Origin of the sequence: Streptomyces sp. NPDC096079, assembly GCF_040303145.1 — a bacterium.
GTDB lineage: Bacteria > Actinomycetota > Actinomycetes > Streptomycetales > Streptomycetaceae > Streptomyces.
Window position 1 is genome coordinate 1 of record NZ_JBEOST010000026.1, and the last position, 56,825, is coordinate 56,825.

Annotated in this window: 45 protein-coding genes and 1 pseudogene (1 of these 46 running past the window's edge); 21 read left to right on the forward strand and 25 right to left on the reverse strand. The window is 73.7% G+C overall.

Annotated elements, in window-relative coordinates; all coding sequences use genetic code 11:
- Positions 1 to 96: pseudogene (locus tag ABTY59_RS37720) on the reverse strand (ATP-binding protein); the annotation flags it as partial.
- Between the two features lie 12 nt (positions 97 to 108).
- A complete protein-coding gene (eno, locus tag ABTY59_RS33185; RefSeq protein WP_352022821.1) occupies positions 109 to 1,416 on the reverse strand; it encodes a phosphopyruvate hydratase in 1,308 nt (435 codons plus the stop codon).
- 161 nt (positions 1,417 to 1,577) lie between these two features.
- On the opposite strand from eno, the gene ABTY59_RS33190 reads away from it, so the two are divergent.
- Positions 1,578 to 2,000, forward strand: coding sequence for a MarR family winged helix-turn-helix transcriptional regulator (locus ABTY59_RS33190; protein ID WP_352022822.1), 423 nt, complete (start codon positions 1,578 to 1,580; stop codon positions 1,998 to 2,000).
- Between the two features lie 29 nt (positions 2,001 to 2,029).
- Here ABTY59_RS33190 and ABTY59_RS33195 read toward each other — a convergent pair whose 3' ends face one another.
- On the reverse strand, positions 2,030 to 2,998 hold the full coding sequence (locus tag ABTY59_RS33195; protein WP_352022823.1) for a nucleoside hydrolase: 969 nt from the start codon (positions 2,996 to 2,998) through the stop codon (positions 2,030 to 2,032).
- 117 nt (positions 2,999 to 3,115) lie between these two features.
- Between ABTY59_RS33195 and ABTY59_RS33200 the strand changes: the two genes are divergently transcribed.
- Positions 3,116 to 4,504 (forward strand): M1 family metallopeptidase, encoded by a 1,389-nt coding sequence (locus ABTY59_RS33200; RefSeq protein ID WP_352022824.1) that lies wholly within the window; start codon positions 3,116 to 3,118, stop codon positions 4,502 to 4,504.
- 50 nt (positions 4,505 to 4,554) lie between these two features.
- Here ABTY59_RS33200 and ABTY59_RS33205 read toward each other — a convergent pair whose 3' ends face one another.
- On the reverse strand, positions 4,555 to 5,745 hold the full coding sequence (locus tag ABTY59_RS33205) for a cytochrome P450 (protein ID WP_352022825.1): 1,191 nt from the start codon (positions 5,743 to 5,745) through the stop codon (positions 4,555 to 4,557).
- A gap of 550 nt (positions 5,746 to 6,295) precedes the next feature.
- Here ABTY59_RS33205 and ABTY59_RS33210 point away from each other — a divergent pair.
- The 4 genes from ABTY59_RS33210 (at position 6,296) to ABTY59_RS33225 (ending at position 12,080) form a co-directional block, all read left to right on the forward strand.
- Complete coding sequence (locus tag ABTY59_RS33210) at positions 6,296 to 7,753, forward strand: xanthine dehydrogenase small subunit (protein ID WP_352022826.1); 1,458 nt, start codon at positions 6,296 to 6,298, stop codon at positions 7,751 to 7,753.
- Complete coding sequence (xdhB, locus tag ABTY59_RS33215) at positions 7,750 to 10,110, forward strand: xanthine dehydrogenase molybdopterin binding subunit (protein WP_352022827.1); 2,361 nt, start codon at positions 7,750 to 7,752, stop codon at positions 10,108 to 10,110. The genes ABTY59_RS33210 and xdhB overlap by 4 nt, the downstream gene beginning before the upstream one ends.
- A gap of 1 nt (position 10,111) precedes the next feature.
- Positions 10,112 to 10,933, forward strand: a complete 822-nt coding sequence (gene xdhC / locus ABTY59_RS33220) for a xanthine dehydrogenase accessory protein XdhC (RefSeq protein ID WP_352022828.1) — start codon at positions 10,112 to 10,114, stop codon at positions 10,931 to 10,933.
- Between the two features lie 298 nt (positions 10,934 to 11,231).
- Positions 11,232 to 12,080 (forward strand): DUF1684 domain-containing protein, encoded by an 849-nt coding sequence (locus ABTY59_RS33225; RefSeq protein ID WP_352022829.1) that lies wholly within the window; start codon positions 11,232 to 11,234, stop codon positions 12,078 to 12,080.
- A gap of 17 nt (positions 12,081 to 12,097) precedes the next feature.
- Here ABTY59_RS33225 and ABTY59_RS33230 read toward each other — a convergent pair whose 3' ends face one another.
- Both ABTY59_RS33230 and ABTY59_RS33235 read right to left on the reverse strand, forming a co-directional pair.
- Complete coding sequence (locus ABTY59_RS33230; RefSeq protein ID WP_352022830.1) at positions 12,098 to 13,444, reverse strand: uracil-xanthine permease family protein; 1,347 nt, start codon at positions 13,442 to 13,444, stop codon at positions 12,098 to 12,100.
- Positions 13,441 to 14,562, reverse strand: a complete 1,122-nt coding sequence (locus ABTY59_RS33235; RefSeq protein WP_352022831.1) for an arylsulfotransferase family protein — start codon at positions 14,560 to 14,562, stop codon at positions 13,441 to 13,443. Before ABTY59_RS33235 ends, ABTY59_RS33230 begins: the two co-directional genes overlap by 4 nt.
- A gap of 170 nt (positions 14,563 to 14,732) precedes the next feature.
- Between ABTY59_RS33235 and ABTY59_RS33240 the strand changes: the two genes are divergently transcribed.
- Positions 14,733 to 15,287, forward strand: a complete 555-nt coding sequence (locus ABTY59_RS33240; protein WP_352022832.1) for a helix-turn-helix domain-containing protein — start codon at positions 14,733 to 14,735, stop codon at positions 15,285 to 15,287.
- A gap of 24 nt (positions 15,288 to 15,311) precedes the next feature.
- On the opposite strand, the gene ABTY59_RS33245 is transcribed toward ABTY59_RS33240, so the two are convergent.
- Both ABTY59_RS33245 and ABTY59_RS33250 read right to left on the reverse strand, forming a co-directional pair.
- The gene (locus ABTY59_RS33245) at positions 15,312 to 17,198 is read right to left on the reverse strand and encodes an AMP-dependent synthetase/ligase (RefSeq protein ID WP_352022833.1); all 1,887 of its coding nucleotides are present in this window, start codon (positions 17,196 to 17,198) and stop codon (positions 15,312 to 15,314) included.
- A gap of 135 nt (positions 17,199 to 17,333) precedes the next feature.
- Positions 17,334 to 18,782, reverse strand: coding sequence for an MFS transporter (locus ABTY59_RS33250; protein ID WP_352022834.1), 1,449 nt, complete (start codon positions 18,780 to 18,782; stop codon positions 17,334 to 17,336).
- A 92-nt stretch (positions 18,783 to 18,874) separates the two neighbouring features.
- Here ABTY59_RS33250 and ABTY59_RS33255 point away from each other — a divergent pair, with 92 nt between their 5' ends.
- The 6 genes from ABTY59_RS33255 to ABTY59_RS33280 all read left to right on the forward strand — a co-directional run bounded on the left by ABTY59_RS33255 (position 18,875) and on the right by ABTY59_RS33280 (position 26,041).
- Entirely contained in the window at positions 18,875 to 19,801 is a 927-nt protein-coding gene (locus ABTY59_RS33255) for a LysR family transcriptional regulator (protein ID WP_352022835.1), read from the forward strand.
- Positions 19,802 to 19,898: 97 nt separating this feature from the next.
- Positions 19,899 to 20,696, forward strand: a complete 798-nt coding sequence (locus ABTY59_RS33260) for a VOC family protein (protein WP_352022836.1) — start codon at positions 19,899 to 19,901, stop codon at positions 20,694 to 20,696.
- A gap of 43 nt (positions 20,697 to 20,739) precedes the next feature.
- A complete protein-coding gene (locus ABTY59_RS33265; protein ID WP_352022837.1) occupies positions 20,740 to 21,540 on the forward strand; it encodes a crotonase/enoyl-CoA hydratase family protein in 801 nt (266 codons plus the stop codon).
- Positions 21,541 to 21,782: 242 nt separating this feature from the next.
- Complete coding sequence (locus tag ABTY59_RS33270) at positions 21,783 to 22,616, forward strand: FAD binding domain-containing protein (RefSeq protein WP_352022838.1); 834 nt, start codon at positions 21,783 to 21,785, stop codon at positions 22,614 to 22,616.
- Positions 22,613 to 25,396: a molybdopterin-dependent oxidoreductase gene (locus ABTY59_RS33275; RefSeq protein WP_352022839.1), complete on the forward strand. Its 2,784-nt coding sequence runs from the start codon at positions 22,613 to 22,615 to the stop codon at positions 25,394 to 25,396. Before ABTY59_RS33270 ends, ABTY59_RS33275 begins: the two co-directional genes overlap by 4 nt.
- Positions 25,397 to 25,543: 147 nt before the next feature.
- Complete coding sequence (locus ABTY59_RS33280; protein WP_352022840.1) at positions 25,544 to 26,041, forward strand: molybdopterin-dependent oxidoreductase; 498 nt, start codon at positions 25,544 to 25,546, stop codon at positions 26,039 to 26,041.
- On the opposite strand, the gene ABTY59_RS33285 is transcribed toward ABTY59_RS33280, so the two are convergent.
- Both ABTY59_RS33285 and ABTY59_RS33290 read right to left on the reverse strand, forming a co-directional pair.
- Complete coding sequence (locus ABTY59_RS33285; protein WP_352022841.1) at positions 25,980 to 30,650, reverse strand: DNA repair ATPase; 4,671 nt, start codon at positions 30,648 to 30,650, stop codon at positions 25,980 to 25,982. The genes ABTY59_RS33280 and ABTY59_RS33285 overlap by 62 nt on opposite strands.
- Positions 30,651 to 30,749: 99 nt before the next feature.
- A complete protein-coding gene (locus tag ABTY59_RS33290) occupies positions 30,750 to 32,852 on the reverse strand; it encodes a flotillin family protein (protein ID WP_352022842.1) in 2,103 nt (700 codons plus the stop codon).
- Between the two features lie 258 nt (positions 32,853 to 33,110).
- Here ABTY59_RS33290 and ABTY59_RS33295 point away from each other — a divergent pair, with 258 nt between their 5' ends.
- Together ABTY59_RS33295 and ABTY59_RS33300 are read left to right on the forward strand one after the other, a co-directional pair.
- Positions 33,111 to 34,172: a PucR family transcriptional regulator gene (locus ABTY59_RS33295; RefSeq protein ID WP_352022843.1), complete on the forward strand. Its 1,062-nt coding sequence runs from the start codon at positions 33,111 to 33,113 to the stop codon at positions 34,170 to 34,172.
- 195 nt (positions 34,173 to 34,367) lie between these two features.
- Positions 34,368 to 35,399, forward strand: coding sequence for a terpene synthase family protein (locus ABTY59_RS33300; protein WP_352022844.1), 1,032 nt, complete (start codon positions 34,368 to 34,370; stop codon positions 35,397 to 35,399).
- Positions 35,400 to 35,477: 78 nt separating this feature from the next.
- Here ABTY59_RS33300 and ABTY59_RS33305 read toward each other — a convergent pair whose 3' ends face one another.
- The 6 genes from ABTY59_RS33305 to ABTY59_RS33330 form a co-directional block, all read right to left on the reverse strand.
- The gene (locus ABTY59_RS33305; protein ID WP_352022845.1) at positions 35,478 to 36,923 is read right to left on the reverse strand and encodes a cytochrome P450; all 1,446 of its coding nucleotides are present in this window, start codon (positions 36,921 to 36,923) and stop codon (positions 35,478 to 35,480) included.
- Positions 36,920 to 37,540 (reverse strand): GTP-binding protein, encoded by a 621-nt coding sequence (locus tag ABTY59_RS33310; RefSeq protein ID WP_352022846.1) that lies wholly within the window; start codon positions 37,538 to 37,540, stop codon positions 36,920 to 36,922. The genes ABTY59_RS33305 and ABTY59_RS33310 overlap by 4 nt, the downstream gene beginning before the upstream one ends.
- On the reverse strand, positions 37,521 to 37,877 hold the full coding sequence (locus tag ABTY59_RS33315) for a DUF742 domain-containing protein (RefSeq protein ID WP_352022847.1): 357 nt from the start codon (positions 37,875 to 37,877) through the stop codon (positions 37,521 to 37,523). Before ABTY59_RS33315 ends, ABTY59_RS33310 begins: the two co-directional genes overlap by 20 nt.
- Entirely contained in the window at positions 37,874 to 38,281 is a 408-nt protein-coding gene (locus ABTY59_RS33320; protein WP_329852622.1) for a roadblock/LC7 domain-containing protein, read from the reverse strand. Before ABTY59_RS33320 ends, ABTY59_RS33315 begins: the two co-directional genes overlap by 4 nt.
- A gap of 1 nt (position 38,282) precedes the next feature.
- Positions 38,283 to 39,827, reverse strand: coding sequence for an ATP-binding protein (locus tag ABTY59_RS33325; RefSeq protein ID WP_352022848.1), 1,545 nt, complete (start codon positions 39,825 to 39,827; stop codon positions 38,283 to 38,285).
- Between the two features lie 396 nt (positions 39,828 to 40,223).
- Positions 40,224 to 40,790 carry a sortase gene (locus tag ABTY59_RS33330; protein ID WP_352022849.1) on the reverse strand — a complete coding sequence of 189 codons (567 nt, stop codon included), beginning with the start codon at positions 40,788 to 40,790 and terminating at the stop codon, positions 40,224 to 40,226.
- Between the two features lie 323 nt (positions 40,791 to 41,113).
- On the opposite strand from ABTY59_RS33330, the gene ABTY59_RS33335 reads away from it, so the two are divergent.
- Positions 41,114 to 42,178 carry a right-handed parallel beta-helix repeat-containing protein gene (locus ABTY59_RS33335; protein ID WP_352022850.1) on the forward strand — a complete coding sequence of 355 codons (1,065 nt, stop codon included), beginning with the start codon at positions 41,114 to 41,116 and terminating at the stop codon, positions 42,176 to 42,178.
- Positions 42,179 to 42,230: 52 nt separating this feature from the next.
- Positions 42,231 to 43,265, forward strand: coding sequence for a methyltransferase (locus tag ABTY59_RS33340; protein WP_352022851.1), 1,035 nt, complete (start codon positions 42,231 to 42,233; stop codon positions 43,263 to 43,265).
- Between the two features lie 81 nt (positions 43,266 to 43,346).
- Here the strand turns inward: ABTY59_RS33340 and ABTY59_RS33345 are convergent, their stop codons facing one another.
- The 7 genes from ABTY59_RS33345 to ABTY59_RS33375 form a co-directional block, all read right to left on the reverse strand.
- Positions 43,347 to 43,679 (reverse strand): TcmI family type II polyketide cyclase, encoded by a 333-nt coding sequence (locus ABTY59_RS33345; RefSeq protein ID WP_352022852.1) that lies wholly within the window; start codon positions 43,677 to 43,679, stop codon positions 43,347 to 43,349.
- 33 nt (positions 43,680 to 43,712) lie between these two features.
- A complete protein-coding gene (locus tag ABTY59_RS33350; RefSeq protein ID WP_352022853.1) occupies positions 43,713 to 44,192 on the reverse strand; it encodes an SRPBCC family protein in 480 nt (159 codons plus the stop codon).
- A 1-nt stretch (position 44,193) separates the two neighbouring features.
- Entirely contained in the window at positions 44,194 to 44,451 is a 258-nt protein-coding gene (locus ABTY59_RS33355; RefSeq protein WP_352022854.1) for an acyl carrier protein, read from the reverse strand.
- A 26-nt stretch (positions 44,452 to 44,477) separates the two neighbouring features.
- Positions 44,478 to 45,728, reverse strand: a complete 1,251-nt coding sequence (locus ABTY59_RS33360) for a ketosynthase chain-length factor (RefSeq protein ID WP_352022855.1) — start codon at positions 45,726 to 45,728, stop codon at positions 44,478 to 44,480.
- Complete coding sequence (locus ABTY59_RS33365) at positions 45,725 to 46,993, reverse strand: beta-ketoacyl-[acyl-carrier-protein] synthase family protein (protein ID WP_352022856.1); 1,269 nt, start codon at positions 46,991 to 46,993, stop codon at positions 45,725 to 45,727. Before ABTY59_RS33365 ends, ABTY59_RS33360 begins: the two co-directional genes overlap by 4 nt.
- Entirely contained in the window at positions 46,990 to 47,394 is a 405-nt protein-coding gene (locus tag ABTY59_RS33370; protein WP_352022857.1) for a cupin domain-containing protein, read from the reverse strand. The genes ABTY59_RS33365 and ABTY59_RS33370 overlap by 4 nt, the downstream gene beginning before the upstream one ends.
- A 108-nt stretch (positions 47,395 to 47,502) precedes the next feature.
- Positions 47,503 to 48,621, reverse strand: a complete 1,119-nt coding sequence (locus tag ABTY59_RS33375; RefSeq protein ID WP_352022858.1) for a SchA/CurD-like domain-containing protein — start codon at positions 48,619 to 48,621, stop codon at positions 47,503 to 47,505.
- 246 nt (positions 48,622 to 48,867) lie between these two features.
- Here ABTY59_RS33375 and ABTY59_RS33380 point away from each other — a divergent pair, with 246 nt between their 5' ends.
- A complete protein-coding gene (locus ABTY59_RS33380) occupies positions 48,868 to 50,535 on the forward strand; it encodes an FAD-dependent oxidoreductase (protein WP_352022859.1) in 1,668 nt (555 codons plus the stop codon).
- Between the two features lie 92 nt (positions 50,536 to 50,627).
- Positions 50,628 to 51,326: an adenosylcobinamide amidohydrolase gene (locus ABTY59_RS33385; RefSeq protein ID WP_502995455.1), complete on the forward strand. Its 699-nt coding sequence runs from the start codon at positions 50,628 to 50,630 to the stop codon at positions 51,324 to 51,326.
- 165 nt (positions 51,327 to 51,491) lie between these two features.
- Here the strand turns inward: ABTY59_RS33385 and ABTY59_RS33390 are convergent, their stop codons facing one another.
- A complete protein-coding gene (locus ABTY59_RS33390; protein ID WP_352022860.1) occupies positions 51,492 to 52,139 on the reverse strand; it encodes an alpha/beta fold hydrolase in 648 nt (215 codons plus the stop codon).
- A gap of 446 nt (positions 52,140 to 52,585) precedes the next feature.
- Between ABTY59_RS33390 and ABTY59_RS33395 the strand changes: the two genes are divergently transcribed.
- The gene (locus ABTY59_RS33395; RefSeq protein WP_352022861.1) at positions 52,586 to 54,796 is read left to right on the forward strand and encodes an alpha-N-acetylglucosaminidase; all 2,211 of its coding nucleotides are present in this window, start codon (positions 52,586 to 52,588) and stop codon (positions 54,794 to 54,796) included.
- Between the two features lie 63 nt (positions 54,797 to 54,859).
- Here ABTY59_RS33395 and ABTY59_RS33400 read toward each other — a convergent pair whose 3' ends face one another.
- Positions 54,860 to 56,377, reverse strand: coding sequence for a TerD family protein (locus ABTY59_RS33400; protein WP_352022880.1), 1,518 nt, complete (start codon positions 56,375 to 56,377; stop codon positions 54,860 to 54,862).
- Positions 56,378 to 56,534: 157 nt separating this feature from the next.
- Between ABTY59_RS33400 and ABTY59_RS33405 the strand changes: the two genes are divergently transcribed.
- A protein-coding gene (locus tag ABTY59_RS33405; RefSeq protein ID WP_352022862.1) for a DUF4139 domain-containing protein crosses the window boundary here: on the forward strand, positions 56,535 to 56,825 show its 5' end (the start). 1,791 nt of this gene lie beyond the right edge of the window; the window shows 291 of its 2,082 coding nt (coding positions 1-291); the start codon lies at positions 56,535 to 56,537; its stop codon lies off the right edge, out of view.

Below are 56,825 nucleotides of genomic sequence, written 5' to 3' on the forward strand. Positions count from 1 at the left end.
CGTGTCCGAGACCTCCACCACCAGGCGGTCGCCGCGCAGCAGCCGGATGCTGCCGGGTCCGTTGCCGTAGCGCAGGGCGTTGCCGACGAGTTCGGCCGCTTCGTCGTGTCAGCCCCGGCGCAGGGCGGAGCGGCCGGCGAAGCGCGCGGCCTCGCCCAGCTCCTCCTCGATGCGGATCAGCTGGTTGTACTTGGCCGTGCGGTCCGAGCGGGAGAGGGAGCCGGTCTTGATCTGACCGCATCCGGTGGCGACGGCGAGGTCGGCGATGGTGGTGTCCTCCGTCTCGCCCGAGCGGTGCGACATCACGGCCGTCCAGCCCGCCCGGTGCGCCGTGGCGACGGTGGCGAGCGCCTCGGTCAGGGTCCCGATCTGGTTGACCTTGACGAGGACGGAGTTGCCGACGCCGGTGCGGATGCCCTCGCTCAGCAGCTTCTCGTCGGTGCAGAACACGTCGTCGCCGGTGAGCTGGCAGCGGTCGCCGACGCGGGCGGTCAGTTCGCGCCAGCCCTCCAGGTCGTTCTCCGCCATCGGGTCCTCGATGGAGACGATCGGGTAGGCGTCGATGAGCTTGGCCAGGTAGTCCGCGTTCTCGGAGGGGGTGCGGCGCACCCCTTCGCCCGCGTAGTCGTACACCCCGTCGCGGAAGAACTCCGAGGAGGCCGGGTCCATGATGAGGCCGATGTCCGTGCCGGGCCGGTAGCCGGTGCGCTCGATGGCGGACATCACGAAGTCCAGCGCCTCCTCGGCGGTGCGCAGGGCCGGCGCGAAGCCGCCCTCGTCGCCGACGCCCGTGGAGTGCCCGGCGGCGAGCAGGTCGCGGCGCAGGGTGTGGAAGACCTCGCTGCCCATGCGGACGGCCTCGGCGAAGGTGTCCGCGCCGACGGGCGCGATCATGAACTCCTGGAAGTCCAGCGGATTGTCGGCGTGGGCGCCGCCGTTGACGATGTTCATCATCGGCAGCGGCAGGAGGTGGGCGTCCGGGCCGCCGAGGTAGCGGTAGAGGGGCAGGCCGTGGGCGACCGCGGCGGCCCTGGCGGTGGCGAGGGAGACGCCGAGGAGGGCGTTGGCGCCGAGCCGGGACTTCGTGGCGGTGCCGTCGAGGGCGACGAGGGCGGCGTCGAGGCCCGCCTGGTCCGCCGCGTCCCGGCCGCGCACGGCGGCCGCGATCTCGCCGTCGACGTGGGCGACCGCGCGGTCGACGCCCTTGCCGTGCCAGCGCGCGGGGTCGCCGTCCCGCAGTTCGACGGCCTCGCGGGCGCCGGTGGAGGCGCCGGAGGGAACGGCCGCGCGTCCCAGGGAGCCGTCGGTCAGGACGACGTCGACCTCGACGGTCGGGTTGCCGCGGCTGTCGATGATCCGGCGGGCGGTGACGGTCTCGATGGCGGCGTCGACGGTCCCGGCTTCGGTGGTGGTCATGGTGGTGGTTCCTCCCCGTGGTGGTGTGCCGCGGCTCCGGCTGCGACGGCGACGGCGCTGAGCCCGACGAGCAAGACTCTACAGCAATGCTGTGCAGTTCTGCTGAACAGTATTGCTGTAGAGATCTGCGGTACGGGGAACCCGACGGGGTAAAGTGCCGTATGCCCACCCCGGAAGCCGCCGCCATCGCCACCGAACTGCGCACCGCGATGGGCAAGCTCACCCGACGCGTCAAGGACGAGGACCGCATCCCGCTCGGCCAGGCCGCCGTGCTCGGCGCCCTCGACCGGAACGGCGCGATGACCACCAGCGACCTCGCCGCCGATCAGCGCGTGCGCCCCCAGTCGATGGCCCGGGCGGTGGGGTTGCTCATGGAACAGAACCTGGTCACGCGCCGGGCCCACCCCACGGACGGCCGCAAGTCACTGGTGGAGCTGACCGACGCGGGCCGGTCCGCGCTCGAGGCGGAGCGCGGCCGCAGGGCCGGCTGGCTGGCGCAGGCCATCGAGGCCGAACTCACCGACGAGGAGCGGGCGCTGCTGGCCCACAGCACCGCCCTGCTCGACCGGCTGGCCGCCCGCTAGGCGGGTGACCGGAGGGACCCCTCCCGGCTCTACTCTCCGGACACGCCCCGGGGCCGGGGCGCGCCGAGCACCCGTACGGCCTCGACGATCAGGTCCCAGAAGCCGTCCGTGTCGACCTCCATGCCGACCTCGGTGTCGGCGGGCCGGCCCGTCACCCCGTGCAGGTCCACCACGGTCGCGCCCCGCGTGTGCGTGCCGTTCAGCTCCACGCTCACGGCCGCCCGCACCAGGCTGACCAGGGACGGGTCGATGAGGTGGGCGACGGTGAGCGGATCGTGCAGCGGGGGCGCGTCGAAGCCGTACACCTCGCGGTAGGTGGACGCGAAGTAGGTGAGCAGGTCGACGCAGAGCGCGCTCAGCGGGGTGCCGAGGGCGGCGATCCGGGCGACGACCTCGGGGGTGGCCCGGACCTGGTGGGTCGCGTTGAGGCCGAACATCGTGACCGGGAGGCCGCTGCGGAAGACGATGTCGGCCGCCTCCGGATCGCACAGGACGTTGAACTCGGCGGCGGGCGTGGTGTTGCCCCGGTCCACCGAACCGCCCATGAGGACGATCCGGTCGATCCGCGCGGCGAGCTCGGGGTGGGCGAGCAGGAGGACCGCGATGTTGGTGAGCGGTCCCGTCGGGACGAGCGTGACCGGTGCCGGGTGGGCGAGGAGGGTGTCCCGGACGAGGGCGAGCGCGTCCCTCGGGTCCTGCGGCACGTCCGGCTCGCCGTGGGCGAAGCCGGGGCCGTCCAGGCCCGTGTCGCCGTGGATGTTCTCGGCGATCCTGCGCGGACCGTGCAGCGGACGGTCGCGGCCCGCCGCGACGGGCACGCCGCGGATCCCTGCCGCCGAGCAGACCCGGCGGGCGTTGAGCGTGGTCTTCTCCAGCGTCTGGTTGCCCGCGACGGTGGTGATCGCGAGCAGGTCGATCGCGGGATGCGCGGCGGCCAGGAGGATGTTGAAGGCGTCGTCGTGACCGGGATCGCAGTCGAGAATCACGGGGACCGGCATGTCCCCACCGTCCCACACGAGGCCCGGCGGGCGAAGGACCCGGACGTCGCCCCGCCGTGCCCGCCCCGTGCCCGGAACGCCCCCGTCCGGGCGTACGGGTGTTCTAGCGTGCTCGGCATGACCTCGCTCAGGTACCGGCGAGCACCGTTGCTCGCCCTCGTGGCCGTGCTGCTGTTCCCCCCGGCGGCCGAGGCGCAGGACCCGGTGGACCCGGTCACCACGGTGGCGGCGGCGACACCGGACCGGCCCTCGTACGACGTGTCGCTGCGCGCCGACGCCGACGGCTCGCACTGGACCGGCCGGGAGACGGTGTCGTTCCGCAACGCCTCCCGCACCCCGCTGCGCTCGGTCGACGTACGGCTCTGGGGCAACGGCACCGACGGCTGCGGCTCCCCGGACGCGCCGTCGCCGGTGCGGGTGAGCGGGGTCGTCGGCGGCACCCCGCGACCGCTCACCGTCGGGTGCACGGCGCTGCGGATCGACCTGCCGGCACCGCTCCCGCGCGGGGCGCGCGCGAGCGTCTCCTTCGACCTCGCGATCACCGTCCCCGACCGGGTCCACCGCTTCGGGCGGGACGGGGCGCACCGCTACCTGGGGAACGCGCTGCCGCTGCTGTCCGTACGCGACGCGGGGGGCCGGCACCTGGACCCGGACGTCGGTTTCGGCGAGAGCTTCCACACCCTGGCCGGTGACTTCCGGGTGGTGCTCGACCACCCGGACGCGCTGCTCGTCCCGGCGACCGGCACCACGACCCGCCGCACGGGGGCGCCCGGACGGACGGTCAGCACCAGTGTCGCGCACGGGGTGCGGGACTTCGCGTGGGCGGCGGGCCCCTTCCGGTCGAGGACGGTGACCACACCGGGCGGGGTGCGGCTCCACGCGTACTGGACCGCCACCACGTCCGCCGAGGGGGTGGCCGTCGACCTGAGGGACGCCGCCGGCTCGGTCGACGCGTTCGGGAAGCGCTTCGGGCGCTATCCGGGCGGCGAGCTCGACCTCGTCATGAGCGACGCCCTCGACGACTTCGGGAGCATGGAGTTCCCGGGCCTCGTCCTGCTGTGGACCGAGCCGGAGGGTTCGGCCGTCGTGCACGAGATCGCCCACCAGTGGTTCTACGGAGTCGTCGGCAACGACCAGTACACAGCTCCCTGGCTGGACGAGTCGTTCGCCCAGTACGCCAACCAGTCGTACTACGGGGACGACACCACCGGCTGCTGGGAGGACCAGGGAGAGTGGCCCAGCGACACGGCCGCCCTCACCCGGACCATGGGCTACTACGCCGACGGGCACCGCTCGGAGTACGTCCGGGTCGTGTACGGACGCGGGGCCTGCGCCCTGCACGATCTGGAGCGCGTCCTGGGCGGACCGGCGATGGCGGCGATGCTGCGCGGCTACGTGCGGGACCACTGGCTGGGCGTCGCCACCACCGCGGACTTCAAGCGCGCGGCGCAGGCGGCGACGGCGCGGGACCTCGGCCCGTTCTGGGCGGAGCACCGGATCGACTGAGGACGGGACGGGCGCCGGGGCCGGGCCTCAGGGCCCGACCCCGCTCGCGGTCAGGCGTCCCAGGTGACCGGGAGGCTCTTCACGCCGTAGATGTCCGCGGTCTCCGGGCGCAGCGCGACCTCCTCGGCCGGGACGGCCAGCCGCAGCGTGGGGAAGCGCTTGAGGAGCGCGGCGAACGCGACCCGCATCTCGACGCGGGCCAGTTGCGCCCCGAGGCACAGGTGGACGCCGTGGCCGAAGGCCAGGTGCCCGCCGTCGTCCCGGGTGAGGTCGAGCGCGTGGGGGTCGGGGAAGCGCTCGGGGTCGCGGTTGGCCGTGTGGTACGAGAGGACGACCGTCGTGCCCGCCTCGATGACCTGGCCGCCGATCTCGACGTCCTCCAGGGCCGTCCGCATGAAGGACTTGGCGACGCTCAGGTACCGGAGCAGTTCCTCCACCGCCTGGTCGGTGAGGGAGGGATCGGCGCGCAGGGCGTCGAGCTGGTCGGGGTTCCGCAGGAGGGCGAAGGTGCCGAGGGCCAGCATGTTGGCGGTGGTGTCGAAGCCGGCCGCCAGCAGGATCAGGCTGATCCCCTTCAGTTCCTCGTCGGTCAGGTCGCTGTCCGTGAGTTCGCTGAGGACGTCGTCGGTGGGGTGGGCGCGCTTGGCGGCGACGAGCCGGGCGAGGTACTCCTGCGTGGCGGTGTAGGCCGCGATCAGGTCCTCGTCGCTCGTCTCCCCGTTCATGAACGTGTCGATCTGCTCCTGGAAGGAGTCGCGGTCCTCGTACGGCACTCCGAGGATCTCGCAGATGATGATGGTGGGGATGGGCTTGGCGAACGCGGTCACCAGGTCCGCCGTCGGACCGGCCTGTTCCATGGCGTCCAGGCAGTCGGCGGTGATCTGCTCGACGCGCTCGGCGAGCAGGCGCATCCGCCGTGCGGTGAACTTGCCGACCAGCGGCTTCCGGTAGCGCCCGTGCTGCGGTTCGTCCATGAGGAGGAACTCACCGGGCGGAGCCGGGGGCAGCTCGAAGTCGACCACGTTCATGAGGTCCTTGCGCGAGCTGAACCTCGGGTCGGCCAGGACCGCCCGGACCAGCTCGTATCCGGTGATCATCCAGCCGGGCTTCCCGCCGGGGTGGGTGTAGCGGCTGAGGGGGCCGTGGGCGCGGGCCTCGGTCAGCTCCGCCGGCGGGTCGAAGGGGCAGCCGGAGGGGCGCTCGGTCGGCAGCGCGGTGACGGTGTGGACGGACTCGCTCATGACCATTCCTCGATCTCGCGACATCGGATGTTCCAAGTAGGGGAAAGCTACGTTGCGTTCAGACTTCCGTCAATCAACGGATCACCATAAGTGCTGGTAGAAGCAGCGAAATTGATGCAATGACCCTGAGCCTTAACGCAACGGAGCGTTGCAATGGATCGCCGGTTCGGGGTCTTCGGGGAGACCGGTCCCCGGAGCGCCCGCTCTTGACCGCCGTGATCGCGGGGCATTAATTTGCGGGTCTGCGTCGGCCCATGACGACCGAGAGGAGGCGACCGGCGGATGAACACCAGCTCCGACCTGAGCCGCCTCGCCCACGTGACGGTCTGGGTTCCGGGTCGCATCGCGCACGGCTCCTGACGACGCCGCTCTCCTGTGCCCGTCCCGTACCGGGCACCTCACGGGTTTCCCTTCACCCCTTCCCGGCACGCCGCCTCCGCGTGCCGTCGCGCGCCCGCTCCTCCGACGCGGCGCGTCCGAGCACAGAAAGCTGCCCGACATTGGCGAACATGTGGAATCGACCCATCGCGCACCGAAACGAGGGCCCGTCATGGTAGCGGCGCACATCACCGTCAACGGCGTGGAGACGCCCCTCGCGCCCGCCGCCCCGCACACCACGGTGCTGGACTTCCTGCGCGAGCGCGGCCTCACCGGCACCAAGGAGGGCTGCGCCGAGGGCGAGTGCGGAGCCTGTTCCGTCCTGGTGGCCAGGCCCGGCGTGGACAGGCCCACCGACTGGGTGGCGGTCAACGCCTGCCTGGTGCCGGCCGCCTCCCTCGACGGTCAGGAGATCGTCACCTCCGAGGGCCTCGCCACCGCCGGGGCGACCGGCACCCCGCCCGTCCTGCACCCCGTCCAGCGGGAGATGGCCGTCCGGGGCGGCTCCCAGTGCGGCTACTGCACCCCGGGGTTCGTGTGCAGCATGGCCGCCGAGTACTACCGGCCCGGCCGCTGCGCCCACGAGGACGGCGGCCCCGACGCCGAGCACGGCCCGAACGGCTTCGACCTGCACGCGCTGAGCGGAAACCTGTGCCGCTGCACCGGCTACCGCCCGATCCGCGACGCCGCGTTCGCCGTCGGGACGCCCGACGGCGAGGACCCCCTCGCGCGGCGCCGCGACGAGGCCCCGCCCGCGCCCGTCGCCACCGCGTACACCCGGGACGACAGCTCCTTCGTCCGGAAGGGGACCCTGGCCGAGACGCTGCGGCTGCTGCGCGAGCGGCCCGACGCGGTCGTGGTCGCCGGGTCCACCGACTGGGGCGTCGAGGTGAACATCCGCTCCCGGCGCGCCGGTTGCGCGGTGGCCGTCGACCGCCTCGCCGAACTCAGGGAGCTGCGGGTCGAGTCCGGCTTCGTCGAGATCGGCGCGGCACTGACCCTCACCGAGATCGAGCGCCGTCTCGACGGGGACGTACCGCTCCTCGCCGAGCTGTTCCCCCAGTTCGCCTCCCGGCTCATCCGCAACAGCGCCACCCTCGGCGGCAACCTCGGCACCGGCTCCCCGATCGGCGACAGCCCGCCGGCGCTGCTCGCCCTCGACGCGTCGGTGGTGCTCGCCGACGCGGACGGCGAGCGCGAGGTGCCCCTCTCCGCGTACTTCACCGGCTACCGGCAGAGCGTCCGCAGGCCCGGCGAGCTGATCCGCGCCGTGCGCGTCCCGCTGCCGCTGTCTCCGGTCGTGGCCTTCCACAAGATCGCCAAGCGGCGCTTCGACGACATCTCCAGCGTGGCGGTCGCGTTCGCGCTCGACGTCGAGGACGGGATCGTCCGCACGGCGCGGATCGGCCTGGGCGGAGTCGCCGCCACCCCGATCCGCGCGCTCGCCACCGAGGCGGCCCTGGAGGGCAGGCCGTGGACGGCGGAGACCGTCGGGGCGGTGGCGCCGGTGCTGCGCGACGAGGGCACGCCGATGGACGACCACCGGGCCAGCGCCGCCTACCGCGCCGCGATGCTCGGCCAGAGCCTGCTGAAGCTGTACACGCGAACCACCGAGGCGGTGCCGTCATGAGCCAGTTGTCCGAACGTCCCGAGAAGCCCGTCGTCGGCCTCGCCCTGCCGCACGAGAGCGCCGCCCAGCACGTCACCGGCACCGCGCTCTACACCGACGACCTCGTCCACCGCACCAAGGACGTCCTGCACGCCTACCCGGTCCAGGTCATGAAGGCCCACGGCACGATCACCGCGCTGCGCACCGGGCCCGCGCTCGCCGTGCCCGGTGTGGTGCGCGTGCTCACCGGCGCCGACGTGCCGGGCGTCAACGACGCCGGGATGAAGCACGACGAGCCGCTCTTCCCCGACGAGGTCATGTTCCACGGGCACGCGGTCGCCTGGGTCCTCGGCGAGACGCTGGAGGCGGCGCGTCTGGGTGCCGGGGCCGTCCAGGTGGAACTCGACGAGAAGCCCTCCGTGATCACGCTCCAGGAGGCGATCGCCGCGGACAGCTTCCACGGCGCCCGGCCCGTGATGACGACCGGCGACGTCGACGCCGGTTTCGCCGACTCCGCCCATGTCTTCACCGGGGAGCTGCAGTTCTCCGACCAGGAGCACTTCTACCTGGAGACGCACGCGGCGCTGGCCCACATCGACGAGTCCGAGCAGGTGTTCGTCCAGAGCAGCACCCAGCACCCCTCCGAGACCCAGGAGATCGTCGCGCACGTGCTCGGTCTGCACAGTCACGAGGTGACCGTGCAGTGTCTGCGGATGGGCGGCGGCTTCGGCGGCAAGGAGATGCAGCCGCACGGCTTCGCGGCCGTCGCCGCGCTCGGCGCCAAGCTGACCGGACGGCCCGTCCGGGTCCGGCTCAACCGGACCCAGGACCTCACCATGTCCGGCAAGCGGCACGGCTTCCACGCCGCCTGGAGGATCGGCTTCGACACCGAGGGCCGCATCCAGGCGCTCGACGCGACCCTGACCGCCGACGGCGGCTGGAGCCTGGACCTGTCCGAGCCGGTGGTGGCCCGCGCGCTGTGCCACATCGACAACACGTACTGGCTCCCCAACGCCCGCGTCACCGGCCGGATCGCCCGGACCAACAAGGTCTCCAACACGGCCTTCCGCGGCTTCGGCGGCCCCCAGGGCATGCTGGTGATCGAGGACATCATGGGCCGGTGCGCGCCGCTGCTCGGCCTCGACCCGGCGGAGCTGCGGGAGCGCAACTTCTACCGGCCGGGCCAGTCGACACCGTACGGACAGCCGGTCGTCCAGCCGGAGCGGATCTCCGCCGTCTGGGAGCAGGTCAAGGAGAGCGGCGGCATCGCCGACCGGCGGCGCGAGATCGCCGCGTTCAACGCCGCGCACCCGCACACCAAGCGGGCCCTCGCGCTCACCGGCCTCAAGTTCGGCATCTCGTTCAACCTCACCGCCTTCAACCAGGGCGGCGCGCTGGTGCTGATCTACAAGGACGGCTCCGTCCTGATCAACCACGGCGGCACCGAGATGGGCCAGGGCCTGCACACCAAGATGCTCCAGGTGGCGGCGACCACCCTCGGCATCCCGCTGCACAAGGTGCGCCTCGCCCCGACGCGTACGGACAAGGTGCCCAACACCTCCGCCACCGCCGCGAGCGCGGGTACGGACCTCAACGGCGCGGCGGTGAAGAACGCCTGCGAGCAGCTGCGCGGGCGGCTGCTCCAGGTCGCGGCGACCCAGCTCGGGGTGAACGCCTCGGACGTACGCGTCGTCGAGGGCGTCGCGCGCGGCCTCGGCAGCGACCGGGAGCTGGCCTGGGACGACCTGGTGCGCGCCGCGTACTTCCAGCGGGTGCAGCTGTCGGCGGCCGGTTTCTACCGGACCGAGGGGCTGCACTGGGACGCGAAGTCCTTCCACGGCTCGCCGTTCAAGTACTTCGCGCACGGCGCCGCCGCGGCCGAGGTGGAGGTCGACGGCTTCACCGGCGCGTACCGCGTCCGGCGGGTGGACATCGTGCACGACGTCGGCGACAGCCTGTCCCCCCTGATCGACATCGGTCAGGTCGAGGGCGGCTTCGTGCAGGGCGCGGGGTGGCTGACGCTGGAGGACCTGCGCTGGGACGCCGGCGAGGGGCCGAACCGGGGCCGTCTCCTCACGCAGGCCGCGAGCACGTACAAGCTGCCGAGCTTCTCCGAGATGCCCGAGGAGTTCCACGTCACGCTCCTGGAGAACGCCGGCGAGGAGGGCGCGGTGTACGGCTCCAAGGCGGTGGGCGAGCCGCCGCTGATGCTGGCCTTCTCCGTACGCGAGGCGCTGCGGCAGGCCGCCGCGGCGTTCGGGCCGAGCGGGGTCAGCGTCGAACTGGCCTCGCCCGCGACACCGGAGGCGGTGTACTGGGCGGTCGAGGCGGCCCGCGCCAGGCTCCGCACGGGCACGGAAGTCCTGAGCGGTGCCTGACATGACCTGGTTCGCCGCGGTCGCGCGGCTGCGGGCACGCCGGGAGGCCGGCGTGCTCGTGACCGTCGCGACCGTGCGCGGCCACGCCCCGCGCGACGCCGGCGCGAAGCTCGTGGTCGGCGGGACCGAGACCTGGGGCTCGATCGGCGGCGGCAACGTGGAGGCCGTCGCGATCGACCGGGCCCGGGAGATGATCGCCGCGTCCGCAGCGGTGCCGGAGCTCCTCGACTTCGCCCTGAACGACAAGGTGTCGAACCGGCACGGCGTGCAGTGCTGCGGGGGCACGGTGTCGGTGCTGCTCGAACCCCTGCCGGTGGTACGGGCGGTGGCGGTCTTCGGCGTCGGGCACGTCGGCCTCGAACTGGCGCGGATCCTGGCCCGCCAGGACCTGGACCTCCATCTGGTCGACAGCCGCGGCGACGCCCTCGCGGCGGAGCGGCTCGCCGTGCTGGCGGACGCGGTGGCGCAGGTGCGGGTGCACCACACGCCGCTGCTGCCCGAGGAGGTCCTGGAGGAGCTGCCGCTCGGCACCCATGTCCTGATCATGACCCATGACCACGCCGAGGACGCCGCGCTCTGCGACGCGGCCCTGCGGTCGAGCCATCTGGGTTCCATCGGGCTGATCGGGTCGGCGGCGAAGTGGGCGCGGTTCCGCAAGCGCCTCGCCACCGAGGGCGGCCACGCCGATGCCGACATCGACCGGATCAAGACGCCGATCGGCCTGGGCGACATCACCGGCAAGGAGCCCGCGACGATCGCGGTGAGCGTGGCCGCCGATCTGCTCCGCACCTTCGAGTCCACCGGCGGACCCCCGTTCGGGTGAGGGGCGGTCGACACTGGCGCCGGGCGGGGGAGTTGTGTTCTGCTGGGGTCATGAGCCTTCTCGTGACGCGCCGACACGTGGACTACGTGCGCGTCACGACCATGGCGTGTCCCCGCTGACACCGAGGCCTCGACCCGGCGTCCGGACACCGACGCGCTCGCCCCGACGGCTCCTGGGCGCCTCCTGACGGTCTCGTCCCACCCCGCGCTCCGCGATGCCCCGCCTACGCCGTACCCCGGCGCGGCGGGACCGGGCGCGCGCTCACGACCCCGCCATCCACTCCCGCAGGAGGAGACGCATGACCGCCCACGGCACCACCAGCACGTCCGAAGGCATCGACGTCGACCCGGAGCTCTTCGCCGCGGAATGGAAGGCGTGGCACGTCGGCAAGGACGCCGGGCTCGCCTCGGAGCACGGCTTCCTCGCGATCACCGGTCTGCACTGGCTCTCCGCCGAGCCGCAGGCCTTCCCCGGCGCGCCCGGGACCTGGTCGACCGGGCCCGAAGGGGTCGTCGTGGAGCTCGACGAGGGCGCGGAACTCGTCGTCGGCGGCTCCCCGGTCAGGGGCCGGTACGTCTTCGGCGTCATCCCGGAGCGCGGCGGCATCGACGCCGTCTGGGGCGACACCGTGATCGAGGTCGCCAAGCGCGGCGGCAACGACGTGATCCGGCCCCGCCACCCCGACCACCCGCTGCGGGCCGCGTTCACCGGCACGCCCGCGTACGAGCCCGATCCGCGCTGGGTGGTGACGGGCCGGTACGAGGCCTTCGACGAGCCGCGTCCGACGACGGTGGGCGCCACCGTCGAGGGTCTCCAGCACGTGTACGACGCTCCCGGCCGTGTCGTCTTCCGGCTGGCCGGGCAGGAGTTGAGCCTGACCGCGTTCAACGGGCACGCGCCCGGCAGCCTCACCCTGCTGTTCACCGACGAGACCTCGGGCGTCACGACGTACGCGGCCAACCGGAACCTCACGGTGGACTCCCCCGGACCCGGGGGCGCGGTCGTCCTGGACTTCAACCGGGCGACCAATCTGCCGTGCGCCTACACGGACTTCGCGACCTGCCCGCTGCCCCCGGCCGAGAACCGGCTGCCGGTCGCGGTCGAGGCCGGGGAGCGGATCCCCCACGAGCGCGGCCCGGTCGCCTAGGTCGTCCGGTACGGCGCTCACTCCCGCGCGGGCGGAACCGGCCGGGCGGGTGCGCGGCCCGTCCGGCCGAGCAGGGCTCCGAGGAGCACCGCGGTCAGGGTTCCGGCGACGACTCCGCTGCCCAGGATCGTCCGGGCCCAGCCGGGGAAGCCGGCGTACAGGTCGGGGGTGAGCAGGGGCAGCAGTCCCGCGGTGAGCGCGAGCGCGGCCGTCAGCGAGCCGGGCCCCGTGCCGGACAGGTCCGCCCGGCGGAGCATCTCGACGCCCATGACCGCGATCACCGCGTACACGACGAGCGCCGAGCCGCCCACGACGGCCTCGGGGATCCCCGCAAGGGCCCGGGAGACGGGCGCGGCCAGGCCCAGGACGACCAGGAGCGCTCCGGCGCCGGCGGTCACGAAGCGGCTGCGGACCCCAGTGAGGCGGCCGATGCCGATGTTCTCGGCACTGGTGACCATGAGGGAGGTGCCGAAGAGGCCGCCGGCCAGGGACACCAGGGCGTCGGCCCGGGCCACGCGGGGGACGTCCCGCTCGGGGGCCGGGCTGCGGCCGACGGTCTCGCTGTTGAGCACGGTCTGCCCGGTGATCTCGGCGAGCGTGGTGAGGCTGAAGACGAGCAGCGGCAGCGCGGCCACCAGGTCGAACCGCGGTGCCCCGAAGGGCAGGAACACGGGCAGCGCGAAGCCGTCGCCGGCGGCGGGGCTGAACGTGCCGAGGCCGGTCCCCACCGCGACGAGCGTGCCCGCCGCCATCCCGAGGAGCACGGAGGTCTGACGCCAGACTCCGCGAAGGAACACGTACGCGGCGAGGGTCGCCGCGACGGTGAGCGCGGCGAGGAGCACCGCGCGCGGCTCCCCCGTGCCGTCCGGACCGGTGACGAGCCGGGCCGCGACCCGGATCATCGCGACGCCGATGAGCAGCACCGTCACCCCCATGACGAGGGGCGGGAAGAGCCGCACGACACGGGCGTACAGGGGCAGGACGGCGAGCAGCAGGGCGGCCGCGAGGAGGACGGCGCCGGTGGCGGTCGCGGGTCCGTGGTCCTGGGCGATCTGGAGGAACAGCGCGGTCGCGGCACCGCCGGGCAGCATCACGAAGGGGAGCCTGCCGCCGATCCGCCACACGCCGAGGGACTGGAGCAGGGCGCCGGCGCCGCAGAGCAGCAGGACGGTGCTGAGCAGCGAGGCGGTCGCTCCGGGCGTCATCCTCAGGCCGCCGGCGACGAGGAAGACGGTGGAGACCGGGGCGGCGATCATCGCCAGGACGTGCTGGGCCGCCAGCGGGACCAGGCGCCGCCAGGGCACGCGGGCGTCGACGGCTTCGTCGGGTCCGGCGGTGGCGGGCTCGGTGGGGGCGGTGGTCATGCCGAGGCCTCCAGCCACGGGATCTCGGCGGCGGTGTAACGGTAGGCGCGGAAGACCGCGTTGGGCTCGGACGGGAAGAGGCCGCGGACCTCGCTCTCGCCGTAGCCGGCGAAGTAGGGGACGACGTACTCCCAGCAGAGGTAGCCGTCCTTCGTCACCTCGAACAGGCGGCCGGACGGGGAGTCGGTGACGAGGGTGTTGCCGTTGGGCAGGCGCTGTGCGGAGCCCATGAAGGGGGCGAAGAAGAACTCGCGGGCCGGGTCGTGGTACTCCCACGCGATCGTGCCGTCGGTCCGGTCGATCTCGATGACGCGGGAGTACGGGACGTCGTGGCCGGGCCGGAAGACGCCGTTGTCGAAGACGAGGATGCGCCCGTCGTCGAGTTCGGTGGGCGCGTGCTGCTGGCTGACCGTGCCGGGGTGGCTGCGCCAGAGGATCTCGCCGGTCGCGCGGCTGATGACGACGACGGCCGAGACGCTCCGCAGGCTGGCCAGGACGTTGCCGTCCCGCAGGGGGGTCACGCTGTTGATGAGCGGCCAGTGCTCGCGGGCGTAGGCCTCGTGCAGCGGGAAGGACGCGCGGTCGAGGTGTTCCGCGGCGCGCCAGGACCAGAGGAGTTCCCCGTCGGGACCGACCTCCTTGATGGTGTCGGCCCAGACGACACCCGCGGCCTCGGAGCGGGGCACACCGCCGCGTACGGCCGCGGCCTCCTCCCCGGTGAGGGGCTCCAGGGCGGTGTAGAGGATGCGGCCGTCGTCGAGGTGGTGGGCGTCGTGGTGCTGGAGGGGGTCGCGGTGCTCGCGCAGCACGGTTCCGTCGGGGGCGGCCTGGAGCATGACGCCGCCGCGGTACTTGTGCCACATCGGGAAGAGGGCCTTCTCGCCCGGGAGGACCCCGTTGTAGGCGAGGGTTCCGTCGGCGAGCAGCCGGGCGTGGCGGCCGGGACGGTACGGGAGGTCCCAGCGGTGGACCGTGCGGCCGCGGAGGTCGACGAGGTGGACCTCTCCGGTGCCGGTGAGCGGGGCGTACAGGGTGTAGCCCTCGGACGCGGCCGTCTCGTCGAGGGCGATGAGGCCGGTGGGACGGCGACGGCGTGAGTTCTGGTCGATCGTGGGCACGTCGGAGCTCCTTCAAACTTTCTTTGATGAGAACAACCGACTTTGACGGTAGGGGCGTCGTGTGACGGGCGTGTGTCGGGAGTACGAAACCGTTTCCGGGCTCCGGCCCGTCGCCGCGTAGGGTGCCGTCAGGCGCCATCGGGCGCCGGAGGGAAAGGAGGGGACGTTCCATGGAGGCCGCCGACACACCGCGGGTGGGCGCCGCCGTGCGCCGCCGGCGCCGGGCACTGGACCTGACGCTCGCCGAGGTCGCGAAGGGCAGCGGGCTCTCCTCCCCGTTCCTCAGCCAGATCGAGAACGACCGGGCGCGCCCCAGCATGCGCTCTTTGCAGCGGATCGCGGACGCGCTGGGGACGACGGCGGTCCAGCTGCTCGCCGCCTCCGACGAGACCCGCACGGTCGACGTGGTGCGCGCGGACGACGACAGCGGGCTCGACCGGGAGGCGCGCGTGCGGCCGCTGGTCCGCGGCCGTCATCAGCTGCACGCCCTGGAGTTCGTCGGCGCGCACGAGGCGGACCGCGAGTTCCGGCACCGCAACGACGAGCTGCTGTACGTGGCGGACGGCTCCGTGGAGGTGGAGGCCGACGGCCGGGTCCACCGGCTCGGCCGCGGGGACACCCTGCTGCTGTCCGGCGGCGTCCGGCACCGCTGGCGGACCACCGAACCCGGCTCGCGGGTCCTCGCCGTCGCGATCGGCGACCACGTGGAGGTACTGGAGACCTGAGCCGTACGGTTCGGTGATCGGAGGTCAGGCCTCGCGCGCGCCCTCGTACATCGCCTCGACGAGTTCGGCGTACGCGCGCTCCACGACGGGTCGCTTCACCTTGAGGCTCGGGGTCAACTCGCCGTGCTCGATGTCGAGATCGCGCGGCAGGACCGCGAACCTCTTGATGGTCTGCCACCGTTGCAGGTCCTTGTTGACCCGCTGGACGAAGCCGTCGACCAGGTTCCGCACCTCGGGCGTGGCGACGACCTCGGCGTAGGACCGGCCCGCGAGGCCGTTCGAGGCCGCCCAGGGCAGGAGGACGCTCTCGTCGAGGGCGATCAGGGCGGTGCAGTAGTTGCGGCCGTCGCCGACGACCAGGATGTTGCTGACGAACGGGCAGGCGGCCTTGAACCGGCTCTCGATCTCCGTGGGCGCGATGTACTTGCCGCCGGAGGTCTTGAACAGGTCCTTCTTGCGGTCGGTGATCCGGAGGAAGCCCTCCCGGTCGAGCTCCCCGATGTCGCCGGTGCGGAACCAGCCGTCGGGCTCCAGGACTTCGGCGGTCTTCTCCGGGAGGTTGTGGTAGCCGCGCATGATCCCGGGCCCCCTCAGGAGGATCTCCCCGTCCTCGGCGACACGGACCTCGGTGCCGGGCAGGGGTCTGCCGACGGTGCCCACCCGGAAGTCGTCCGCCGGGTTGACGGTGCAGCCGGCGCTGGTCTCCGTCAGACCGTATCCCTCCAGGACGGGGACGCCCGCACCGGCGAAGAAGTAGCCGATGTCGGGGGCGAGCGCGGCGCTGCCCGAGGCGCTGCCGCGGAGCTCGCCGCCGAACGCCGCCCGGATCTTGCCGTAGACCAGTCGGTCGGCGAGGGCGTGCTGCGCGGCGAGGGCGAAGGGGATCTTGCGCGTCCCCGTCGCCACCAGGCTCTCCTGGCCGGTCCTGGCGTGCTCGCGGGCGACCTTGGCCGCCCACCGGAAGATCTTGTACGTGGCGCCGCCCTCGGCCCTCGCCTTCGCGGCGATGCCGTTGTAGACCTTCTCGAAGACCCGGGGCGCCGAGGCCATCACGGTGGGCCGCACGACGGGCAGGTTGGTGACGATGCGGTCGATGCGCCCGTCCACCGCGATCACGTGCCCGGTCCGCACCTGACCGGAGATCAGGGCCTTGCCGAAGACATGGGACAGCGGCAGCCACAGGAACTGCACGTCGTCCGGTTCGAGGAGTCCGCTGACCTCCTGCGCGACGCCCTGGTAGGACCAGCAGTCGTGCACCAGGCGCACGCCCTTGGGGCGGCCGGTGGTCCCGGAGGTGTAGATCAGGGTGGCGAGCTGTTCCCGCTCGTTGGCCCCGACCGCCGCCTCGACCGCGTCCGGGTGTTCCTTGAGGTACGCCGCGCCGCGCCGTTCGAGATCGGCGAGGCTCAGCACCTCCAGGCCGTCGGCCCGCGGGAGTTCGGTGTCCGGGTCGAAGACGACCGCGTGGCCGAGCCCGGGCAGCCGGTCCGCGTGCTCGACGACCTTGGCCAACTGTGCGGCGTCCTCGACGAAGATCGCCCGGCTGTCGGAGTCGGCGAGGATGTACGCCGTCTCGTCGGCGTCGGTGCTCGGGTAGACCGCGGTCGAGGCGGCGCCCGCGCACATCACCCCCAGATCGGCGAGGATCCACTCCACCCGGGTCGAGGAGGAGATCGCCACCCGTTCCTCGGGCAGCAGCCCGAGGGCGAGCAGCCCGGCCGCGATCGCCTTCACCCGCTCCGCGGTCTGGGCCCAGGTCAGCGACCGCCACTCCTCGGCGCCGGGCGCTCCCTGTGCGGCCGGCACGGGGTAGCGGTAGGCCTCCCGGTCGGGGGTGGCGCCGACGCGCGAGAGGAAGAGGTGCGCGACCGAACGCGGCCGGTTGTCGAGCTGGTGCTGCGCGGAACTCATGGCGACCTCCGGGCCCGGGGCGCCGGTCGGCGGCATGGACCGGCGGGTGACGTGCGCGCACCGCGAGGCTAAGGGGAAAGCCCGTCGGCGCGTAAGGGGTCGGACGCCCACCGGTTCCCGGTCGCCGTCGGCGCGTCAGGGGGTCGGACGGCCACCGGTCCCGGGCCGTGTGCCGGAGCGGCCGCGGTAGCCGAGGGTGACCAGGCCCGTGGCGACCAGGACGACCACGCCCACCGTGCGCAGCGCGGGGCTCATCGCGTCGGCGAAGGACCCGGCGCGGGCGTCGGCGGCGTGGGCCGCGAGCACGGTCCCGGTGACGGCCACACCGAGCGCGGCGCCGATCTCCCGGGCCGAGGTGCCGAGCCCGGAGCCGAGACCCGCCTGGTCCGTGGGAAGGGAGGTGACGACGCCGACGGTCAGGGCCGGCATGCACAGGCCGGTGCCCGCCGAGATGACGAGCAGCCAGCAGGCGTACAGCGCGTACGGCGTGCCCGCGTCGGCCGTGGAGGCGCCGAGGAGTCCGCCGCCGATCAGCAGGAGCCCGGTGGCGACGGCGGGGCGCGGTCCCGAGGCGGCCTGCCAGCGCGTCGCGACCTTGGGGAACAGGGCCATGCCGATCGTGAGCGGGACGATCGCGAGTCCGGTGAGGGCGGGGCCGTACCCCTTGACGTACTGGAGGTACTGCGAGTTGGCGTAGAACAGCGCGAAGAGGCCGAAGAAGCCGGTGGCGGTGCCCAGTACGGCGGCGCGCAGCCGCCGGGAGCGGAAGACCCGCGGGTCGAACAGGGCGGCCGGGGAGCGGAGCGCGTACCAGGCGAAGAGGCCGGTCAGGACCGCGCCCACGGCGAAGAGGACGAGGATGCGGGGCGAGTTCCAGCCGTACGCCGGGCCTTCGATGATGCCCGCGAGGAGGGCGACCAGGGCCGCGACGAGCAGCAGGGTGCCGCGGGGGTCGGGGCGGCCGTGCGGATTGCGGCCGGTGCGGGGGACGGCGACCGCGACGGCCCAGGCCAGGACCGCGGCGAGCGGCACCATCAGCCAGAACAGGGCGCGCCAGGTGAGGAACTCGCCGACCGCTCCCCCGCCGACGTTGCCCGCGAGACCGCCGAGCCCGGCGGAGAGGGTCCAGGAGGCGAGGGCCCCGGCCCTGCGTTCCGGTCCGGCGAGCCGCACGAGGATCGACATGGTCGCGGGCATGACGCAGGCGGCTCCGGCGCCGGACACACCGCGTCCGGCGATCAGCAGCGCCGGCGTGGCGGCGAGGGCGCTCAGCGCCGCCCCCGCGGCGAACAGCGCGAGTCCGGCGAGCAGGACGCCCTTGCGGCCCCGGCGGTCGCCCAGCGCTCCGGCGGGGATCAGCAGTCCGGCGAAGACGATGACGTACGCGTCCACCGTCCACAACAGCTCGGTGGAGGACGGGTGGAGGGTGGAGGCGGCCAGTTGCGGGATGAGGAGGTTGATGGCGGCGACCATGCTCTGCGCGACGACGACGCAGGCGCACAGGACGAGCAGGGTCGACCGCTTCAGGGCGTCCGGCGGCGCCGTGGCCGGGACGGAGGGCGGCGAGAGGGCAGGCGAGGACATGGCTCCTCCGGGGAGCGTCGTGGTGAGGGGATGCGCGCCCACCGTAGGCTCGGCCCGTGGATTACTTCCAGTGCATCTTTCGCAAGGGGTGAGTGCGTGTGACGCAATCCGTGGGGGCCACCGGCCTCGACCTCAATCTTCTGCTCGCCCTCGACGTCCTCCTGGAGGAGCAGAGCGTGCGGGGAGCGGCCCGGCGGCTCCATCTGTCCGAGCCGGCCACCAGCCGCACCCTGGGCCGCATCCGCAAGGCGCTCGGCGATCCGATCCTGGTGCGGGCGGGCCGCGCGATGGTGCCGACGCCCTACGCGCTCTCCGTACGGGCCGAGGTCGGCGCGGTCGTGGAGCGGGCCAGGGCCCTCTTCGCGGCCTCGGGCCCGACCGATCTCCGCACCGTCACGCGTACGTTCACCGTGCTCGGCCAGGACTCCCATCCCGCCCTCCTGGGCCCCTCCCTGCTCGCCCGGGCCGCCCGCGAGGCGCCGCTCACGCGGCTGCGGTTCCTCAACGAGAGCCACGTCGACGTGCCGACGCTGCGGGAGGGCGTCGCCGACCTGGAGATCGGTGTCATCGACACCGTGCACCCCGAGGTGCGCACCGAGCACGTCCTGGACGACCGGATGCTCGGCGTCGCCCGGGCGGGACACCCGCTGCTCCGGGGACGTCTGACGCGACGGCGGTTCGCGACGGAGGCGGACCACCTGGTCGTGTCGCGCCGGGGCCGGCTGCACGGCCCGGTCGACACCGCGCTGGCCGAGCACGGCCTGCGGCGGCGGGTCGTCCTCGGTGTCGGCACGTACCCGGCGTCGCTGTTCCTCCTGCGCGACACCGACCTCGTCGGCCTGATCAGCGCGCGGAGCGGCGCGCTCGCCGAGTCCCTCGGCCTGGTCCTCTTCGACGTCCCGCTCGACCTGCCGCCGCTGCCCGTGGGCCTCGCCTGGCATCCGCGGCACGACGCCGACCCGGCGCACGCCTGGCTGCGCGGCTGCGTGCGGGACCTCCTCCTGGACGGGCCCGGCTGACCGCCGCCTGGGTCCCGTCGAGGCCTCCGCCCGACGCGCGGGGGACGGTGTCCGGTGCCAGGCTGGGGGCCTACTGGAACCGCGAAAGGGAATCGCCATGCTCACCACCGCCTTCGTGCCGGGCTCCCCCTGCTGGCTCGACCTCGGCGCGCCCGACGTGCCGGCCGCCGCGGCCTTCTACGGCGCCGTCCTCGGCTGGGAGTACGAGCCCATGGGCGGAGGAGAGGACGCGGAGGGCGGGATGTTCCGGAAGGACGGGAAGGTCGTCGCCGGGCTCGGGAAGCTGACCGAGGCGGGCGCGCGCTCGGCCTGGATGATCTACTACGCCGTCACCGACGCCGATGCCACGACCCGCGCGGTGCAGAGCGCGGGCGGCACGGTCCGGGTGGCGCCGAGGAGCTTCGGCGACGAGGGCCGGATGGCGCAGTACAGCGACCCTCTCGGGGGACAGTTCGCCGTCTGGCAGGCGGGCGACACCAAGGGCGCCGAGCTGATGGACGAGCCGGGCTCCCTGAGCTGGACCGAGCTGTACACGACGGACGCGGCGGCCGCGAAGGAGTTCTACGGCGGGGTGCTGGGCTGGCGGTTCGCCGCCATGGAACTGCCCGGCGACGCGGGCACGTACAGCCTCATCACCCCCGCGGGGCTGCCCGACGAGCGCATGCACGGCGGCCTCATGCAGCTGTCCGCGGCGGACCTCGACATCGCCGGGGGCCGGCCGTACTGGCACCCCGTCTTCGCCGTCGCCGACTGCGACGCCACGGTCGCCGAGGTCACCCGGAACGGCGGGAGCGTGCAGATGGGACCGGTGGACATGGAGGGCGTCGGCCGGCTCGCCGTCTGCCTCGACCCGTCGAACGCCGACTTCGTGGTCCTCACCCCGCCCGCGGGCTGATCCCGGGCTGGAATCCGGGCCGCCGCCCCCGGAGAATGCCCCCATGACCGATGCAGCAGCGACGACGGCCGAGCAGGACGCGGTGCGCGTCGAGCGGGACGGGGCCGTGACCACGGTGATCCTCTCGCGGCCCGCCGCCCGCAACGCCGTGGACGGGCCGACCGCCGGGCGGCTGGCCGATGCCTTCCGTGCGTTCGAGGCCGACGAGGACGCCGCCGTCGCCGTGCTGTGGGGCGACGGGGGCACCTTCTGCGCGGGCGCCGACCTCAAGGCCGTCGGGACCGGGCGCGGGAACCGGGTGGCGCCCGACGGCGACGGCCCCATGGGGCCGACCCGGCTGCGGCTGACCAAGCCCGTCATCGCGGCCGTGAGCGGTCATGCCGTGGCGGGGGGCCTCGAACTGGCCCTCTGGTGCGACCTGCGCGTGGTCGAGGAGGACGCGGTCCTCGGGGTGTTCTGCCGCCGCTGGGGCGTACCGCTGATCGACGGCGGCACGGTCCGGCTGCCGCGGCTGATCGGCGAGAGCCGGGCCATGGACCTGATCCTGACCGGTCGCCCGGTCCCGGCCCCGGAGGCGTACGCGATCGGGCTCGCCAACCGCCTCGTGCCGCCGGGCCGGGCCCGGGCGGCGGCGGAGGAACTCGCCCACGAGATCGCCGGGTTCCCCCAGCTGTGCCTGCGCCACGACCGCCTCTCCGTCCGGGAACAGCACGGCCTGCCCGAACCCGAGGCCCTCGCCGCCGAACTGCGGCACGGCATGGTGCCGCTCTCGGCGGGAGAGACCGCGTCGGGCGCGGCCCGCTTCGCGGCCGGGGCGGGACGGCACGGGTCGTTCACCGGCTGAGTTCCCGCCGGAGCCGGGTTCCCGCCCGGCCGGCCCTCCGCTTCACGTGGGAGAGGCCGGTTCCACCGGAGGGTGTCCGCTGAGGGCACACCCGCCGACCACTTTCCGGCGAACGCCTCCTGGTCGATCCTCCAGGCCGCCGCCTTCCCGAGGGGCGATTTCCAGCCTCCGCACCAGTCGTTCGACCCCCCTCCCCCGGGCTTCACTGGCGGAAAAGCAGTGACCGGGAGGCGTGGGGAGACATGGACCTGAACACGGTGACGGACGTACGGGACGGGCGGCTCCACGAGCCGTGGCGTCCCGGCGACGCCTGGCTCGGCGGGGGCACCTACCTGTTCTCGGAGCCGCAGCCGCACCTGCGCCGGCTGATCGATCTCAGCCGCATGGGCTGGGAACCGCTCACGTCCCACGAGGACGGCTCCCTGGAGATCGCCGCGACGTGCACGGTCGCCCGGCTGTCCCGGTACGGCCGGACGCTGGACGCGCCGGCGGCGCCGCTGTTCGAGCAGTGCTGCCGGGCGTTCCTCGCCTCCTTCAAGATCTGGAACATGGCCACCGTCGGCGGGAACCTGTGCAACGGGCTCCCCGCCGGACCGCTGATCTCGCTGACCGCGGCCCTCGACGGCAGCTGTCTGCTGCGGGCGCAGGACGGCTCATCGCGCCGGGTGAAGGTCGTGGACTTCATCACGGGCGCCGGGCGCAAGGACCTCGGGCCGGGCGAGCTGCTGCGTTCGGTCACCCTTCCGGCGCGCGCCCTGGGATTCCGCACCGCGTTCCGGCAGGCCTCGCTGTACGGCCTCGGCCGCTCGGGCGCGCTGGTCATCGGGACGCTCGACCCGGTCGACGGCTCGATGGCGGTGAACATCACCGCGGCGACGGTGCGGCCGTTCCGGCTGTGGTTCCCGCTCCCGCCGACGCGCGAGGGCCTCCGGGCGGCGATCGCCGCCGCCGTCCGGGACGACGACTGGTTCGACGACATCCACGGACTGCCCGAGTGGCGGCGGCACATGGGCTTCCGCCTCGCCGAGGAAGTGCGCCGCGAACTGATCCGTACCGCCGAGGAGGACGCCCGATGAGCTTCCACATCCGTGTCAACGACCGCCCGTTCGCCGAGGAGCCGCGCGCCGGTCAGTGCCTGCGCACCTATCTGCGGGAGCGCGGCTGGTTCGGCGTGAAGAAGGGCTGCGACGCCGGGGACTGCGGCGCCTGCACCGTGCACGTCGACGGGGAGCCGGTCCACAGCTGCCTGTATCCGGCGGCGCGGGCCGAGGGGCGGTCCGTCACGACCGTCGAGGGGCTCGCCTCGCCGGACGGCGAACTCCACCCCGTCCAGCAGAGGTTCCTGGACGCGCAGGGCTACCAGTGCGGCTTCTGCACGGCCGGCTTCCTGATGACGACCGCCGCCCTGGAGGCCGAGCAGGGCACCGCCCACGACGACGGCAAGCTGGACGACCTGCCTCGTGCCTTCAAGGGCAACATCTGCCGCTGCACCGGATACCGGGCGATCGAGGACTCCGTGCGGGGCGTGAAGCACCTCGAACGGCCCTGCGCGGGCAAGGCGGTCGGGAAGAACGTGGGGGCGCCCGCCGGGCCCCTGGTCGTCACGGGGCGGGCCCGCTACACCTTCGACGTCGAGGTCCCGGGGCTGCTGCACATGAAGCTGCTGCGCTCCCCGCACCCGCACGCCCGGATCGTCTCGATCGACACGTCCGCGGCCCTCCGCGTCCCCGGCGTCCACGCGGTCCTCACCCACGAGGACGCCCCGGAGACCCTGTACTCCAGCGCGCGCCACGAGCACCCCACGGAGGACCCCGACGACACCCGGGTCCTGGACGACGTCGTCCGGTACGTGGGGCAGCGGGTCGCGGCGGTGGTCGCGGACAGCGAGCGGGCCGCCGAGGAGGGCTGCCGCCGGATCGAGGTGACGTACGAGGAACTCCCCCACGTCATCGACCCGGAGGAGGCCATGCGGCCCGGCGCTCCCGTCCTGCACGCGGGCAAGGGTCCCGAGGTGCGCATCGCCCGGGTGGAGAACAACGTCGCGGGCGAGGTGCACGGGGAGATCGGCGACGTCGAGCGGGGCTTCGCCGAGGCGGACGTCGTGTACGAGGAGACCTTCCGCACCCAGCGGGTGCAGCACGCCAGCCTGGAGACGCACGGCTGCGTCGCGTACTTCGAGCCGAAGGAGGACGGCACGGGCGAGCGGCTGACCGTGCGCTCCTCCACGCAGACCCCGTTCCTGACCCGGCGTGCGCTGTGCGCGCTGTACGGCCTGCCGGAGGACGAGGTCCGGGTCGTCGCGGGCCGCGTGGGCGGCGGCTTCGGCGGCAAGCAGGAGATGCTCACCGAGGACATCGTGACGCTGGCCGCGCTGAGGCTGCGGCGGCCGGTGAAGCTGGAGTACACCCGCGCCGAGCAGTTCTACGGGGCGACCACCCGGCATCCGTTCACCATCGGCATCAAGGTGGGCGCCCGCGCCGACGGCACGCTGACGGCCGTGCGGATGCGGGTGGTGGCCAACACCGGGGCGTACGGCAACCACGGTCCCGCGGTGATGTTCCACAGCGTCGGCGAGTCCTTCGCCGTCTACCGCGCCCCGCACAAGAAGGTCGACGCGTTCTCCGTCTACACCAACGCCGTTCCGGCCGGCGCCTTCCGGGGCTACGGCCTCGGGCAGGTCACGTTCGCGGTCGAGTCCGTGATGGACGAACTCGCCCGCCGTCTGGGCATGGACCCGCTGGTGTTCCGCGAGCGGAACATCATCGGCCCCGGCGAGGCCATGCACAGCCCGATCGGCGAGGAGGAGGACCTCCACATCGCCTCGTACGGCCTCGACCAGTGCCTGTCGGTGGTGCGCGACGCCCTCGCCGAGGACCGCAGCGCCGAGGACGCCCCGGAGGGCTGGCTGGTCGGCCAGGGCACGGCGATGGCGATGATCGCGACCGGTCCGCCCGGCGGCCACTACGCCGACGCCCGGGTCTCGCTCCTGGAGGACGGGACGTACGACATCGCCGTCGGCACCGCCGAGTTCGGCAACGGCACGACCACCGTGCACAAGCAGATCACCGCGGGCGCGCTGAACACCACCGAGGACCGGCTCACGGTCCGGCAGTCGGACACGGACGTCGTCCGCCACGACACGGGGGCCTTCGGCTCGGCCGGCACCGTCGTCGCCGGCAAGGCCGTGCTGCTGGCCGCCACCTCCCTCGCCGAGCGGCTGCGCACCCTCGCCGCCCGCCACACGGGTGTGGCCCGGCACCTGTGCGTGCTGGGCGCCGAGGCCTTCGACTGCGCGGGCCGTACGGTGCCCCTGAAGGAGCTGTACGAGGCGGGGCACGCGCTCGGCGCGGCGCAGGAGCTGGGAGCGGACGGGCACTGGGGCGGTTCGCCGCGCTCGGTGGCCTTCAACGCCCAGTGGTTCCGGGTCGCGGTCGACCCGGACAGCGGGGAGATCCGGATCCTGCGGAGCGTGCACGCCGCGGACGCGGGCAAGGTGATGAACCCGATGCAGTGCCGGGGCCAGGTCGAGGGCGGGGTCGCGCAGGCGCTGGGGGCCACCCTCTTCGAGAACGTGCTGCTCGACGGGCGGGGCGAGGTCACCACGGCCGCGTTCCGCCGGTACCGGCTTCCCCAGTACGCCGACGTACCGCGCACCGAGGTGCACTTCACGGAGACGACCGACGCGATCGGCCCGCTCGGCGCCAAGTCCATGAGCGAGAGCCCCTTCAACCCGGTGGGGCCGGCCTTCGCCAACGCCCTGCGGGACGCGACCGGCATCCGTTTCACGGAGCTGCCCGTCACCCGGGACCGGGTCTGGCTCGCCCTCGACCGGCAGGCACACGCCCTTGGCGGATGAGCCTGGCGGATGCGCATGCCCGTCTCGTAGCAAGCTCACAATTGCACGGAGAGGAGGCCGATTCCTCGGGCAATCACGGTTCCCGCCCGGTGGCGTCGGGTATCACTGGGCGCAGTCGCCGCACCGGACGCCCGAGGGAGATTGACGATGAGTCGCCGCACCGGAGCCTTCGCCATCTGGGGAGACGTGGCCCTCCCGGCCACGCTCACCGTCGCGGACCTGCGCAGGGACTGGGTCCAGCACCGCGCGGAGGTGGTCTTCGACTGCGCGACGGCCGGTCCGCAGCGGCACGCCTTCGAGGGACCGCTGCTGCGCGACGTCGTGGCGGCGGCCCGCCCCGGGTTCGATCCGGCGCGCCGCAAGGAGCGGTCCCGCTTCCTGCTCCATGTGAGCGGGGGCGACGGGCACCACGCGCTGATGTCCTGGGCGGAGATCGACTCCGACTTCGGTGACGCCCCGGTCCTGCTCGCGACCCGGATGGACGAGGAGTGGCTCGACGGGCCGGGCACGCAGCTCGTCGTCCCCTCGGACCGCTGCGGCGCCCGGTACGTGAGTGCCGTCACCGGCATCTGGATCGGCGCCCTCACGACACCGGGCGCGCGGCCCGAGCCCGCGGGGGATTCCCGCGCAGTGCGGCGAGCCTGAGGAGGTTGGCCTCGGCCTCGGTGGTCAGGGTCCGGGCCTCGGCGGTGTAGTGGTCGTCCAGCAGGGCGGCGAGTTCGGTGTCGTCCATGACGGGCGAGAGGCGGGCCGTGATCTTGTTCATGGTCCGGTACGAGCCCTGGAGCCTGAACGGCGGTTCGGTGCGGGCCTCTTCGGCGACGGCAGCGGAGGCGATGTACTCCGCGTTGACGGCGAGGACCGTCTCGCGGGCGGTCAGGAGGTGCCGGAGGACGGCGAGGACCTCGTCGAGTTCCGCCGGGGCGTAGGGGTGGGCGAGCCGGTCGCGGCGGGCGGCCTGATCCCCGGACGCGAGGCGGGTCAGCAGCTCCAGGTCGGCACGGTCGCGTCCGGCGAGCGGGGCGAGGACCGGGTGGGAGGTGAGGGCGTTCTCGACGAAGCTGAACGCGAAGGCCTCCTCCTTGCCGGTGAGGACGTCGCCGAGGTTCCACACGTCGGCGCGGTCGGCGAGCATGTCCGGCACGCGGAAGGCGCGCCCGGACTCGGTGTACGGGTTCCCGGCCATGCAGACGGCGAAGCGCTTGCCGCGCAGGTCGTGCCCGTTCAGGGTCCGGGTGGCGTCGCAGAGGGGGATGAACCTCTGCAGGAACTCCGACGCGACGTGCTGGATGTCGTCCACGTACAGCAGCACGTTGTTGGCGGCGGTCAGGGCGAAGTCGATCTTCTCCAGCTCCCGGCGGGCGGCGGCGTCGGGTGCGGCGGCGGGGTCGAGTGAGGTGGTGTGCCGGCCCAGGGCCGGACCGTCGACCTTGACGAGGAGCAGCCCGAGGCGTTCGGCGACGTACTCGACCAGGGTGGTCTTGCCGTAGCCGGGCGGCGAGAGGAGCAGCAGCAGCCCGTGGGAGTCGCCGCGCCGGGCGTCACCGGCGGCGCCGAGCTGCTTGGCGAGGTTGCCGCCGACCAGGGGGAGGTAGACCTCGTCGACGAGCCGGTTGCGGACGAAGGACGCCATGACCCGGGGGCGGTACTCGTCCAGGCGGAGCCGGGTGCGCTCACGGGCGAGGAGCTCGGCCCGCTGCCGCTGGTAGGCGCGGAAGGCGGGCACGTCGTGCGCCGCGAACTGCCGTGTCCTGGTCAGGAACTCGTCGAGCCGCAGCTCCAGCGAGCGGGCCCGCACCCGGGGGTGGCCGCCGAGGAGGCCGGTGACCGTCGCCGTGGTCGGGGCGGTGACCTCATAGCGGTCGAGTCCGGGGCACAGTTCGACGGCGACGGCCTCGGCGAGCACGCCCGCGTCGTGCGGCTCCCCGGACGCCGAGGCGTACGCGCCGAGCCAGGCCTCGACGAGCTGACGGCGCGCGCCGGGCCCGGTCAGTGCGGCGAGGGCGTCGTCGTAGGCGGAGGAGCCGACGGCACGGTCGGGGCGGGACGAGGAGCCGAGGGTGCGGTGGAACTTCTCCAGCAGCGTGCGGGCCGCGGCCGAGACGGCGAACCCCGGCGGTCCGGAGGCGAGTTCGGCGATGAGGTAGGCGGCTGCCGCCGGGTCGCCGAGCTCCTCGGCCAGGTCCGTCCGCAGCCCGTCGAGGGCGGAGTCGCTGCCGAAGAGGTCCCGGGCCCGGGTCAGCGCGACCGCCCGGTGGGTCCACTGCTCCCGGGCCTCGGGGGTGGTGGCGTGGGCCCAGTGGAGCTGGGCGGCGGCGCGGGCCGCCGCGGGGTGGGCGAGGAGTCCGGCGCCCTCGCCGAGTGCCAGGACGGCTTCCAGGATCAGCGCCGCGTCGTGGTCGTGGACGCCGCGCTCGTGGCCCTCGTCGGGGGCGTCCTCGGCGGCGCGCCGGGCGAGCGCGGCGAGGTCCGCGCCGGCCAGGGCGTCGGGCCCGTGCTCGGCGAGGAGGCGGGCGGCGAGGTGTTCGGCGCGGTAGACCTCGGGCGACTCGGAGGGCAGGGTACGGCCCCAGAAGCGGCGGGTCGCGGCGAAGTCCGGGTCGGTGACGGGGGCGCGGTGGTCCGTTCCGGTCAGGGCGAGGAGGAGGGTCTCCTCGTTTGGTACGAGGGTCAGCTCGGGGGCCTGCCGGGTGACGGCGAAGCGGTGGCGGCCGAGCCGGATCGTGTCGCCGCCGTCGGAGAACAGCTCGGTGCGGTCCCGCAGCGCGCGGCCGGCCTCCTGCCGGGCGGCGGCGAGCCGGTTCTCCAGCTCCTCGGCCCGTACCGGGTCACCGAGCGCGCGCAGCTCGGCCGCGGTGCGCCGGACCCTGGCCGCCATGGGGTCGGAGGTGAAGTACGTGTGCACCTCGTCGAGGTCGGCCAGGCGCGCGGCCCGGCGGGCGACGGCCTCCAGGACCCGTGCGGCCGAGTGGGCGAGCCGTTCGGCACGGTGGGCGCGGGCGTCCTGGAGGGACTGCCGGCGCGCGGTGAAGGCGTCGTGGATCCCGGTGCGCCGCTCGGCGACGGCGGCGAGGAAGCCGTCGTGGTCGGCGAAGCGGGATTCCAGGTTCTCCAGCTGGAGCAGGAGCCGGCCGAGCTGCTCGTCGCAGCCCTCGGGGGTGTCGGCGGCGGCGAGCCCGTCCGTGACGGTCTGGCCGAGGAGGGCGAGTTCGGCGGCGAACGCGGCGCGTCCCTCCCGGTCGAGGAGTTCGGCACGGCGGGCGGTGAGGAGCGCGCGGGCGCGGTTGAGCGCGCCGAGGACGTCGGCGATCCGCGCCAGGACGGCGGCGCGGACGGTGGCGTCGCCGATGTCGAGTCCGGCGACGACCTCGCTGAGCGTGCGCAGTTCACGGGTGCGCGCGTCGAGCCGTTCGGCGACCGGGCCCGTGTCGGTCACGGTGGTCACGGCCTCGGCCGCGGCGGCGAGGTGCTCCGCCTCGGCGTGGTGGGCGGTGAAGGCGTCGTCGCCCTTGAGGAAGGCGACGGCCCGCCGGGCGGTCGCGGCGATGTCGGCCTCGACGTCGGCGGCGAGGGCGTCGATGCCGTCCGTGTCGGCGTACCGCATGTCCCGCAGGGTCACCAGGTGGCCCTGGGCACGGCGGAGTTCGGTGATGCGGGAGGTCCACTCGGCCGCGGTGGCGGGCGCCTCGCCGCGGATGCGCCGGACGAGGCGGCTGATCTCCTGGGCGGACTCGGCGAGGGCCTCGGCGGCCCGCCGGGTGAGGGCCGTGACGGTGGCGTGCGCGTCGAGGACCTGTTCGGCGGCGGTCCGCAGGGCGGCCAGGGGCGTGCCCAGGTCGCCTGCCTCCGGGTCGCCGAGCCAGTGGTGGACGTCGCCGGCGCGGACGCAGGCGGCGACGAGCGCCTGGTACGTCCCGCCGGCGGGGTCCGGTTCGCCCGCCTGCCGGGCGATCGCCAGGCAGTCGGCGATCCCCCGGACGAGGTCCGCGTTGCCGATGCGGGCCAGCGGACCGTCCCCGGCGGGGCGCGCGCGGGTGTCGGAGACGTACGGCGTGCGCCAGATCTGCACCGGGTGGACCCGGCCCGGTTCGCCGGACCCGTCGCGCAGCACGGCCATCGTCCCGTCGTCGAGCAGCGCGTATCCGCGGCAGACGACCGGCGCCGCGATCTCCTTGCCGATCACGTCGTACGGGAGGAGCAGGGTCCTGCCCTCCGCCCGGGAGCGGAAGACGAAGAGGAGCTGCCCTCCGTCGGGCGAGCGGACCGTACGGTCGAGGACGAGTCCCGTCGTGTCGGTGTCGAAGGTCTTCACGGTGCCGGCGGCGAGGCAGTAGCCGCCGGGGAAGACGACGCCCTCGTCCCCGGGCAGTCGCAGGCAGGCCTGCCCGATGCCGTCGAGCCGGACGACGGCGCCGGTGAGGGTGTTGAAGACGAGGTGGCGGCGGGCCTCCTCCTTGTACGGGCGGATCCGCACCAGGATCAGGGCGCCGACGACCGCGTACGCCACCTCGGCGTCGGCGAGGGACTGGAGCGGCTCGTCGACGGGCTCGGTGTGGACGGCTCCGGCCTCCTCGGTGTCGTCGTCGGTCCTGACCGTCAGCGTCCCGCCGACGGTGGAGACGTACAGGCGGCCGCCGAGCGAGACGCGGGGGTGGCGGCCGGTCACGTGGTCCTCGCGGCTCGTCTCCACCCAGCCGAGGTCGTCGGAGGCCGGCAGGACGTGGTCGCGCTCGCCCCGCGCGTCCAGGAACCGCGTCTCGCCGGACGGGCCGACGGACCAGCGCAGCACCCGCAGGTCCTCGCCCTGGTCCCCCGTCCGGAAGACGGCGAGGAGCCGTCCCTCCGTCCGCCGCAGCCGGAGCAGGCGCGCGCGCCGGTAGTAGCGGTGGAGCGCGGAGAACTCCCGGACGAAGTCGGGGTCGTCGAGGAGTCCGGGCACCGCGTGCGCGGGCAGCGGGTTCAGGTCGCGGTCGTGGAGGGTGAGGACGTCGGAGACCGGGACCTCGGCGGGGCCCGCGCCGGAGGGGCACGAGCCGAGGAGCAGCCGGTCGTCGCCGACGGCGACGAGGTCCTGGGGCAGGTGGGCGCGCTCGGTGGTGAGATGCCGTGTGCCGGCGAGTGCGAGGTCGCCGGAGCCGAAGGCGGCCATTCGTGCCTCGTTGAGTGCCGTGGTCCGCCGGGCCAGTTCGGCGGCCCGCGCGGTGAGCCGGTCCCGCAGCACCGCGTACGTGTCCTGGTCGATTCCGGCACCCATCGTGTCCCGCTCCTTGTACGGTGGTGTGTACGGGTCCGGTGCCGCCAACTCCCCCGTTTGCCGGCACCGGACCCTCTGAGACCGCTCCCCCGGGGGCGGTCAGCTCTTGGCGGCGCCGTTCAGCGCGACCGTCTCGGCGGGGGTCACCGAAACCGCAGTCGCCGAAGCCGGGGTCACGTGCCCCGGGGCCGCGGGCGTCCGGCCGGGGACGTGGGCGTCGAGGACGCCGGAGGCCATGACCTTCGCGAGGAGCGCGGAGACGCTCAGGTCCCGCACGTCGGACGTGGACAGCGAGCCGAGCACCTTCGTCAGGTCCTCGGTGAAGGACTCCGTGCCGTTCAGCCACGGTCCGGCCAGGGTGCGCGCGGTGGTGGAGTGGTCCATGAACCCGTCGACCGACCGGCCGAGCGCGATCGACTGCACGAGACGGTCGAGGAAGACCGACTCCCCGCCCACGATGCTGATGTCGGCCTGTTCCAGGCCGGTCGCGAGGACGGTGGCCTGGGCCTGGGCGACCTGCCGCTGGACGTCGAGACCGGCGAGGCGGATCTCCTTCTCGGCGGCGAGGCGCAGCCGGTACTCCTCGTGGGTGCGCGACGCCTCGTCGAGGGCGGCCATCGCGGCGGCCTTCTCGGTCAGACCGGCCGCCTCCGCCTTGAGCTTCTCGCCGATGGCCGTGGCCTCGGCGAGCGCGTTCTCCCGCGTGCCGGCCGCCTCGGCGAGCCCCTTCTCGCGGACGCCCGCCGCCTCGGCGCGCAGCCGTGCCTCGGTGGCCTCGGCCTCGGCGCGGCCGGTCTTCTCGATGACCTCGGCCTCCATGTCCCGCACCCGCACGGCCGCGAGGCCGGCGGCGGCGGCCTCGGCCTGGACGCCCTCGGCGAGCCGGATCTTCGCGCGGGCGTCCATGTCGGCCGCCTTGGTGCGGGCCTCCGCCAGCGTGAGCTCCTGCGCGGCCCGGTGGACGGCGGCCTGCTCGGCCGCCTCCGCCGCCTTGATGTCCTTGACCAGCTTCTCCTGCGCCTCCGCCTCGGCGGCGATGACGACGGCCTGCCGGGTCCGCTCGGCCTCCTCGACCACGCGGAGCCGCTTGATGGACTCCTCCTGCTCGGCGACCGTGCGGTCCACCGCGACCCGCTCCCTGACCACCTCGGCGATCTCCCGGCGCTGGGCCTCGACCTCCTTGTCGGCGGCGATCCGAGTCAGCTCGGTCTCCCGGTCGCGGGCGATGACCTCCAGGAGGCGGTCCTTCTCGATCCGCTCGTTCTCGACGGCGATGACCCGCTCGCGGTTCTTCTGCGCGACCGCCACCTCGCGCGCCTGGTTCTCGCGCTGGACGCCGAGCTGCTCCTCGGTCCTGAGGAAGGCGCTCTGCGCCCGCAGCCGCTCCTCCTCCACCACGCGCGCGGTCTCCGCCTCCTCACGGGCCCGCGCGGTGTCGATCTCCCGGCGCTGCTTGATCTCCGCGTCGGCCTGGCGGCGCTCCAGCTCCAGGATGGCCTCGCGGGCGTCGACGTTCTGCCGGGTGATCTCCTTCTGTTCGTTCTGCCGGTACTCGTTCGTCCGGATGTTCTCCACGGCCGTGAGTTCGGTGATCTTGCGAATGCCCTGGGCGTCGAGGATGTTGCCGGGGTCGAGCTGGCTCAGCGGCGTCTGCTCGACGTGGTCGATGGCGGCGTCCTCCAGGTGGTAGCCGTTGAGGTCGATGCCGATGAGCTCGATGATCCGGAACCGCAGTTCCTCGCGCTTGGTGTAGAGGTCGGTGAAGTCGAGCTGCTTGCCGACGGTCTTGACGGCCTCGGAGAACTTGGCGTGGAACAGCTCCTCCAGGGTCTCCTGGTGGCTGGCCCGGGCGGTCCCGATGGACTGCGCGACCTTGATGACGTCCTCGACGGTCTTGTTGACCCGGACGAAGAACGAGATCCGGATGTCGGCGCGGATGTTGTCCCGGCAGATCAGCCCGTCCCGGCCCATCCGCGAGATCTCGAAGGTCTTCACCGAGATGTCCATGACCTCGGCCTTGTGCACGACGGGCAGCACGATCTGTCCCGTGAAGGTGACGTCGACCCTGCGCGTCCTGGACACGATCAGCGCCTTGCCCTGCTCCACCTTGCGGAAGAGCCGGCCGGCGACCAGCAGCGCGGCGACGACGACGAGCAGGACCACGGCGACCAGCACGCCGATGCCCCCGGTGATGGCAGCCATGAGAAACCCCGTGTCCCTGTGTCGTGACGTCGACGGAAGGGGCGGCGGCCGCCCGCTGTTTCCGTCCCCCGGCACCGGATCCCCACCCGTGCCGTCCCTTGCGCCCATCCTGGCCCGTGATCACGGGCGGGGCATTGCCGTGATCCGGCAGTCTTCGACGCCTCCTCCATGCCGGTGACGAACCCGGGCGAACGGCATGCGACTCTTGATCACCGCGCGTCAAGGACGCGTCAGGACACGGCGGGAAGGGGAGGGACCGTGGCGGAGAGGGAGCCGGCGCAGGAGTACCTGGAGGGGTACGCGGAGATCCTCGCGGGCGTGTGCGCGACCCGCCGCAGGCTCACCCGGGAGGAGCGCGACACGCTCGGCTCGCTCGGGGAGCGCGCGGCCGAGGCCGGGCTCGGACTGCGCACCCTGGTCCGGGCCCACCTCGCGGCCGCCCAGCGGGTGCGGCCCGGCCTGTCGCAGTCCGCCGCCGACCACCTCCTGACCGCCGTCGAGCAGGCCGTGGACGCCTTCGCCGAGGGCCACGAGCGGGCCCAGCACCTGGCGGTGCGCCAGGAGGAGGCGGCACGAAGGGAGTTCATCGACGACCTGCTGTACGGCCGGAGCGACCTCGGCCGGCTCGCTGAGCGGGCCGAGCACTTCGGACTGCTCCTCTCCCACGCGCACACCGTGGCCGTCGCCCAGGGACTGGAGCCGTACAGCGACGGCTACGCGGTCACCCGTACCGTCGAGTCCTCGCTTGTCGCCCGCTTCGGCGACCGCCGGATCCTGCTCACCACCAAGGACGGACGGCTGATCTGCGTCGCGCCGGCCGACGAGCCCGAGGTGCTCGCGCACTTCGCCAAGCAGGCGTACGCGGCGACCGACGGCGGACAGGTGGCCGTCGGCCGCCCGCATCCGGGCGCGGGCGGGGTCGTCCACTCCTACGAGGAGGCCCTCAACGCCCTGGCGCTCGCGGCCCGCATGGACCTGCGCGACCCGGTCCTGCACGCCTCCGACCTCCTCGTCTATCCCGTCCTGACCCGCGACCGGCAGGCCATGGCCGACCTGGTCCGGACCGTGCTCGGGCCGCTGAGACAGGCGCGGGGCGGTGCGAGGCCCCTCCTGGACACGCTCACGGCGTACTTCGACTCGGGCTGCGTCACCGCGCAGGCGGCCCGCGGCCTCAGCCTCAGCGTGCGGGCCATGACGTACCGGCTCGACCGCATCCACCGGCTGACCGGAGCGGACCCCGCCGATCCCGTCCAGCGCTACACCCTCCAGACGGCCGTCATCGGCGCCCGTCTCCTGGACTGGCCGGACCAGCCGCTGTGATGTCCCCTCCAGCGGCTCCCACCCGGCACAGGGGGATCGTTCCTTTACGCACGTGCCCCTGAACTGATCGTCAAGAGTGGGCAGTTGTCGGTTTCCGGTCGTCCCTGGCGGGCAGGTTTGGAGAGCCGCAGGGCGGGCAGCGCCCGCCCACGCGGCACTCCGGCGCGGACCGAGGACAGAAGGAGGTCGGTCCCCATGTCAGTGCGTGCCGTCGAAGCCCCGCTGTTGTGGATGCCCTACGCGCTGCGGGTGAACCCGCATCTGCCGGCCCTGCACGAGGAGAACGAGACCTGGGCGCGCGCCATGGGCATGCTGGACGGCCACCGCCGGCCGGCGGCCCGCTCCGCGATCTGGACCCGTTCCGCCTTCCACGCCATGACCGTCGACCAGCTGACCGCCTGGACCCTTCCGGACGCCTCGCTCGCCGCCCTCCGGCTCAACCACCGGTTCAACATCTGGGCCCTGGCCTGGGACGACTACTTCGCCTCCGCCTTCAAGCAGACCGGCGACCTGGCCGGGGCACAGGCCTTCACCACCCGGCTGCACGCCTTCCTCCGGACGGACCGCGGCGCCCGGCCGCCCGAGCCGGCGAACCCCGTCGAGCGGGGCATCGCCGATCTCCAGCAGCACCTCTTCCCGCCCCGGCTCGCGCACTGGCGGACCGAGTTCAACCGCGCCCTCGCGCGCTACGTCGACGCCGGCGTCGAGGAGCTGGCCAACAGCCGCAGCGGCCGCATCCCCCATCTCATCGACTACGCCCCCTTCCGGCGGGAGAGCTTCGCCGCCTACACCGCCCCGTACTCCGTCGAACTGGCCACCGGCGCCCGCATACCCGAGCCGATACGACACTCCCGGACGGTCCGCGCCCTGCTCGACGCCTTCATGGACTTCATGGGGCTCGCGAACGACATCGCCTCGTACGAGAGGGAGGTGCACGAGGAGAAGGACGTCAACAACCTGGTGGTCGTCGTCGGCACGTCCCTGGGCATCTCGCTCCGCGACGCCGTGCCCGCCGCGCTCCACCTGGTGAACGCCCGCCTGAGGGACTTCGAGCACCTCAGGCAGAGCGAACTCCCGCTGCTCGTACGCCGGTCCGGACTCGACCACGACGAGCGGACCGAGCTGGAGACCTGGCTCCGGGGAGCCTGCGGCTTCCTGTCCGGCCTGCACGCCTGGTACACCGGGGCACCCCGCTACGCCTCCGCGGACCTCTCGTTCCCGGAGTGAGCGCGGCGGGGACGCCCAGGCCTCTCCTGGCTCCCTGCGCCCGTCCCGCCGGCTCCCCGCCGCTCCCGCTGCCTCCCGCTACCTCCCGCGCAGGAAGCGCCTGATCCGGGTCAGCCAGGAGACCCGGGGCCCGGGCCCCCCGGCCGTCACCGGTTCCGCCACCGGAGCCGGGCCCTGCGCGGGCCTCCCGTCGCTCCGGGCCGGCGGGACCGGCAGCGGGGCCGGAGAGTCGTCGGCCTGCGGAGGACGGGGGGCGAAGGTCACGGGCAGCGCCGTCAGGTGCCGGGCCCAGGTGGAGGAGCGCCAGGTGAGGCTCTCCTCGGGAACGGCCAGCGCGATGTCCGGGAGCCGGGTGAGCAGGATGTCGATGCCCGCGTCGGCGATGATGCGGCCGATGTCCTGGCCGGGGCATTCGTGCGTGCCGGCGCTGAAGGACAGGTGCGCGCGGTTGTGGTGCACGGGCGTGTCGGCGGACGGCCGGATGGCCTGGTCGACGTTGCCCGCGGCCAGACCGAGGAGCAGCATGTCCCCCGCCTTGATCTGCTGTCCCCCGAGGGTGGTGTCGTCGTTGGCCCAGCGGCCGGGGCACACCATCAGCGGCGGCTCGTCCCAGAGGACCTGCTCCACCGCCTCGGGCAGGGTCATCTGACCGCCCGCCAGCGAGCCGCGGAACCGGGGGTCGGTGACGACCATCCGCAGGACGTTGGACATGAGGTTGGCGGTCGTCTCGTAGCCGGCGAGCAGGATCAGCCGCAGGTGGTGCTGGACCTCCTCGTCGGTCAGGCCCGCGGGGTGGGCCATCAGCGCGGACGCGACGTCCAGGCCCGGGTGGGCGCGCTTGCGCACCACGAGCTGTTCCAGGCACTCCAGCACGTAGGCGTTGCTGGCCAGCGAGGTCTCGGTCGCCTTGAACAGGTCGCGGGCGGCGTGCACCAGCTTGGGGGCGTCCTCGTCCGTCATCCCGAGCAGATGGGTGAGCGTGAGCATCGGCAGGTGCTCGGAGAACCGCTCGACCAGCTCCACCTCCCCGCTTTCGCAGAAGCCGTCGATCAGCTCGTGCGCGAAGCGGGTGATGAGGCGCCGGACGCCCCGGTGGTCGAACTGGCTGAGGCCGGCCGTGACGGCGCCGCGCAGACGCTGGTGCTCCTCGCCGTCCGCGCAGACGCAGTCGGGGCGCCAGCCGATCATCGGGATGAGCGGCGAGGTCTCGGGGTCGATCTCCCCGCTCCGCCAGCCGTGCCAGACGCGGGGGTCGCGGGAGAACTGGGTCGGGCGGCTGGCCACGTCCCGGTTCTCCAGGTACCCGAGGACCAGCCAGGCGCGGACGTCGCCGTCGAGCAGGACGGGGGCCACCGGGCCGTGGGCGGCGCGCAGCTCCTCGTACAGGCCCATCGGGTCCGTCGTCGCGGCCGGGCCGTAGAGGCGGGTGGCCCCGTCGGGGCCGTTGTGGAGGTGGGCCGGGCAGCCCGGGGGCGGGACCTGCCCGGACGGGGTCGTGCCGGATGCGGTGGGCGGGACGGTCATGCGGTCTCCTGGGCGGCGGCGAGGGTGCACAGATAGCCCATCAGCGAGAGCAGCGCGTCGCGGCAGGACGCCCGGTCCCGGGCGTCGCAGGTGACGATGGGCACGGATTCGCTGAGGGCCAGAGCGGCGCGCAGATCGGCGAGGGGGTACTTCGGGGCCTCCGGGAAGGCGTTGACGGCCACGACGAACGGGACGCGGCGGTCCTCCAGCCGGGTGATGACCTCGAAGGAGACCTCGATCCTGCGGGTGTCGACGAGGACGACGGCGCCGAGCGCGCCTTCGAAGATGCCGTTCCACAGGAACCAGAAGCGCTCCTGTCCCGGCGTTCCGAACAGATAGAGGATCAGCTCCTCGTTGATGCTGATCCGTCCGAAGTCCAGCGCGACGGTCGTGGTCTTCTTGCCCCGGGCGCCGGGGTTGTGGTCGATCCCGACGCCCGCCTGCGTCATGGTCTCCTCGGTGGTCAGGGGCGGGATCTCGCTCACCGCCCCGACCATGGTCGTCTTGCCGACCCCGAAGCCGCCGACGACCACGACCTTGACTCCCCTGGCGCCGTGCGGCAGCAGCAGGTCGGTGTCGCGCCGGGCGGCGAGTACGTCAGAGCTTGCGTAGTCCATGGATCACCGCCTCCAGTAGGCCGCGTTCGGGAAAGGCCGCCACGGGCACGGGCGCGATGGCCTCGACCCGCTCCTCCTCGACGAGTTGGGAGAGCAGCACGGTGACGACGCTGAAGGGAAGGCTGAGGTGGGCCGAGACCTCGGCCACCGAGAGCGGGTAGGTGCACAGGGTGAGGATGGCCGCCTGCTCGGGCTGCATGGCGGGGTCGGGCTCGGCCCTCGTCGCGATGAGGGTGACCAGGTTGAAGGCCCCGGACGAGGGGTCCGGGCCTCCGGTAATGACGTAGAGCGGGACGGGTGTGCCTTCATTCCAGGGGCCCTGGTTCTCCGATGTCACATCGCCTGCCCGACGTCCTCACGGGGCGGGCTGGTCATGTGCTGGCCGATACGGATGACCAGCGTCCGCATGCGGTCGCCGAGGAGTCCGGCGTCCACCTCCTGGTCGGCGAGGACCGCGAGGTAGGCCCCGGGTCCGGCGGCCATCAGGGAGAAGTAGCCGCCGTCGGCCTCGATCCCGACCATCCGCGTCGATCCGTCCCCCTGCGGGAACATCTGCGCGATCGCCCGGGCCAGGCTCTGGATTCCGGAGCAGGCGGCGGCGAGCGCGTCCGCGGTGTCGGGAGCCGTGTTCGCCTGCCCGATGCACAGGCCGTCCGACGACAGGACGACCACGTGTCGCACGTACGGGACGCTGCTCACCAGGTCCGTGAGCATCCAGTCCATGTTCGGCAGTGGCTGCATGTTACTCGTCCTCATCTGACGGCTCGCTGGGGGAAGGGGAAGGCTCGGCGACCGTGCTCCTGTCGCCTCTCTTGTCGCCGTTGAACGCCTCCCACATCAGTCCCGGCTGGCGGTGGCCGCCGGAGGTGCCCCGGGAGGCCGCCGGATCGGCGGAGGGCGCGGGCCCCGCCTGGACGACGGGGGTCGGAACGGGCGACTCGCGGCGGCGCTGCGGAAGCGCGGGCGACGGGGTCTCCCGCCGCCGCTGCGGAAGACCGTTGGCGGTCCTCCTGACCTCGACGGTGTCCGGGACGGCGTCGCGCGCCGGGGCGGGACGGGGCACGACGGGGCCGCCGATGCGCCGGCGGAGGAGCTCCGGGTTCCGCAGCGCGGACTGGGGCACGGTGGTGATCAGCCGTCGGGGCACGAGCACCACGGCCCGTACGCCTCCGTACGCGGAGGTGCGCAGGTCGACCTCGCAGCCGTGCTCGCGGGCCAGCCGGCTGACCACTGGGAGGCCGAGCTGGGTGAGCTCGCCCAGACCCGACAGGTTGATCTGGTTCCGCGACTGCGCCATGACGCGTTCGACGCGCTGCCGGACCTCCTCGGTGAGGCCCACGCCGCGGTCCTCGATCTCGATCGCGATGCCGGAGGGCACCTCGCTCGCGGTCACCTCGACCGGGGTCTGCGGCGGGGAGAACGTCGTGGCGTTGTCGAGGAGTTCGGCGAGCAGGTGCATCAGCGGCTCGGCCCCGGGGCCGGTCACCGCGACCTCGGCCACCGACTGGAGCTTCACCCGGGGGTAGTCCACGATGCGGGACATGGCCCCGCGCAGCACGTCGTAGAGCGGGATCGCCTTGGACCACTGGCGCCCGGGGCGGGCGTCGCCGAGGACCGCGATGCTGGCCGCGAGACGGCCGATCAGCGCGTTGCGGTGGTCGACGTCCTGGAGGCCGCGGGAGACCACGAGGTCCGTGCCGTGCAGGATCTGCATGGCGTGGAGGTCCTTGGCGAGCTGGTGCACGATCGCCTGGACGCGGCGCGCGACGGCCACGAGGGCGCGCTGGGAGGCGTCCCGGGTGTTCTCCTCGGCCTCGACGGCTTCGAGGAACTTCCGCAGGGCGCCCTTGAGCGCCTCGGTGTAGTCCGGGTCGAGGTGCTTCCCGAAGGAGACGGCGTTCAGGATCTCCCCGGAGGGGTCGCCCTTCTGCAGCCTGGCGACGGCGGCGGGCAGGAGCTCCTCGGCGAGCCACACGACGGTGGCCCGCTGGTCCCCGAGGCGCCCGAGGAGGGCGGCCTCGCGCTGGGCGTGCTGCTCCGCGGCCTCCACGCGCGCCCGGGTGTGACGGTCCGCCACGGCCGCGCGTGTTCGGCGCGCGGCGGCGGCGGAGGTGACGACGGTCAGCAGCACCGCGGCCAGTCCGCACCAGGCGATCGGTGTCCGTATCTGCGCGGGCGCGACGAGCAGCGCTATCGCGGACGCCGCGGCGAGGACTCCGGGCGGGAGGAGCCACACCCGGTCGGCCGCGGCCGGACCGGATCTGGAGAGTGAACCTGAACGAACCATCAGGGGGTCCCTAAACCGTCTGAAACGAACGGACTGAGGCGATGCGACGCGCCCGAGGGGTCGCGTCGCGTCGCGCGGACGACCGCTTCCCTTCGCGGCCGCGCCCCGTGCGCGCGCTCCCGGCGTTCATGACTCGCTGTGAGCGCGCCGCAACACATCGGGGAGCATAGTCAGTTCGGGTTCGCCATGTGACCTTGCTGGAAGGACAGCCTCCAGCGGTCAATTCGGGCTCATAAAGCGACCGTTGACCGAACGGAAATGCAAGGAACCGATCGCGTTCTGGCGTACGGACGCATCAGTCCGCCCCCGACCCGCCGCGCGGAGCGACGGAGGACGGGGGCGGGGGCGGGGGCGGACCTGAGGACGGCTCGCGTCAGGCCGAGTGACGGGCTCGCGTCAGGCCGAGGTACGGCGGCCCCTCGCGCGGCGGCCGAGATGGACCGCGCCGCCGGCGAGCGCGCCCGCGAGCAGGGCGCCGCCCGCGGCGAGCGGAGTGCTCAGGGAGCCCCCCGGTTCCTCCGCGGCCGTCCCGGCCGGCCCCGCGGCACCGGCACGGGCGCCGGCCGCGCCGGCCGCGGCGGCCCAGCCGAAGCCGGCCTCGACACCGCCGTGCGGCCGCCCGGAGATGCGGTACGTCACGGTCTGCTTGATCCGAGGCGGGCACTTCAGGGTGATCGTGTCCGTGCCCGACGTGGCACCGTCCGGCACGACGAACTCGCCCACCAGTTCGCCCGCCCGGCCGCCCGGCAGGAGGTGGAACGGGCCGCCCGCCTCCGACTCGCCCTTGCCGTAGGTCTCCTTGCCGCAGGCGGTGGTGGTGACGGTGACGGTGGTACCCGGCGCGGCGTCCAGCGGACTGATCCGGACGTCGGGCTCCCCGGCCGCGGCGAGGGCCGTGGGGGCGGACAGGATGACGGCACCGACGATCAGCCCGACCTGCAGACCGGTACGTGCGCGACGCATGCTTCTCTCCTTCGGTGGAGCTTTCCGGCCGGCTCGTCCGCGCGGCACCCGTGCTGTGCTCCGTGCACGAGGCAATGGCCGGCGCGCGCTCCCCGCAACACGAGGAGCGCGTTCGGCCGTCCGCCGGGCGGGCGCACGCCCGCACCCGCCCCGAACCGTCACAGCAGGTCACCGTCGTGCGCGTACCGCCCCTCGGGTGATCCTGTCCGGCACGCGAACGGACCAGCGCCCGCCGGGACGCCCGGCAGGGCCCCTCGGTCGGCCCCGGCCCACCCGGGGGATCAGCGGTGGCGGGCCGGAACACCCGCTCATAACTTCGCGATATGACGAAACGACAGATCGCCCTCCTGGCGTGCACCGCGGCCCTCACGGCCTCGGGGCTCGGGGCCGCAGCGCCCTCGGCCGGCAAGGGGTCGGTGCACCGGGTCAAGCCGGGTGAGTCGATCCAGCAGGCCGTGGACGCGGCGCGCCCCGGCGACACGATCCTCCTCGCCCCGGGCACGTACCGCGAGAGCGTCCGCATCACCACCTCGAACCTCACACTCCGTGGCTCGACCGTCTTCCCCACCGTCCTCGTTCCGGCCGCCGCCCCCGGCGCCGACACGTGCGCCCAGGCGGGCAACGGCATCTGTGTCACCGGCACCGAGGCCCGCCCCGTCGCGCACGTGACCGTGCGCTCGCTGACCCTCAGGGGATACGCCAAGAACGGCCTGTGGGCCAAGTGGACGGACCGCCTGGAGGTCCAGCGGGTCACCGCCGAGTCCAACGGCACCTGGGGCATCGCCCAGGAGCGTTCGGTCCGCGGGGTGCTGCGCCACAACGTCGCCCGGAACAACGGGGACGCCGGACTGTTCCTGGCCAACACGGTCACCGAGGAGGGCGGGGCCACCGACACGCTCGGCACGGTCGTCAGCGGCAACCGCGTGTCCGGCAACCGGATCGGGATCACCGTGCGGCGCCTGCGGAACCTGAGCGTCGAACGCAACGAGGCGACGGGCAACTGCGCCGCCGTGTTCGTCGTGGGCGACGAGTCCACCCCGCGCGCCGGGGCGATGACCGTGCGCCGGAACCACCTCCACGCGAACAACAAGCTGTGCCCGAAGACCCCGCGGCTGCCCGCCCTGCAGGGCTCGGGCATCGTGCTCACCGGCGCCGAGGACACCCTCGTCGAGCGGAACCGGGTCGAGGACAACGTCGGCAGCTCGCCGCTGTCCGGCGGCATCGTGCTCTTCAAGAGCTTCGTCGGCGTCCCCAACGAGCGGATCGAGATCCGCGACAACGTGGCGCTGCGCAACGGCGCCGCCGACCTGGCCGACCGGGACACCGGAAAGACCAACACCTTCCGCGGCAACACCTGCGGCGTCTCCGAGCCCGCGGGCATGTGCTGACCCCTCCCACCCCCCACTCGTACGGCACGACAGCAAAGGCAAGGCGAAACAGATGACGACCGTCGAATCCGCTCCCCCGCCCCCGCCGCCGATGCGGCTGAGAGAACTCGTCTTCGGCGCGGCGTGCGCCGCCGCCGTCCGCGCGGCCGCCCGCCTGGGCGTGGCCGACGCGCTGGGCGACACGCCCATGACCGCGGAGGACCTCGCGGCCGCCGTGCAGACCGAACCGCGCACCCTGCGACGGCTGTTGCGCGCGCTGTCCTGCCAGGGCGTCTTCACGGAACAGCCCGACGGCACCTTCGCGCACACGGAGATGTCCCGGCTGCTGCGCGAGGACGACCCGCACAGCCTGCGCTACATCGCGCTGTGGTGCACCGAGCCCTGGACGTGGGACGTCTGGCCGAAGCTCGACGAGGCGGTGCGCTCCGGCCGCAACGTCTTCGAGGACGTGTACGAACGGGAGTTCTTCTCGTACCTCAACGAGGAGGCGCCCGAGTCCGCCTACGTGTTCAACCGGGCCATGACGACGTCGAGCAGGCAGTCCGCCGACGACGTCGCCGAGCTGCTCGATCTGCGCGGGGCGTCCTCCGTCGCGGACATCGGCGGCGGCCAGGGCCACGTCCTGGCGAGCCTCCTGGAGAAGCACCCCGCGCTCCACGGCACGCTGCTCGACCTGCCGGCTGTGGTGGGCAACGCCGATCCGCGACTGCGGGAGGGCGGTTCACTCGCCTCCCGGGTCCGGATCGAGCCCGGCGACTGCCGAGAGTCCATCCCGGTCCGCGCCGACGTCTACGTCATCAAGAACATCCTGGAGTGGGACGACGACAGCACCCGCAGGTGCCTGGCGAACGTCCGGAAGGCCGCGAAGCCCGGCGCCCGTGTCGTCGTCATCGAGAACCTCGTGGACGACACCCCGTCGATGCGGTTCACGACGGCCATGGACCTGCTGCTGCTGCTCAACGTCGGCGGTGCGAAGCACACCCGGCAGAGCATGGTGGAGCGGCTGACCGACGCCGGTCTCGTCATCGGCGAGATCCGGCCGGTCAACGCCTACCTGCACGCCTTCGAGTGCACCGTGCCCGGCTGATCCGCGCCCCCGGAAACCCGAGGCCGCCCGCTCCGCGTCGTACGCGGGGCGGGCGGCCTCGGGTTTCACCGGGTTCCGGGCTCAGGAGCCGGCGTCCCGCTCCCAGCGGTAGAAGCAGTGCGCCATGGCGTCCTTGGGGCTGCGCCAGGTCGCCGGGTCGTACGCGCTGACGTACGCCTCCAGACGCTTGCTGACGCCGCGGAACTCGGGGTGTCCGGCCAGCTTCGCGACGTTCGGCGCCGGGTCCTGCTCGGACTCGATGAGGTGCAGGTAGACGTCGCCGAACTGGAACAGGCTGCGCCGGGCGACCCCCACCAGGTGCGGCAGCTCGCCGCGGTCGGAGTCGGCGAACACGTCCGCGATCGCGGGCGCCGAGCCGGGCGCCATGCGGGCGACGATCAGTGCGTGGTGCATCGTTTTCCTTTCTGGGCGGGTTCCGGGGGCCCGTCAGGCGGGCCGGACCGGCGCGGTCCTACCCTCGCGGGCGGCCTCGACGAGCCGGTCCCGGATGAGGGCCATCTGGACGCGGGAGTTGCGGTTGATGTTGTCCGTCATCCACGCGTCGTCGACGGGGGCGTCGGGCTTCATCGCGAAGTCCTGGACCCAGCGCATCTGCACGCCGCCGGGCAGCTCCTCGTACTCCCAGGCGATGTTCATGTGCGCGAACGGCCCGGTCTCGACGCGGCGGGCCCGCACCTTGCGGTTCACCCGGTCCGTGGTGCGCTCCGAGACCCAGCTCCAGACCTTCCCGTTCTCGTCCGGGTGCATGGTCAGGCGGAACTTGGTGGTGTCGCCCTTGCGTTCGATGACCTCGACCGAGGCGTACTCGCTGAAGAGCTGCGGCCAGTTCTCGATGTCGTTGGTCATGTCCCAGACGAGGTCGAGGGGGGCGTCGATGGTGATGCTGTTGTCGGTGTGACCGGACACGTCAGACTCCTGCCAGGGTGTTGTTGACGAGGGCGATGAACTCCGCCGGCGTCTTGCAGCGCTCGGCGTCGGTGGGCAGTGACACGCCGTGCTGGTTCTCCAGCTCCCCGACGATCCCGAGCAGGCCCAGCGAGTCGACACCGAGGACGCCGAAGGGCGTCTCGGGGGCGTCCACGAGCCGAGCGGGGTCGACGGTGACACCGGCCGACTGCTTCATCAGCGTGGCCAGGTCGTCGAAGGTGAGCTGCGTGGTGATCATCTTCGTTTCTCCTTCCTCGCCCGGTCCTACCGGGCGAGTCCGCCGCCGCGGCGCACGACGAGCGCCGCGTTGGATCCCATGAGTCCCCGGCTGAGCACCAGGGCCGTGCGCAGCTCGGCGGGGCGAGCCGCGGACATGACCACGTCGAGATCGCAGTCGATGTCGAACACGTTGGGGGTGGGGGGCACCAGGCCGTGTTCCATCGCGAGCACGGCGGCCGCGGTGTCCAGTACGGGTGCCCCGCAGTAGGCCCGGCCGTAGCCGGTCTTGGGTGCCGTCACGGGGACGCGCGTGGCGTGCGCGCCCAGGGCGTCGGCGATGGCCAGGGCCTCGGCGCGGTCCGCCGCCGGGACGCCCAGGGCGTCGGGGAAGACGACGTCGATCTCCTCCGGGGCGCAGCCGGCCTCGTCGAGCGCGACCCGGATGGCGCGGGCGAGTCCCTCCCGGGACTCCGCCCAGCGGGAGGCGCCGGTGAAGGTCGCGCCGTGCCCGGCGACGGTGGCCCGGACGGTCGCGCCCCGGTCGAGGGCGCGGGCCTCGTCCTCGACGACGAGCATGGCGCCGCCCTCGGCCGGGACGAAGCCGCAGGCCTTCGCCGTGAAGGGACGGTAGGCGCGGTCGGGGTCGTCGACGGTGCTGAGCTCGGGGTAGCCGAGCTGGCAGACCATCGAGTACGGGGCGAGGGGAGCCTCGGCGGCCCCGACGACCACGGCGCCGGTGCCGCGCCGGACGGCGCGGGCGGCGTGCGCGAGGGAGTCCAGGCCGCCGGCCTCGTCGCTGGCGACCACTCCGCACGGGCCCTTGAAGCCGTGCCGGATGGAGATCTGGCCGGTGCTCGCGGCGTAGAACCAGGCGATGGACTGGTACGGGCCGACGAACTTGGAGCCCTGTCCCCACAGTTTCTGCAGCTCGCGCTGGCCGAACTCGCCGCCGCCCGATCCCGCGGCGGTGACGACGCCGATGGAGAAGGGCTCCTCGGGGTTCTCGTCGTGGCCGAGACCGGCCTCGTCGAGGGCGAGCGAGGCCGCCGCCATGGCGTAGTGGGTGAACCGGTCGGTCTGGACGAGGAAGCGCTCGTCGATGAGGTCCGAGGCGTCGAAGCCCTCGACCTGTCCCGCGACCTTGAGGGGCAGGTGGTCACAGCCCTCGCGGGTGATCCGGCCGAGGACGCCGAGTCCCTCGCGTACGGACTTCCAGTAGGCGTCGGAGCGCAGTCCGTTGGGGGCGATCACACCGATGCCGGTGACGACCGCGCGCGGTGGCCGCTGTGTGCTCATCGTGTCCTCCCGCCCGGCCCGGTCAGGAGCACGGCGGACTGGAAGCCGCCGAAGCCGCTGCCGACGGAGAGCACGTTCCTCAGCTTCCGGGGGCGGGCGGTGCGCGGCACGTAGTCCAGGTCGCACTCGGGGTCGGGGATCTCGTAGTTGGCGGTCGGGGGCACCACCTGGTGCTTCAGGGCGAGCACACAGGCGGCGACCTCTATCGCGCCGATCGCGCCGAGCGAGTGGCCCACCATGGATTTGATGGAGCTCATGGGCGTGTCGTACGCGTGGGCGCCCAGGGACCGCTTGACGGCGGCGGTCTCGTGCCGGTCGTTCTGGCGGGTGCCCGAGCCGTGCGCGTTGACGTAGTCGATCGACGTGGGGTCGAGCCGGGCCTGGTCGAGCGCGGTGTCGATGGCCCGCGCCATCTCCAGGCCCTCTCCGGTCAGCCCGGTCATGTGGTACGCGTTCCCGTAGGTCGCGTAGCCGGAGATCTCGCAGTAGATGTGCGCGTCGCGGGCCCTGGCGTGCTCGTACTCCTCCAGGACGAGGACCGCCGCGCCCTCTCCCATGACGAAGCCGTTGCGGCGGTTGTCGAAGGGCTTGGAGGCGTGCTCGGGGTCGTCGTTGTCCGGCGACGTGGCCTTGATGGCGTCGAAGCAGGCCATGGTGATCGGGGAGATCGGGGAGTCCGACGCCCCGGCTATGACGACGTCCGCCCGGCCCTCCTCGATGGTGTGGAAGGCGTAGCCGACGGCGTCGAGGCCGGAGGTGCAGCCGGTGGAGACGGTCTGCACCGGGCCGCGGGCCCCGAACCGCTCGGCGACCACGGCGGCGAGCGTGCTGGGCGAGAACGCCAGGTGCAGCTTCGGGTCGGCGGCCCGGTGGTCGACGTCCCACCGCTGTCCGCCCGCGCTGACCAGGACGTAGTCGTGCTCCAGGCGGGTGGTGCCGCCGACGGCGCTGCCGAGGCTGACGCCGACGCGCCAGGGGTCCTGGGCGGCGGTGTCGAGACCCGCGTCGCGTACGGCCTCGTCGGCGGCGACCGCGGCGAACTGCACGTAGCGGTCGGTGTGTTCGGCGAGGTCGGGTGGCAGCCCGTGGGCGTACGGGTCGAAGTCGCACTCGGCGGCGATCCGGGAGCGCAGTCCGACCGGGTCGAACAGGGTGATGCCGCGGGTCGCCGTGCGCCCCTGGGCCAGCAGGTCCCAGAAGGCCGTCGTTCCGGCCCCGCCGGGGGCTATGACGCCGATGCCGGTGACGGCCACGCGCCGGGTCACTCGAGCGCCCCCTCGACGGCCTCCTCGGTGTCGACGTGACCGAGGCTCGGGTGCGGGGCCAGCGGCCCCAGGTGGAAGACCATGCGGGCCTCCTCGTCGCCGACGTTGCGGAAGCGGTGCCGGACGCCGATGGGGATCAGGAGGCCCTGGTCGGCCACGAGCGGGTGCGTCTCACCGTCCAGATCCACCTCGAACCGGCCCGAGACGACGTACACGAACTCCTCGGAGTACGGGTGGTAGTGCTCGGCGATGCGCTCGCCCGGCTGGGCGATGGCCATCCCCATGAAGCCGCTGGTCGACTTCACCGTGGCGGGCGTGAGCATGGCCCGCACGTCGCCGCCGCGTCTGCGGTTGGGCTCCGTGTCGCTCAGGTTCACGATGAGCCGAGTCTGCTCGAGCATGGTTGATACCTCCGGATGTTGCGGTGAGAGGGGACGGACGGTGGGGCCGGTGGCCCGGTGCCGGCCGCTCGCGGCGGGCGGTCGGGCCGGCGGCCCCGGGCCGTCGTCTCAGGAGCCGGCCGCGCGGCGGTCGGTGACCGGCAGCATGTCGGCGTGCGACAGGAGCCGGTTCAGGTTGCGCTCGGTGTCCAGGGACCCCTCGACGCCGATCGCGGGACCGTCCAGGAGACGCTCCAGCACCTTCGCCTTCCTGGCGCCCTTGACTCCGAGCGCGGCGACGGGGTCGAGATCGAGGTCGCGCTCGACGTCCACGAGCCGCACCACGACGTCGTCGCGCTGGAAGACGGTGCTGCCGTACACCGGGCTGTCGGGGTCGGCGGCCGCCTCCGCGTCCTGCTGGGCGAGGAGCCGGGCCAGGTCGGTCCCGCGGCCCTCCTTGGCCGGGTAGTACAGCGCGTGGCGCCGCAGACCGGCCGGCTCGGGGCGGTCCGCGACCACGTGGTGCACGGCGGGCAGGGCCGCCCGGGTGAAGAAGACGCGGGCCGACTCGGGGTCGGAGAGGTCCCGGTCCTGCTCCAGATAGGGGTTGATGGCCTCCTCGACGGCCCGGACGCCGGGCTGCCGGGCGACGTGCCGCAGGGCGGAGAGGAGGTCGCCCTCCACCTCGACGGCCCGCACGACCCGGTTGCCGTGCATGAACAGCGAGGTGCGGCGCAGCCGGGTGTTCTCGTCGACCTGGGCCTCGGGGGACTCGTAGCCGGCCAGCAGCTCCGCGACCTTCGACTCGGAGCCCGGCTTGACGGTGAAGGTGAGCGCGTGCCGCGTCACCCCGTCGCCCACCCGGGCCACCCGCTCGTCCGCCGCGCCCTCGGGCGTGAGCGGCCGCTGCGTTCCGGTCTCCCGGAGGATGCTGTAGCGCATGGACCGGGTGTCCCGGACGCAGCTGTGCATCGGCTTGACCATCTCGACGTGTTCCTCGCTGTTGACCCAGGCGAGGAAGGGCGGGGCGCTCTCCCACTCGCTGGTGATGAGCCACTGCGAAGGGTTCTCGATGGACTGGCAGAGCTGGTCGCTGACGTGGCCGGGGACGCCGGCCACCTGCTTGCGCATGACCTCGTAGGCCTCGAGGAACTGCTGCTGGGCTCCGTCGTACAGGTCGAGCAGCAGGATCACCCGCAGCCTGGACCCGTCGAACACCGACTGCGATATGCGTGCCGTGGTGGTCATACGGCGCACCTCTTCTCGTCTGTGAGTCTGCTCGTCTGTGAGAGCGGGGAAGGACCGCCTGGCCGGGAGGCCGGGGTCGTCATGTACCGAACGTTGGCTCGGGCGCACGTTCTCCGCGAGCCCCACGGAGCGGATGAGTGAACCGCGCGTCATTCGGGTGCCCTCCGCGCACGGTCCGGGGCTCCGCAGGGCAGGCATCTGCATCCCATCCCCGACCCGCGTCACCGGTGACGCTGGAGGCCATCGATGAACCGAAGCGAAGCGACCGGTGAGAACGGACACCGCACCCCCGTCCTGATCGTGGGCGGCTCCCTGGTCGGTCTTTCCACCTCGCTCTTCCTGGGGCGCCTAGGCGTTCCGCACACCCTCGTCGAACGCCACGCGGGCACCTCGGTCCACCCGCGCGGACGCGGGAACAACGTGCGCACCATGGAGGTCTTCCGCGGCGCCGGTGTCCGCGGGCGCATCCACGAGGCCGCGAAGACCCTGTCGGCGAACAACGGGATCCTGCAGACGCCCACCCTGGTGGGCGACGCCGGCGAATGGCTGTTCCGGCACATCGACCCCGGTGGCGGTCTCGCCCGGTTCAGCCCCGCCGAATGGTGCCTGTGCAGCCAGAACGACCTCGAACCCGTGCTCCTGGAGAGCGCGCGGGAGCTGGGCGGGGACCTGCGGTACTCGACCGAGCTGATGTCGTTCGAGCAGGACGCCGAGGGGGTGACGGCGCGGGTCAAGAGCCGGGAGACCGGCGAGCACACCACCATCCGGGCGGACTACCTCGTCGCGGCGGACGGCCCGCGCAGCCCCGTCCGGGAGGAGCTCGGGATCGGGCAGACCGGCCCGGGCGACCTGTTCCACAACGTGAGCGTCACGTTCGAGTCCCGGGACCTCGCGGCCGTCGTCGGCGACCGACGCTTCATCGTCTGCTACCTCACGAGCCCGGACGGGGACGGGGCGCTGCTGCCGGTGGACAACGCCGAGCGCTGGGTCTTCCACGCCCCGTGGCACCCCGAACTCGGCGAGACGCTGGAGGAGTTCACCGACGAGCGGTGCAGGGAGCACATCCGGCGGGCCGTGGGCGTGCCGGACCTGCACGTGGAGATCACGGGCCGGGCGCCGTGGCACGCCGCCGAGCGGATCGCCGAACGGTACGCGGACGGGCGGGTGTTCCTCGCCGGCGACTCGGCGCACGAGATGCCGCCGACGGGGGCCTTCGGCTCCAACACCGGCATCCAGGACGCGCACAACATCGCCTGGAAGCTCGCCGCGGTCCTGGGCGGCTGGGCGGGACCGGATCTGCTCGCGTCCTACGACGCGGAGCGCCGGCCGGTCGCGGAGGCGACCAGCGCCCGCGCGTCCTCGCGTTCGGTGGAGCACAGCCACCCCGGGTACGCCCCCGGGCCCGGGGCGGGCGGCAAGCGCGGCGGGATCCTCAACGTGGCGCTGGGCTACCGCTATCCGCGCGGCGCGGTCCTCGGCGCCGACGTCTCGGTGCCGGTGGTGCCGGACGGACTGCGGCTCACCGGTGAGCCCGGCAGCCGCGCGCCGCACCTGTGGCTGGACCGCGCGGGCGAGCGGATCTCCACCCTCGACCTGTACGAGCGGACTCCGGTGCTGCTGAGCTCGGCGGGCGCCATCGGCGGCTGGCACACCGCGGCGGCCCGCGTGGCCGAGCGGCTCGCGGTGCCCGTCGCGTCGTACCGGTTCGGCGACGGGCCGGACGCGGAGCTCTCCGCGGCGGACGGCGAGGACTGGGCGGAGGCCCACGGCGTCACCGCGGACGGGGCCGTGCTGGTCCGCCCGGACGGGTTCGTCGCCTGGCGCTCCGAAGGGACCTCGGAGGACCCGGAGTCGGCCCTGCGGGCCGCTCTCACGGCGGTGCTCGGCCTGGACTCCCGGCCCGGCACGCGCTGAGCCCGACCCGGGCGGTCCGCTCCCCTGGTGGTGTCCTGCCTGACCGGCAGGACACCACCAGGGGGCGGACCGCCCGGGCGTTAGGGTGTGGGGTGCTTCCGCGAACCCTCCTCACCGGCCCGTCGCTCGCCGACGCGGCTCTCCTCGGCCATGTGGAACAGGGCCGGGAGTGGCCGCTGCTCGTGTGGGCCCCGGGCCCCGGCGTGCGCATGGTGTCGAGCGCCGTCCTCGGCGGCGGCATCGGGGAGCGGCGGTGGGTGGTGAACGCCCAGGTCCCGCCCGGCTACGCCCGGCTCGACCCCGTGGCCCACCTCCGCGAGCTGGCCTCCGGGGCGGGACTCGACGGCGCGGGCGTGGGGCTCATGACGGCCGCCTCGGTCGCGGACCGGCGGCACGCGGCGGACGGCGGCGCCGAGGCCCTGGTCACCGCCGGGATAGGGGTACGGGGCTGGGCCGCCGCGCCGGGAGCCGGCGGGGTCGCGGTCCCCCGGCCCGGAACGATCAACATCATCGTGTCCCTGCCGGTGCCGCTCACGGACGCCGCGCTCGTGAACGCGGTCGCCACCGCCACCGAGGCCAAGGTGCAGGCCCTGGTCGAGCTGGGCGCCGACGCCTCCGGCACGCCGACGGACGCGGTCTGCGTGGCCGCGCCCACGCCGGACGGCGGTGCCGGCGAGCCGTTCGCGGGGCCGCGGTCCCTGTGGGGCGCGCGGCTCGCGCGGGCCGTGCACGCGGCGACCCGCGCCGCCTGCGCGGAACACCTCGCGCCGCCCCCGGTGGCGCACCGCTGAGGCGAGCGGACCGCTGCCCGCCGTGCGCGGTGGTCCCCGCGCCCGCCGCGCACGGGCCGGGGCCGGCTGGCGGGCGCGGGGGCCACCGGGCCATGGACACCCACCGGCCCCGCACGGTCGGCTGTGCCCGGCAACCGCCGGGCCCCCTCACCGCCCTCGGGGCGCTCAGCCGTGGGAGAGCAGCGCCGCCGTGAGTTCGGCCGCGCGCCGGTGCCAGAGGTCCGCGCCCCGGAGCATCGCGTGGCCGCCGGTCGGCATCGGGATGCCGGCGGCGTCGGCGCCCGCCTCCCTGGCACGCCGGACGAACTCCCAGGACTGGCGGGCCGAGGTGACCCGGTCCGTCTCGTCGTGGAGGAGGTAGAGTCGCCGGCCCCCGAGGTGGTCCACGGGCTCGTCGGCGGGGCACCAGGGCGCGAGCGCCACGACCCCCCGCACGGCGGGGTCGCCCGCGGCGCGGAGGGCGGCGCGGCCGCCCATGGAGTGGCCGAGGAGCACCACGGGCACCGGCCCGGCCCGCTCCCGGAGCCGCGCCAGGGCGGCCTCGGCGTCCTGGGCGGCGTCGGCGCGCTCGCCGTTCCAGCCCCGGTGGCGGTAGCGCACCTCGGCGATCAGCACCCCACGGCCCCGGACGGCCCGGGTGACGGCACCGGCGAAGGGGCGCATCCGCAGCGCCGGGAGGTTGAGGGCGGGCGGCGGCTCGGGCCCCTCGGCGCGGCCGCCGTGGAGCAGCAGCACGGCGGCGGTGGGCACGGCGGGCGCGCTGCGGACGAGGAGCACGGCGGGATCGGCACGACGGGTACGGCACAGGGTCATCGCGCGGCCCTTCCGCTCGCGCGCCCGCGCGGGGCCGGGGGGACGCGACCGCCGGTGCGGGCCGGGTGACCGGGCCGCTGGGCCATGGGGCCTCCAGGAGGAGAGGGGACGGGACGACCGTGAGGCCGGAAAGTCTGCCAGGCCGCGCGCGCCGGAGGTACTCCGCCCACGGTTCGGTCCTCGCCGGGGCGCGCCGGCACGCCCTCCGCGCCATCGGCTCGACGGCGCGCACCCACACGGATGAGCACCGTCGGTTTCCCGGCTCGGCGTGCGTGGCTCGGGGCACGGCACACCGGAGAGTGAACGCCGGAGGACCGTCCTTCGCCTCACGCCCGAGCGGACCGGACCGCAGGAGAACGCCTCGGACCGGTTCCGTGCCCGCGCCCCCGGGCGGGAACCCGGCGCCGGTCCTCCGCCGTCGTCGTCCCCTTCGAGCTGGGAGCCTGATGGGCAGCCGCCTGATCCGTCGTTGCCGCACCACCCTCGCCGTCGCGCTGCTCGCCGTCGCGACCGCCGTCGGTCCCGGTCTGCCGGCCCCGCCCGGCAGCGCCGCCGCGCCCGCCTTCGACCCGGGGCCCGCGCGGGCGGCCCTGGAGCGGCTGCTGCCCGCCGGCGCCGCGCAGTTCACCCTGATCCCCGTCGAGGACACGGCCGGGGACCACTTCTCGGTCTCCGGCGGGGCGGGCGCCATCCAGGTGCGGGGCACCTCGCCGGCCACGCTGCTCACCGGCGTGGGCTGGTACCTGGAGCGGGTCGCCGGGGTCGACATCGGCTGGCCCGGCGACAGCGTCGGCCGGCTGCCGGCCACGCTCCCCGCGGTCTCCGGCACGATCACCCGGTCCGCGTCCGTGCCCCACCGCTACGCCCTGAACGACACCGACGAGGGGTACTCCGGCGCGTACCGCGACTTCGAGGCGTACCGGCGTGACATCGATCTGATGGCGCTGCACGGGGTGAACGAGGTCTTCGTGCCGACCGGGGCCGAGTACCCGTACTACCGGGCGCTCCAGGGGTTCGGCTACGACGCGGCGGAGCTGCGGGCCTGGATCCCCGGGCCCGCGCACCAGGCCTGGTGGCTGCTGCAGAACATGTCGGGCTTCGGCGGGCCGGTGTCCGAGCGGCTGATCGAGGACCGGGCGGCGCTGGGGAGCCGGGTCGCGGACCATCTGCGCGCCCTCGGGATGACGCCGGTGCTGCCGGGCTTCTTCGGTACGGTGCCACCGGGCTTCGCCGCCCGGAACCCGGGCGCGGTGACCGTGCCGCAGGGCAAGTGGGTCGGGTTCGCCCGGCCGGACTGGCTGGATCCGACCGGACCCGTCTTCGGTGAACTGGCCGCCGCCTACTACCGGGTGCAGCGCGACCGGTTCGGTGACAGCGACATGTTCAAGATGGACCTGCTGCACGAGGGCGGCACTCCCGGCCCGGTCGACGTGACGCGGGCGGCGCAGGCCGTGCAGGGGGCGCTCGACGCCGCGCACCCCGAGGCCACCTGGGTCATGCTCGGCTGGCAGAAGAACCCCTCCGCGGCGCTCCTGGCGGGCGTGGACCCGAACCGGGTGCTGATCGTCGACGGCCTCTCCGACCGCTACGAGGGTCTCGACCGCGAGACGCAGTGGGGCGGGGCGCCCTACGCCTTCGGCACGATCCCCAACTTCGGCGGTCACACCAGTCTGGGTGCCAACACCGGCGTGTGGACGGACCGCTTCCACACCTGGCTGACCCGCCCCGACAGCGCGCTGAACGGCATCGCCTACCTCCCGGAGGCCACCGGCGGCAACCCGGCGGCGTTCGACCTGTTCACCGAACTCGCCTGGGAGCCGGGCCCGGTCGACCAGCGGGCCTGGTTCGCCGCGTACGCGGCCCGTCGCTACGGCGGGGCCGACCCGCACGCCGCCGCCGCGTGGGAGGAGCTGCGCCTCGGCCCGTACAGCGGCGCGTCCGGCACCTGGAGCGAGCCGCAGGACAGTCTCTTCACCGCGCGGCCGAGCCTGACGGCGGCCACGGCGGCACGCTGGAGCCCGACGGCCATGCGGTACGACGCCGCGACGGTCGAGCGCGCCCTGTCCGAGCTGCTCCGGGTGGCTCCGGCGCTGCGGTCCTCCGACGCGTACCGCTACGACGTCGTGGACGTGGCGCGCCAGGCGCTCACCAACCGGGCCCGGGTCCTGCTGCCGCGGATCCGGGCGGCGTACGACGCGAAGGACCTGGAGGGGTTCCGGGAGCCGGTGCGGGAGTGGAACGCCCACGAGGAGCTGCTCGGGCGGCTCGTCGCCTCCGACCGCCGCTTCCTGCTCGGCCCCTGGCTCGCCGGCGCCCGCTCCTGGGGCGCCGACCCCGCCGAGCGCGACCGGCTGGAGTACGACGCCCGCTCGATCGTCACCACCTGGGCCGACCGGGGGCCGAGCGAGTCCGGTCTGCGCGACTACGCGAACCGCGAGTGGTCCGGTCTCGTCCAGGACGTGTACGCGCCGCGCTGGGCCGCCTACTTCGCGGGGCTCGACACCGCGCTCGTACGGGGCACGGCGCCGGCGGCCATCGACTGGTTCGCCCGGGACGACGCCTGGGCACGCGGCGCGGGGACCTACCCGGCGGCCCCGGAGGGCGACCCCGTCGCCCTGGCCCGGGAGGTCGCGGCGGCCCTGGCCGCGCGGCGGTGAGCGGAGCGGCGGCGCACTCCAGGGGTGCGCCGCCGCGTGGTGCCGGGGACGCCCGGCGCCGGGTCAGTCCCGGCCGCGCGAGAACCAGTTCCTCCGCGCGGAGGGTCCGCCCTGCTTGTCCGGCCAGGTCGGCTCGCCGGGGGCCGCGAACGGGACGGGGGCGGTCCCGCCCCGCGCGCCCGGGGGCAGGGGCCGTGTCGGCGCCTGCACCCGCTTCAGGCGGGCCCGCCACGGGCCGTCCGCCATCTCGAAGTGGACGATGAGCGGCCCCTCGGGCAGCGGTACGGTCTCGCGCCGCTTCCCGATCTCGTTGACCGCGTTCTCGTACCGCGGCAGGGTCGTGGGGTCGTCGTGGCCCGCGAGTTCGTAGACGTGGACGATGAGGTTGTCGTCGCCGCGGTAGTGGACGGCCAGGTCGGCCACGCCTCCCGTGTGCAGCAGGACGTCGGGGCCGCGGAACTCCGCCTCCTCCTCGGTCAGGCGGCGGGCCGAGGCCAGCGGCAGCACCCGGACCTGCCAGGGGCCCTCGGCCTGCAGCTTGAGGCGCAGGGTTCCGTGGGACGGCACGGTCGCGAGCAGACGGCCCCCGAAGTCCTCCTCCGTGCTGTTGACGAGGTTGTCCTCCTCCTTGTTGCGGCGGTTGAGCACCCAGAGCCCGGTGTACCCGTCGCCCCTGACGTCGAGCTGGACGACGACCGGCCCCGGCGGGAGCCCGCCGACGGTGATCACGTCGTTGTCGCGGCCCGTCTCCGTGTACGGCTCGAAGACGGGTCCGTACGTCCACCAGTCGGCGTTCCCGGCGGAGACCGGAGCAACGGGCGGGGGCGCGGCGGGAGGCCCGACGGGCGGGACCGCCGCCGGAGCGACCGCGGCGGGCGGGGGCGCGAACACGGGAACGGCTCCGGGCCCGGGTCCGGGCCCCGGCGGGGGCGCGAACCCCGGCGCCGGGACGGGCGCGTGGACCTGAGCGGGAGCAGGAACGGTTGCAGGCGGGGGCACGTAGGCGGTCCCGGGCCCCGGCGCGGGCGGGGGCGCGAAGGCAGGGGCCGGAGCGGCACCGGGCGGTGCGGCGTTCCCGCCCTCGTCGGCCACGTCCACGCCGTGGTCCGTGGCCAGACCGGCGAGACCGGTCACCCAGCCCTGGCCGACCGCGCGGAACTTCCATCCGCCGGCCCGCCGGTACAGCTCGGCCAGGACCATCGCCGTCTCCCCGGCGGCGTCCGTGACGTCGTACCGGGCCACCGAGGTGCCGTCGGGCGCGAAGGCCTCCACCGCGAGGCCGGAGGCGTCCCGCAGGGCACCGCGCTCGACGGAACCGACGACCAGCACGCGCGAGATCCGCTCCTCCACGGCGCCGAGCCCGACGTCGAGCCAGGCCGTGCCCGCCTCACCGGCAGGACCCGCCTCCGTGAGCCGGACGGCCCCTGACGGGTGCACCGGGGCGCCGTGGAAGACGACGTCCCCATCGCCCCGGACCGTGCCGGCCTCGCCGAGCAGCAGCGCCATGGCGTCCACGCCACCGCGCACGGCGATCCTCAACGGCACCGACGGAACGAACCCGTTGCCGCCCTTGGTCATCATCTCCCCCACGACCCACCGGCCTTTCCCTCTGCGTTCCCACCCGAGTCCCTCACACAGAGGATCTTGCAACCGTCGCGAGGTCCCGGACAAGGTCCCGGGCCCGCGGCGCCTCCGGCGTAGGCTGCCCCTCGACTGCTCAGGGGCAAGAGGGGGGCGCATGACGACGGGTGCGGCACGGAGGTGGGGGTCGACCCTCGACTCGGTGGTGGTGTACGCGCAGGGGGCGCTCTGCCGTCGCCTGGCACGGGGCACCGTGCCGCCGGACGGGCGGGTGCGGGTCACGGGGCTCCCCCGTGCGCTGGACCCGGGGTCGCTGCGGGCCAGGGTCCTGGGCTCCTCCGGGGCGCGGGTCACCGGGGCACGCGTGGAGGTCGAGGCGCGGCCCCGGGACGCCGGTGCCCCGGACGGGCTGCGGGACGAGGTCGAGCGGCTGGACGAGGCGTACGAG

Excerpts from the sequence above, each read along its gene's own strand:
- ABTY59_RS33345 (WP_352022852.1), bottom strand. The coding sequence starts at position 43,679 with ATGCACCACGCACTGATCGTCGCCCGCATGGCGCCCGGCTCGGCGCCC.
- ABTY59_RS33360 (WP_352022855.1), bottom strand. The coding sequence starts at position 45,728 with ATGAGCACACAGCGGCCACCGCGCGCGGTCGTCACCGGCATCGGTGTG.
- ABTY59_RS33305 (WP_352022845.1), bottom strand. The coding sequence starts at position 36,923 with ATGACCGTCCCGCCCACCGCATCCGGCACGACCCCGTCCGGGCAGGTC.
- ABTY59_RS33340 (WP_352022851.1), top strand. The coding sequence starts at position 42,231 with ATGACGACCGTCGAATCCGCTCCCCCGCCCCCGCCGCCGATGCGGCTG.
- ABTY59_RS33190 (WP_352022822.1), top strand. The coding sequence starts at position 1,578 with ATGCCCACCCCGGAAGCCGCCGCCATCGCCACCGAACTGCGCACCGCG.
- ABTY59_RS33210 (WP_352022826.1), top strand. The coding sequence starts at position 6,296 with ATGGTAGCGGCGCACATCACCGTCAACGGCGTGGAGACGCCCCTCGCG.
- xdhC (WP_352022828.1), top strand. The coding sequence starts at position 10,112 with ATGACCTGGTTCGCCGCGGTCGCGCGGCTGCGGGCACGCCGGGAGGCC.
- ABTY59_RS33400 (WP_352022880.1), bottom strand. The coding sequence starts at position 56,377 with ATGATGACCAAGGGCGGCAACGGGTTCGTTCCGTCGGTGCCGTTGAGG.
- ABTY59_RS33225 (WP_352022829.1), top strand. The coding sequence starts at position 11,232 with ATGACCGCCCACGGCACCACCAGCACGTCCGAAGGCATCGACGTCGAC.
- ABTY59_RS33390 (WP_352022860.1), bottom strand. The coding sequence starts at position 52,139 with ATGACCCTGTGCCGTACCCGTCGTGCCGATCCCGCCGTGCTCCTCGTC.
- ABTY59_RS33370 (WP_352022857.1), bottom strand. The coding sequence starts at position 47,394 with ATGCTCGAGCAGACTCGGCTCATCGTGAACCTGAGCGACACGGAGCCC.
- ABTY59_RS33355 (WP_352022854.1), bottom strand. The coding sequence starts at position 44,451 with ATGATCACCACGCAGCTCACCTTCGACGACCTGGCCACGCTGATGAAG.
- ABTY59_RS33300 (WP_352022844.1), top strand. The coding sequence starts at position 34,368 with ATGTCAGTGCGTGCCGTCGAAGCCCCGCTGTTGTGGATGCCCTACGCG.
- ABTY59_RS33270 (WP_352022838.1), top strand. The coding sequence starts at position 21,783 with ATGGACCTGAACACGGTGACGGACGTACGGGACGGGCGGCTCCACGAG.
- ABTY59_RS33275 (WP_352022839.1), top strand. The coding sequence starts at position 22,613 with ATGAGCTTCCACATCCGTGTCAACGACCGCCCGTTCGCCGAGGAGCCG.
- ABTY59_RS33240 (WP_352022832.1), top strand. The coding sequence starts at position 14,733 with ATGGAGGCCGCCGACACACCGCGGGTGGGCGCCGCCGTGCGCCGCCGG.
- xdhB (WP_352022827.1), top strand. The coding sequence starts at position 7,750 with ATGAGCCAGTTGTCCGAACGTCCCGAGAAGCCCGTCGTCGGCCTCGCC.
- ABTY59_RS33195 (WP_352022823.1), bottom strand. The coding sequence starts at position 2,998 with ATGCCGGTCCCCGTGATTCTCGACTGCGATCCCGGTCACGACGACGCC.
- eno (WP_352022821.1), bottom strand. The coding sequence starts at position 1,416 with ATGACCACCACCGAAGCCGGGACCGTCGACGCCGCCATCGAGACCGTC.
- ABTY59_RS33395 (WP_352022861.1), top strand. The coding sequence starts at position 52,586 with ATGGGCAGCCGCCTGATCCGTCGTTGCCGCACCACCCTCGCCGTCGCG.
- ABTY59_RS33265 (WP_352022837.1), top strand. The coding sequence starts at position 20,740 with ATGACCGATGCAGCAGCGACGACGGCCGAGCAGGACGCGGTGCGCGTC.
- ABTY59_RS33205 (WP_352022825.1), bottom strand. The coding sequence starts at position 5,745 with ATGAGCGAGTCCGTCCACACCGTCACCGCGCTGCCGACCGAGCGCCCC.
- ABTY59_RS33380 (WP_352022859.1), top strand. The coding sequence starts at position 48,868 with ATGAACCGAAGCGAAGCGACCGGTGAGAACGGACACCGCACCCCCGTC.
- ABTY59_RS33230 (WP_352022830.1), bottom strand. The coding sequence starts at position 13,444 with ATGACCACCGCCCCCACCGAGCCCGCCACCGCCGGACCCGACGAAGCC.
- ABTY59_RS33335 (WP_352022850.1), top strand. The coding sequence starts at position 41,114 with ATGACGAAACGACAGATCGCCCTCCTGGCGTGCACCGCGGCCCTCACG.
- ABTY59_RS33290 (WP_352022842.1), bottom strand. The coding sequence starts at position 32,852 with ATGGCTGCCATCACCGGGGGCATCGGCGTGCTGGTCGCCGTGGTCCTG.
- ABTY59_RS33200 (WP_352022824.1), top strand. The coding sequence starts at position 3,116 with ATGACCTCGCTCAGGTACCGGCGAGCACCGTTGCTCGCCCTCGTGGCC.
- ABTY59_RS33330 (WP_352022849.1), bottom strand. The coding sequence starts at position 40,790 with ATGCGTCGCGCACGTACCGGTCTGCAGGTCGGGCTGATCGTCGGTGCC.
- ABTY59_RS33285 (WP_352022841.1), bottom strand. The coding sequence starts at position 30,650 with ATGGGTGCCGGAATCGACCAGGACACGTACGCGGTGCTGCGGGACCGG.
- ABTY59_RS33245 (WP_352022833.1), bottom strand. The coding sequence starts at position 17,198 with ATGAGTTCCGCGCAGCACCAGCTCGACAACCGGCCGCGTTCGGTCGCG.
- ABTY59_RS33320 (WP_329852622.1), bottom strand. The coding sequence starts at position 38,281 with ATGCAGCCACTGCCGAACATGGACTGGATGCTCACGGACCTGGTGAGC.
- ABTY59_RS33310 (WP_352022846.1), bottom strand. The coding sequence starts at position 37,540 with ATGGACTACGCAAGCTCTGACGTACTCGCCGCCCGGCGCGACACCGAC.
- ABTY59_RS33280 (WP_352022840.1), top strand. The coding sequence starts at position 25,544 with ATGAGTCGCCGCACCGGAGCCTTCGCCATCTGGGGAGACGTGGCCCTC.
- ABTY59_RS33250 (WP_352022834.1), bottom strand. The coding sequence starts at position 18,782 with ATGTCCTCGCCTGCCCTCTCGCCGCCCTCCGTCCCGGCCACGGCGCCG.
- ABTY59_RS33325 (WP_352022848.1), bottom strand. The coding sequence starts at position 39,827 with ATGGTTCGTTCAGGTTCACTCTCCAGATCCGGTCCGGCCGCGGCCGAC.
- ABTY59_RS33375 (WP_352022858.1), bottom strand. The coding sequence starts at position 48,621 with ATGACCACCACGGCACGCATATCGCAGTCGGTGTTCGACGGGTCCAGG.
- ABTY59_RS33260 (WP_352022836.1), top strand. The coding sequence starts at position 19,899 with ATGCTCACCACCGCCTTCGTGCCGGGCTCCCCCTGCTGGCTCGACCTC.